Origin of the sequence: Streptosporangium sp. NPDC001681 (assembly GCF_040298085.1) — a bacterium.
In the GTDB taxonomy this organism is placed as follows: Bacteria; Actinomycetota; Actinomycetes; order Streptosporangiales; family Streptosporangiaceae; genus Streptosporangium.
This window is the reverse complement of sequence record NZ_JBEOZN010000005.1, coordinates 55,864-112,642: the sequence shown is the minus strand read 5'-3', so window position 1 is coordinate 112,642 and position 56,779 is coordinate 55,864. Positions and strand designations below refer to the sequence as shown.

The 56,779-nt window shown below is 70.3% G+C and carries 55 protein-coding genes (2 of these 55 running past the window's edge); 29 read left to right on the top strand and 26 right to left on the bottom strand.

All coding sequences use genetic code 11. The features are described 5' to 3' along the window. The 4 genes in view from ABT130_RS03715 to ABT130_RS03700 are tightly spaced (each overlapping or abutting the next) and all read right to left on the bottom strand, a layout consistent with a single transcriptional unit that may run on beyond the window. On the bottom strand, positions 1-962 hold the 5' portion of the coding sequence (locus ABT130_RS03715; RefSeq protein ID WP_350916486.1) for an N-acyl-D-amino-acid deacylase family protein. 646 nt of this gene lie to the left of the window's left edge; only the first 962 of its 1,608 coding nucleotides appear in the window; its start codon is at positions 960-962; its stop codon lies beyond the left edge, outside the window. Beyond that, positions 959-1,723, bottom strand: coding sequence for an amino acid ABC transporter ATP-binding protein (locus ABT130_RS03710; protein ID WP_350952564.1), 765 nt, complete (start codon positions 1,721-1,723; stop codon positions 959-961). Before ABT130_RS03710 ends, ABT130_RS03715 begins: the two co-directional genes overlap by 4 nt. Beyond that, entirely contained in the window at positions 1,723-2,643 is a 921-nt protein-coding gene (locus ABT130_RS03705) for an amino acid ABC transporter permease (RefSeq protein ID WP_350952562.1), read from the bottom strand. Before ABT130_RS03705 ends, ABT130_RS03710 begins: the two co-directional genes overlap by 1 nt. Further along, complete coding sequence (locus ABT130_RS03700) at positions 2,634-3,518, bottom strand: ABC transporter substrate-binding protein (RefSeq protein WP_350916496.1); 885 nt, start codon at positions 3,516-3,518, stop codon at positions 2,634-2,636. The genes ABT130_RS03705 and ABT130_RS03700 overlap by 10 nt, the downstream gene beginning before the upstream one ends. Before the next feature lie 144 nt (positions 3,519-3,662). On the opposite strand from ABT130_RS03700, the gene lysA reads away from it, so the two are divergent. Continuing rightward, positions 3,663-4,946 (top strand): diaminopimelate decarboxylase, encoded by a 1,284-nt coding sequence (lysA, locus tag ABT130_RS03695; RefSeq protein WP_350952560.1) that lies wholly within the window; start codon positions 3,663-3,665, stop codon positions 4,944-4,946. A 115-nt stretch (positions 4,947-5,061) separates the two neighbouring features. On the opposite strand, the gene ABT130_RS03690 is transcribed toward lysA, so the two are convergent. Continuing rightward, complete coding sequence (locus tag ABT130_RS03690) at positions 5,062-5,577, bottom strand: MarR family winged helix-turn-helix transcriptional regulator (RefSeq protein ID WP_350952558.1); 516 nt, start codon at positions 5,575-5,577, stop codon at positions 5,062-5,064. 39 nt (positions 5,578-5,616) lie between these two features. Here ABT130_RS03690 and ABT130_RS03685 point away from each other — a divergent pair, with 39 nt between their 5' ends. Beyond that, a complete protein-coding gene (locus ABT130_RS03685; protein ID WP_350952556.1) occupies positions 5,617-6,543 on the top strand; it encodes an EamA family transporter in 927 nt (308 codons plus the stop codon). 93 nt (positions 6,544-6,636) lie between these two features. Here ABT130_RS03685 and ABT130_RS03680 read toward each other — a convergent pair whose 3' ends face one another. Further along, positions 6,637-7,620, bottom strand: coding sequence for a phosphotransferase (locus tag ABT130_RS03680; RefSeq protein WP_350952555.1), 984 nt, complete (start codon positions 7,618-7,620; stop codon positions 6,637-6,639). Positions 7,621-7,779: 159 nt separating this feature from the next. Beyond that, positions 7,780-8,037, bottom strand: a complete 258-nt coding sequence (locus ABT130_RS03675; RefSeq protein ID WP_350916511.1) for a hypothetical protein — start codon at positions 8,035-8,037, stop codon at positions 7,780-7,782. A gap of 537 nt (positions 8,038-8,574) precedes the next feature. On the opposite strand from ABT130_RS03675, the gene ABT130_RS03670 reads away from it, so the two are divergent. Further along, a complete protein-coding gene (locus ABT130_RS03670) occupies positions 8,575-10,479 on the top strand; it encodes a hypothetical protein (protein WP_350952553.1) in 1,905 nt (634 codons plus the stop codon). 138 nt (positions 10,480-10,617) lie between these two features. On the opposite strand, the gene ABT130_RS03665 is transcribed toward ABT130_RS03670, so the two are convergent. Continuing rightward, the gene (locus tag ABT130_RS03665) at positions 10,618-11,793 is read right to left on the bottom strand and encodes a WD40 domain-containing protein (RefSeq protein ID WP_350952550.1); all 1,176 of its coding nucleotides are present in this window, start codon (positions 11,791-11,793) and stop codon (positions 10,618-10,620) included. A gap of 566 nt (positions 11,794-12,359) precedes the next feature. Here ABT130_RS03665 and ABT130_RS03660 point away from each other — a divergent pair. The 10 genes from ABT130_RS03660 (at position 12,360) to ABT130_RS03615 (ending at position 22,843) form a co-directional block, all read left to right on the top strand. Beyond that, positions 12,360-12,932 carry an NAD(P)H-dependent oxidoreductase gene (locus ABT130_RS03660; protein WP_350952548.1) on the top strand — a complete coding sequence of 191 codons (573 nt, stop codon included), beginning with the start codon at positions 12,360-12,362 and terminating at the stop codon, positions 12,930-12,932. A 74-nt stretch (positions 12,933-13,006) separates the two neighbouring features. After that, entirely contained in the window at positions 13,007-14,650 is a 1,644-nt protein-coding gene (locus tag ABT130_RS03655; RefSeq protein WP_350952546.1) for an ABC transporter substrate-binding protein, read from the top strand. Positions 14,651-14,652: 2 nt separating this feature from the next. Continuing rightward, positions 14,653-15,600 carry an ABC transporter permease gene (locus ABT130_RS03650; protein ID WP_350916523.1) on the top strand — a complete coding sequence of 316 codons (948 nt, stop codon included), beginning with the start codon at positions 14,653-14,655 and terminating at the stop codon, positions 15,598-15,600. 11 nt (positions 15,601-15,611) lie between these two features. Beyond that, positions 15,612-16,580, top strand: coding sequence for an ABC transporter permease (locus ABT130_RS03645; protein WP_350952544.1), 969 nt, complete (start codon positions 15,612-15,614; stop codon positions 16,578-16,580). Then, positions 16,577-18,457, top strand: a complete 1,881-nt coding sequence (locus ABT130_RS03640) for a dipeptide ABC transporter ATP-binding protein (protein ID WP_350952542.1) — start codon at positions 16,577-16,579, stop codon at positions 18,455-18,457. The genes ABT130_RS03645 and ABT130_RS03640 overlap by 4 nt, the downstream gene beginning before the upstream one ends. After that, on the top strand, positions 18,451-19,638 hold the full coding sequence (locus ABT130_RS03635; protein ID WP_350952540.1) for an acyl-CoA dehydrogenase family protein: 1,188 nt from the start codon (positions 18,451-18,453) through the stop codon (positions 19,636-19,638). Before ABT130_RS03640 ends, ABT130_RS03635 begins: the two co-directional genes overlap by 7 nt. After that, positions 19,635-20,978: an LLM class flavin-dependent oxidoreductase gene (locus ABT130_RS03630; RefSeq protein WP_350952538.1), complete on the top strand. Its 1,344-nt coding sequence runs from the start codon at positions 19,635-19,637 to the stop codon at positions 20,976-20,978. Before ABT130_RS03635 ends, ABT130_RS03630 begins: the two co-directional genes overlap by 4 nt. A 10-nt stretch (positions 20,979-20,988) precedes the next feature. Beyond that, positions 20,989-21,366: a rhodanese-like domain-containing protein gene (locus ABT130_RS03625; RefSeq protein WP_350916538.1), complete on the top strand. Its 378-nt coding sequence runs from the start codon at positions 20,989-20,991 to the stop codon at positions 21,364-21,366. A gap of 50 nt (positions 21,367-21,416) precedes the next feature. Next, positions 21,417-21,917, top strand: a complete 501-nt coding sequence (locus ABT130_RS03620) for an RrF2 family transcriptional regulator (RefSeq protein WP_350952536.1) — start codon at positions 21,417-21,419, stop codon at positions 21,915-21,917. Positions 21,918-22,003: 86 nt separating this feature from the next. Beyond that, positions 22,004-22,843 (top strand): sulfurtransferase, encoded by an 840-nt coding sequence (locus ABT130_RS03615; RefSeq protein WP_350952534.1) that lies wholly within the window; start codon positions 22,004-22,006, stop codon positions 22,841-22,843. 81 nt (positions 22,844-22,924) lie between these two features. Here ABT130_RS03615 and ABT130_RS03610 read toward each other — a convergent pair whose 3' ends face one another. Both ABT130_RS03610 and ABT130_RS03605 read right to left on the bottom strand, forming a co-directional pair. Further along, complete coding sequence (locus ABT130_RS03610) at positions 22,925-23,563, bottom strand: TetR family transcriptional regulator (RefSeq protein WP_350952532.1); 639 nt, start codon at positions 23,561-23,563, stop codon at positions 22,925-22,927. A gap of 201 nt (positions 23,564-23,764) precedes the next feature. Next, positions 23,765-24,175, bottom strand: a complete 411-nt coding sequence (locus ABT130_RS03605; protein WP_350916550.1) for a YybH family protein — start codon at positions 24,173-24,175, stop codon at positions 23,765-23,767. A gap of 313 nt (positions 24,176-24,488) precedes the next feature. Here ABT130_RS03605 and ABT130_RS03600 point away from each other — a divergent pair, with 313 nt between their 5' ends. The 3 genes from ABT130_RS03600 (at position 24,489) to ABT130_RS03590 (ending at position 27,835) form a co-directional block, all read left to right on the top strand. Next, entirely contained in the window at positions 24,489-25,205 is a 717-nt protein-coding gene (locus ABT130_RS03600) for an alpha/beta hydrolase (RefSeq protein ID WP_350916553.1), read from the top strand. A 102-nt stretch (positions 25,206-25,307) separates the two neighbouring features. Continuing rightward, on the top strand, positions 25,308-26,960 hold the full coding sequence (locus tag ABT130_RS03595; RefSeq protein ID WP_350952530.1) for an AMP-binding protein: 1,653 nt from the start codon (positions 25,308-25,310) through the stop codon (positions 26,958-26,960). Positions 26,961-27,106: 146 nt separating this feature from the next. Continuing rightward, on the top strand, positions 27,107-27,835 hold the full coding sequence (locus ABT130_RS03590; protein ID WP_350952528.1) for an EthD domain-containing protein: 729 nt from the start codon (positions 27,107-27,109) through the stop codon (positions 27,833-27,835). 186 nt (positions 27,836-28,021) lie between these two features. On the opposite strand, the gene ABT130_RS03585 is transcribed toward ABT130_RS03590, so the two are convergent. Next, complete coding sequence (locus ABT130_RS03585; protein WP_350952526.1) at positions 28,022-28,978, bottom strand: hypothetical protein; 957 nt, start codon at positions 28,976-28,978, stop codon at positions 28,022-28,024. Then, positions 28,978-30,708 carry a thiamine pyrophosphate-binding protein gene (locus tag ABT130_RS03580; protein ID WP_350952524.1) on the bottom strand — a complete coding sequence of 577 codons (1,731 nt, stop codon included), beginning with the start codon at positions 30,706-30,708 and terminating at the stop codon, positions 28,978-28,980. The genes ABT130_RS03585 and ABT130_RS03580 overlap by 1 nt, the downstream gene beginning before the upstream one ends. A 719-nt stretch (positions 30,709-31,427) precedes the next feature. On the opposite strand from ABT130_RS03580, the gene ABT130_RS03575 reads away from it, so the two are divergent. Continuing rightward, positions 31,428-33,011: an MDR family MFS transporter gene (locus tag ABT130_RS03575; protein ID WP_350952522.1), complete on the top strand. Its 1,584-nt coding sequence runs from the start codon at positions 31,428-31,430 to the stop codon at positions 33,009-33,011. A 71-nt stretch (positions 33,012-33,082) separates the two neighbouring features. Here ABT130_RS03575 and ABT130_RS03570 read toward each other — a convergent pair whose 3' ends face one another. Further along, positions 33,083-33,277, bottom strand: coding sequence for a hypothetical protein (locus ABT130_RS03570; RefSeq protein WP_350952520.1), 195 nt, complete (start codon positions 33,275-33,277; stop codon positions 33,083-33,085). Between the two features lie 108 nt (positions 33,278-33,385). On the opposite strand from ABT130_RS03570, the gene ABT130_RS03565 reads away from it, so the two are divergent. Both ABT130_RS03565 and ABT130_RS03560 read left to right on the top strand, forming a co-directional pair. Then, entirely contained in the window at positions 33,386-33,544 is a 159-nt protein-coding gene (locus ABT130_RS03565) for a toxin-antitoxin system HicB family antitoxin (protein ID WP_350952518.1), read from the top strand. Further along, positions 33,541-34,734 carry an RNA-guided endonuclease InsQ/TnpB family protein gene (locus tag ABT130_RS03560; protein WP_350952516.1) on the top strand — a complete coding sequence of 398 codons (1,194 nt, stop codon included), beginning with the start codon at positions 33,541-33,543 and terminating at the stop codon, positions 34,732-34,734. Before ABT130_RS03565 ends, ABT130_RS03560 begins: the two co-directional genes overlap by 4 nt. Positions 34,735-34,772: 38 nt before the next feature. Here ABT130_RS03560 and ABT130_RS03555 read toward each other — a convergent pair whose 3' ends face one another. Further along, on the bottom strand, positions 34,773-36,512 hold the full coding sequence (locus ABT130_RS03555) for an NAD-dependent malic enzyme (RefSeq protein WP_350952514.1): 1,740 nt from the start codon (positions 36,510-36,512) through the stop codon (positions 34,773-34,775). Positions 36,513-36,996: 484 nt separating this feature from the next. Here ABT130_RS03555 and ABT130_RS03550 point away from each other — a divergent pair, with 484 nt between their 5' ends. From ABT130_RS03550 to ABT130_RS47715, 5 genes are all read left to right on the top strand, one after another. Further along, complete coding sequence (locus ABT130_RS03550) at positions 36,997-37,134, top strand: hypothetical protein (protein WP_350952512.1); 138 nt, start codon at positions 36,997-36,999, stop codon at positions 37,132-37,134. Between the two features lie 207 nt (positions 37,135-37,341). Beyond that, positions 37,342-38,463 (top strand): Rossmann-fold NAD(P)-binding domain-containing protein, encoded by a 1,122-nt coding sequence (locus ABT130_RS03545; RefSeq protein ID WP_350952510.1) that lies wholly within the window; start codon positions 37,342-37,344, stop codon positions 38,461-38,463. Positions 38,464-38,681: 218 nt separating this feature from the next. Then, positions 38,682-39,935, top strand: coding sequence for an MFS transporter (locus ABT130_RS03540; RefSeq protein WP_350952508.1), 1,254 nt, complete (start codon positions 38,682-38,684; stop codon positions 39,933-39,935). Further along, positions 39,919-40,794 (top strand): MerR family transcriptional regulator, encoded by an 876-nt coding sequence (locus ABT130_RS03535; RefSeq protein WP_350952506.1) that lies wholly within the window; start codon positions 39,919-39,921, stop codon positions 40,792-40,794. The genes ABT130_RS03540 and ABT130_RS03535 overlap by 17 nt, the downstream gene beginning before the upstream one ends. A gap of 72 nt (positions 40,795-40,866) precedes the next feature. Then, on the top strand, positions 40,867-41,016 hold the full coding sequence (locus ABT130_RS47715) for a hypothetical protein (RefSeq protein WP_502992069.1): 150 nt from the start codon (positions 40,867-40,869) through the stop codon (positions 41,014-41,016). Between the two features lie 248 nt (positions 41,017-41,264). Here ABT130_RS47715 and ABT130_RS03525 read toward each other — a convergent pair whose 3' ends face one another. Further along, entirely contained in the window at positions 41,265-42,974 is a 1,710-nt protein-coding gene (locus tag ABT130_RS03525) for an AMP-binding protein (RefSeq protein WP_350916602.1), read from the bottom strand. 277 nt (positions 42,975-43,251) lie between these two features. Here ABT130_RS03525 and ABT130_RS03520 point away from each other — a divergent pair, with 277 nt between their 5' ends. Beyond that, positions 43,252-44,067 carry a helix-turn-helix transcriptional regulator gene (locus ABT130_RS03520; protein WP_350952502.1) on the top strand — a complete coding sequence of 272 codons (816 nt, stop codon included), beginning with the start codon at positions 43,252-43,254 and terminating at the stop codon, positions 44,065-44,067. A gap of 23 nt (positions 44,068-44,090) precedes the next feature. Here ABT130_RS03520 and ABT130_RS03515 read toward each other — a convergent pair whose 3' ends face one another. Then, complete coding sequence (locus tag ABT130_RS03515) at positions 44,091-45,002, bottom strand: LysR family transcriptional regulator (RefSeq protein WP_350952500.1); 912 nt, start codon at positions 45,000-45,002, stop codon at positions 44,091-44,093. Between the two features lie 168 nt (positions 45,003-45,170). Between ABT130_RS03515 and ABT130_RS03510 the strand changes: the two genes are divergently transcribed. Together ABT130_RS03510 and ABT130_RS03505 are read left to right on the top strand one after the other, a co-directional pair. Next, on the top strand, positions 45,171-45,770 hold the full coding sequence (locus tag ABT130_RS03510; protein ID WP_350952498.1) for a hypothetical protein: 600 nt from the start codon (positions 45,171-45,173) through the stop codon (positions 45,768-45,770). Beyond that, the gene (locus ABT130_RS03505; RefSeq protein ID WP_350952496.1) at positions 45,767-46,540 is read left to right on the top strand and encodes an SDR family NAD(P)-dependent oxidoreductase; all 774 of its coding nucleotides are present in this window, start codon (positions 45,767-45,769) and stop codon (positions 46,538-46,540) included. Before ABT130_RS03510 ends, ABT130_RS03505 begins: the two co-directional genes overlap by 4 nt. Positions 46,541-47,216: 676 nt before the next feature. On the opposite strand, the gene ABT130_RS03500 is transcribed toward ABT130_RS03505, so the two are convergent. The 10 genes from ABT130_RS03500 to ABT130_RS03455 form a co-directional block, all read right to left on the bottom strand. After that, positions 47,217-47,339: a hypothetical protein gene (locus ABT130_RS03500; protein WP_350952494.1), complete on the bottom strand. Its 123-nt coding sequence runs from the start codon at positions 47,337-47,339 to the stop codon at positions 47,217-47,219. A gap of 65 nt (positions 47,340-47,404) precedes the next feature. Next, the gene (locus ABT130_RS03495) at positions 47,405-48,745 is read right to left on the bottom strand and encodes an alkaline phosphatase family protein (protein WP_350952493.1); all 1,341 of its coding nucleotides are present in this window, start codon (positions 48,743-48,745) and stop codon (positions 47,405-47,407) included. Continuing rightward, positions 48,745-49,857, bottom strand: a complete 1,113-nt coding sequence (gene eboE / locus ABT130_RS03490) for a metabolite traffic protein EboE (protein WP_350952491.1) — start codon at positions 49,855-49,857, stop codon at positions 48,745-48,747. Before eboE ends, ABT130_RS03495 begins: the two co-directional genes overlap by 1 nt. 4 nt (positions 49,858-49,861) lie before the next feature. Continuing rightward, a complete protein-coding gene (locus tag ABT130_RS03485; RefSeq protein ID WP_350952489.1) occupies positions 49,862-50,731 on the bottom strand; it encodes a TatD family hydrolase in 870 nt (289 codons plus the stop codon). Further along, a complete protein-coding gene (locus ABT130_RS03480; RefSeq protein ID WP_350916628.1) occupies positions 50,731-51,231 on the bottom strand; it encodes an EboA domain-containing protein in 501 nt (166 codons plus the stop codon). Before ABT130_RS03480 ends, ABT130_RS03485 begins: the two co-directional genes overlap by 1 nt. Further along, a complete protein-coding gene (locus ABT130_RS03475; RefSeq protein WP_350952487.1) occupies positions 51,176-52,048 on the bottom strand; it encodes a sugar phosphate isomerase/epimerase family protein in 873 nt (290 codons plus the stop codon). Before ABT130_RS03475 ends, ABT130_RS03480 begins: the two co-directional genes overlap by 56 nt. Next, positions 52,045-52,974: an SCO3242 family prenyltransferase gene (locus ABT130_RS03470; RefSeq protein WP_350952485.1), complete on the bottom strand. Its 930-nt coding sequence runs from the start codon at positions 52,972-52,974 to the stop codon at positions 52,045-52,047. The genes ABT130_RS03475 and ABT130_RS03470 overlap by 4 nt, the downstream gene beginning before the upstream one ends. After that, positions 52,971-54,110, bottom strand: a complete 1,140-nt coding sequence (locus ABT130_RS03465; protein ID WP_350952483.1) for an inositol-3-phosphate synthase — start codon at positions 54,108-54,110, stop codon at positions 52,971-52,973. Before ABT130_RS03465 ends, ABT130_RS03470 begins: the two co-directional genes overlap by 4 nt. 109 nt (positions 54,111-54,219) lie before the next feature. After that, entirely contained in the window at positions 54,220-54,489 is a 270-nt protein-coding gene (locus tag ABT130_RS03460; protein ID WP_502992067.1) for a hypothetical protein, read from the bottom strand. 27 nt (positions 54,490-54,516) lie between these two features. After that, entirely contained in the window at positions 54,517-55,308 is a 792-nt protein-coding gene (locus ABT130_RS03455) for a carboxypeptidase-like regulatory domain-containing protein (RefSeq protein ID WP_350952481.1), read from the bottom strand. A gap of 205 nt (positions 55,309-55,513) precedes the next feature. Between ABT130_RS03455 and ABT130_RS03450 the strand changes: the two genes are divergently transcribed. Together ABT130_RS03450 and ABT130_RS03445 are read left to right on the top strand one after the other, a co-directional pair. After that, positions 55,514-56,332, top strand: a complete 819-nt coding sequence (locus ABT130_RS03450; protein ID WP_350952479.1) for a DUF3050 domain-containing protein — start codon at positions 55,514-55,516, stop codon at positions 56,330-56,332. A gap of 105 nt (positions 56,333-56,437) precedes the next feature. Then, positions 56,438-56,779, top strand: partial view of an alanyl-tRNA editing protein gene (locus ABT130_RS03445; RefSeq protein WP_350952477.1) — the beginning only. It continues 477 nt past the right edge of the window; 342 of the gene's 819 nt are visible here — the first part of the coding sequence; the start codon lies at positions 56,438-56,440; its stop codon lies beyond the right edge, outside the window.

Sequence of the window (56,779 nt, the reverse complement as noted above, 5' to 3'; positions counted from 1 at the left end):
GCCAGCCGCGCCATCAGCGCGGACACCCCACCGTCCGAGGCCCAGGGCGGGAGCATCGCGCCCAGCGCCGTGCTTCCCGCGGTGTAGGGATAGACGTCGCAGGTCACGTCCATGCCCTCGGCCCGCAGCCCGGCGATTCTGGGCAGGGTGCGCTCGGTGCGTCCCCAGGCGTACTTGCCCGCCGTCTTGTGGTGGGAGACGTGCAGCGGGGCGCCGCTCCTGCGCGCGATCTCGACGGCCTCCTCCAGAGCCTCCTCCACGCGTGACATCTCATCGCGCAGGTGGGTGACGTACGGCTTGCCGTGCCCGGCCGCGACGGCGGCCAGCGCGACGACCTCGTCGGTGCTCGCGTAGGTGCCGGGGGTGTAGATGAGCCCGCTGGAGAGCCCGGCCGCGCCCGCCGAGAGCGCCCGGTCGAGCAGCGCGCACATGGTCTCCAGCTCGCCGGGGGTGGCGGCCCGATCGACGGGGCCGATCACTCCGGCGCGGAGCGTGCCGTGCCCGACGAGGGAGGCGAGGTGGTTGGCGCGGGGCACGGCCGCATGCGCGGCGGCGAACTCGGCGAAGCCCTCGTACATCCCGACATCGCCGCCGAAGTAGACCCGGCTCTCCGCGCGCATCGCGGCCAGCCGTTCCGGCAGGGCGGGGAAGAGACTGGAGCCGCAGTTGCCGCAGATCTCCGTGGTGACACCCTGCAGGACGGCGGCCTGGACCATGTCGCCGCCCACTTCCCCGTCGATCAGGGTGACGCCGTCGGAGTGGGTGTGCACGTCGATGAAGCCGGGGGCGACGACGAGGCCGGTCACGTCCTCGGTGTGGCGGGAGCCGGCCGGGGCTCCCGGAGGCAGCAGCGTGAGGCGACCGGCGAGGACACCGACGTCGGCGGAGCGGGCGGCATCGGGCGCCGCCGTACCGTCGACCACCAGGCCGCCTCGGAGCAGCAGATCGAAGTGGGGGATCACAGGACCTGCCCGAGGAAGGTGCGGAAGCGTTCGTGGCGCGGGTTGGCGAGCACGTCGCGGGGATGGCCCTGCTCGACGATCACCCCGCCGTCGATGAAGACCAGGTTGTCGCCGACCTCGCGGGCGAAGCTCATCTCGTGGGTCACGACCATCATCGTCATCCCGCTGACGGCCAGGTCCCGCATGACCGCGAGCACCTCCTGGACCAGCTCGGGGTCGAGCGCGCTGGTCGGCTCGTCGAAGAGCATGAGCTTGGGGTCCATGGCCAGACTGCGGGCGATCGCCACGCGCTGCTGCTGGCCGCCGGATAGCTGGGCGGGGTAGTGGTCCGCGCGGTCCGCCAGGCCCACCCGTTCCAGCAGTTCCAGCGCCCTTCTTCTGGCGTCCGCCTTGGAGACGCCCTTGACGACCACCGGGCCCTCCATGACGTTCTCCAGCGCCGTGCGGTGCGGGAAGAGGTGGAAGCGCTGGAACACCATGCCGATGTCCTGCCGCTGGCGGCAGAGCCGGGCGGGGCTCAGGTGGTGGAGCCGGTCGCCCTGTTCGGCGTAGCCGATCAGGTCGCCGTCCACCCGGATGCGGCCGGAGTCGATGGTCTCCAGCCGGTTGACGCAGCGCAGCAGTGTCGACTTGCCGGACCCGGACGGGCCGACGACGCAGACCACGCCGCCTACGGGCACGTCCAGGCTGATGCCCTTGAGCACCTCGACGGAGCCGAAGCACTTGCGCACCGAGCGGATGCTCACCATGGGCTCGGTCATCAGACGTTCCCCCTGCTGAACGGCCGCAGGTTGCGGCGGACCCTGACCTGCAGCGTGTGGTGGCCGCGCTCGAACCGCTTCTCGATGAAGTGCTGGCCGACGCTGGCGATGGTGGTGAGCACGATGTACCAGATGGAGGCCACGACGAGCAGCGCGATCACCTCGAAGTTGCCGAGGTAGATGCGCTGGGAGACGGTCAGCAGCTCGGCCCCGGCGATGACCGAGACCATCGAGGTGGTCTTGAGCATCGAGATGAACTGGTTGCCGGTGGGCGGGATGATCACCCGCATCGCCTGGGGAAGCACCACCCGGCGAAGCACCTGCCGGTGTGACATGCCGAGTGCCTCGGCCGCCTCGCGCTGGCCGGGGTCCACCGAGCGGATGCCCGCCCGGACGATCTCGGCCATGTAGGCGCCCTCGTTGATCGCCAGACCGAGCAGGGCCGCGGTGAAGGGCGTGATCAGCTCGTTGGCCTGCCACTCGATCAGCTTGGGGCCGTCGAACGGCACGCCGATGCCGAAGGAGGGGAAGACCAGCCCGATGTTGAACCAGAAGATGAGCTGGACCAGCAGCGGGGTGCCGCGGAAGAACCAGGTGTAGAGCGCGGAGGCGCCCCGCAGCACGGGGCTGCCGGACAGCTGCATCACCGCGGCGAGGATGCCCAGCGCCAGGCCGATCACCATCGACAGCACGGTGAGCTGGATCGTGACCCACAGGCCGCCGAGGACCCTGCCGTCCATCAGGTACGCGGCGATGACGTCCCAGTGCAGGTTCTCGTTGACGATGATCGTGTAGGCCAGCCAGACCAGGACGAATCCGGCGACCGCTGCCGTGATCCACCGGCCGGGCCGCGGCGGGCGGAGCGCGTCGATCGGCAGGTGCGGATTCTCGGTGCCCGCGGCGGTTCCGGTCACTTCCATGGCTTCGTGTTGACCGTCACCTCGGGCACGGCGTTGCTCGCGACGCCGTACTTCTCCAGGACCGCCTGGTAACCGCCGTCGGCGGTCAGTTCCTGCATCGCCTTGGCCACGGCGTCGCGCAGCGCGGTGTTGCGCCGGTCGATCGCGATGCCCCAGGGACCGGCGTCGTACTGTTCGGGCAGCACGTCGTACTTGCCGGTCTCCTTGGCGTACATCGCCGCGACGGGCGAGTCGACGATGGTGGCGACCGCGCGGCCGGAGTCGATGCTCAGCAGGCCGGTCGGCGCGTCCTCACTCTGCATGATCTGCATCTTCTTGGCGCACTTCTCGTCCTGCCGTTGCCCGATCGCGAGGTTCGAGCTGCCCTTGGCCAGCACGACGGTACGGCCGCACAGATCCTCAAGGGTCTTGATGCCCTCGGGGTTGCCCTTCTTGACCATGATGGCCCCGCCGGCGTTGAAGTAGTCGACGAAGTCGACGGCCGCGCGGCGCTCCTCGGTGTCGCTCATCGAGGACATCACCACGTCCCAGCGGCCCGCCTGCAGACCCGGGATCAGGCCGTCGAAGGCTGCGTTGGTCACCTTGACCTTCAGGCCGAGCTTGGCCGCGATCGCCTCGGCGAGGTCCGGGTCGACGCCGGTGAGCTCTTGGGTGCCCGGCTTGTACATCTCCATCGGCGGGTAGCCCTCCGAGGTCGCCATCCGGAGCTCGCCCGTCTTGCGGACGGCCTCGGGCACCAGGTCCTTGGCGGTCTTGCCGGCCGCCGAGGCGGCGCCCGCGCCGGCGTCGGTTCCCGACGACGAGCGCCCGCAGCCGCCGGCGAATGCCGACACCGCCAGCGCGACAGCGATGACCGAATACAGGCGCTTTGTCACGAAATCTCCTAGTTTGCGAATAGTTGAGCTTATGGTGTCGATGGGAGGTAACGGCCCCAACACACGTGAATGCTTGCGAGCCTTGGCATCGAAAACTTCGCCGCTAAGACCGGACAAAAGCCATCACTCTCTACCTTCGACACCATGACCTTGGTGATGGAGAACGGCTGGCCGCGCACTGCGGCATGGACCGGCGGGGAACTCCGCATCGGCGGGATCGGCGTGCGGGAGCTCGCCGCCGAGTTCGGCACGCCCGCCTACGTCCTCGACGAGGAGGAGTTCCAGGGCCGCTGCGCGGAGTGGCGGGAGGCGCTCCCCGACGGGGAGGTGCACTACGGCGGCAAGGCCTTCCTCTGCCCCGAGGTGGTGCGCTGGCTGGAGGCGGCCGGACTCTGCCTCGACGTGTGCACCGGGGGCGAGCTGGCCGTGGCCCTGGCCGGGGGCATGGACCCCGCGCGGGTGGTCTTCCACGGCAACAATAAGTCGGTCGCCGAGCTGCGCCGCGCCGTCACCTGGGGCGTCGGCTGCGTGGTCGTGGACTCCTTCACCGAGATCGAGCGCCTGGCCGCCCTCGCGGACGAGGCGGGGGTACGGCAGCGCGTGATGATCCGGGTCACCCCCGGGGTGGAGGCGCACACCCACGAGTTCATCGCCACCGGGGGCGACGACTCGAAGTTCGGGTTCTCGCTCAGTGCCGGACTGGCGGCCGAGGCGGTCCGCCGGGTCCTGGCCACCACCTCACTGGAGCTGACCGGGCTGCACTCGCACATCGGCTCGCAGATCACCGATCTGGGCGGCTTCACCCTGGCCGCCCGCCGGATGGCCGGCTTCCTGCTGGCCTGCGAGCTTGAGCACGGCGTGACGATCCCCAAGCTCGACCTCGGCGGCGGCCTGGGCATCGTCTACCGGCCCGGCGACCCGGTCCCGCCACGCCCGGCCGAGGTGGTCGCGGCGCTGCGTGAGGCCGTACCCGCCCGGGTGCGGCTCGCCGTCGAGCCGGGCCGCTCGATCGCCGGACCCACCGCCGTCGCCCTCTACGAGGTGGGTACGGTCAAGGAGATCCCCGGCGTCAACACCTATGTCAGCGTGGACGGCGGGATGAGCGACAATCCGCGCCCCGCCATGTACGGCGCCGCCTACACCGCGCTCCTGGCCTCCCGCTCCTCGGACGCCCCGCTGCGTGAGGTCACCGTGGTCGGCAAGCACTGCGAGAGCGGCGACGTGCTCGTCCGAGACCTGCCGCTGCCCGCCGACGTACGGCCCGGCGATCTGCTGGCGATCCCCGCCTCGGGGGCCTACCAGCGGTCGATGGCGAGCAACTACAACCATGTGACGCGGCCCCCGGTGGTCGCCGTCCGCGATGGGGCCGCCAGGGCGATCGTGCGCCGGGAGACCGAGGAGGACCTGCTCCGCCTCTACCTGCGCTGACGAGTACGGAGCCGGGCGCCACCCGTCACGTCCACCTCCCCGTCTGACCGGCTCAGACCACGACCGGGCCCTCGCTCTTCGAGCGGGGGCCTGCTCTCGTCCGTCCGCGAGCGGCTCAGGTATCCGTCCGGAGCGGCGTTTCGAAGCGGGCCAGCCAGGTGGCGAGGAGTGATTCGAGCTGCGCGGTCTCCTCGGGGGTCAGCTCGTCGAGGAGGCGGCGTTCGTTGCGTATGTGCTCGGTGAACGCCCGGTCGATCAGCTCCTTGCCCACGGCGGTGAGCGCGACCACCCGGCCGCGGCCGTCGCTCTCGCTCGGGCGACGGGTGACCAGCCCGTCACGTTCGAGCCGGTCGATGCGTTTGGTCATCGCGCCGGTGGTGACCATGGTGAAGGCGGCCAGCTCTCCGGGGGCGCGCTCGAACGGGGCGCCACCGCGTCGCAGGGTGGCGAGGACGTCGAACTCTCCCTCCCCGAGCCCGTACCGCCGGTAGACGACGCAGAGCTGTTCGGTGAGGTGTCCGGCCAGGCGATGCAGGCGCCCGATCACACCCTGCGGGCTCACGTCCAGGTCCGGCCGCTCGCGAGCCCATTCCTGCTGGATGCGGGCTACATGATCCAGAGGTTCGCTCATGTCTGGAGTATAGCTTCCAAGGAAGCTATATTGTCTTCCATGGAAGTTAATTTTCGCTGGGCATTGGTCACGGCGATGGCGCCGATCGCGTGGGGGACGACCTACTTCGTCACCCACCAGTTCCTCCCGCCCGGCTACCCCCTGTACGGGGCGGTCATCAGGGCGCTGCCCGCGGGACTGCTGCTTCTCCTCATCGGCAGGAAGCTTCCTCGGGGGGCGTGGTGGTGGAAATCCCTGCTCCTCGGCACCATCAACATGAGCGCGTTCTTCGCGCTCGTCTACCTGGCGGCCCAGCTGCTTCCGACGAGCGTCGCCTCGACGATCATGGCGACGTCGCCCGTCGTGATGATGCTGCTGGCCTGGTCACTGCTCTCGGAGCGCCCGAAGGTCCTGCACCTGACCGGAGCCGGCGTCGGCATCGCGGGTGTCTGCCTCATGCTGTTCACCGGCGCGGCCGCCGTCGACCCCCTGGGCGTGCTCGCGTCCGTCGCGGCCATGGTGATGTCGTCGTTCGGCTTCGTGCTGGCCAAGAGGTGGAGCGCCGAGGTCGACGTGCTGTCGTCGACCTCGTGGCAGCTCATCGCCGGGGGCGTCGTCCTGCTGCCCTTCGCCGTCGCGGTGGAGGGCTCGCCGCCGAGCCTGGACGGACCCGAGATCCTCGGGTTCGGTTATCTCAGCGTCATCGCGACGGCTCTCGCCTTCGTCGCCTGGTTCGCGGGACTACGGCATCTGTCGGCGGGAACGGTGGGACTCGTCGGGTTGCTGAACCCGGTGACCGGGGTGCTGCTCGGCACGACGATCGCCGGAGAGGTGCTCACCGCGCAACAGCTCTGCGGGCTGATGCTGACCCTCCTCGGCATCCTCCTCGGGCAGCCCGTCGCGGCCCGCCTCGTCGCGATCAGGCGGCAACGAGGCCGGGCAAGGCCGGCAGGGCCTGCCCGGCGTCGAGAACGAGCCGGCCGCTGACGGTGCCGTGTGGCCACTGGCTCCGGCTCCGACGGCGCTCGGTCGGCGCCTTCCTGAGCGCCGATCGGCGGCTACCGCAGCGTCTGGCGGTTTTTACGCCGGTGCCTTGTCAGTGAGGCGTTCCACGGCCCCCACCAGCCCGTCCCATGCCTGTTCCATGTCGAGGGAACGGTCATGTGGTGCGCGGAACCAGTCAACGTATATGGACACCTCTTCAAGATCCCAGCGGAGCCGGTAGAGCGTGAGGGCCGAGGCGTCGGGCATCCGACCGCTGGCCTTCGCGTATCGTGCCAGGTCTTCTGGCTCCCGCACGACCGACCACAGGTCGCGTTCGGGCGATGCGAGACCCACCGTGTCCCAGTCGACCATCAGGTAACGGTCTTCCAACCGCAGGAGGTTGCCCGGGTGCGGCTCACCATGGGTGACGACGGGTGCTCTGTGGCTTTCCTTGAGCTCCTTGACCAGCCGGTCGAACTCCTCCAGCCGCTGCCGCAGACCGGGGGCGCGGCCGGAGACCAGGGTCCTGGCAGGCTCGGCGAACGGCCCGCCCGCCCAAGAGATGACTCCTTCGAGAGCCTTCTCCAGGAGGCCGCGCATCGAAAGCTCCGCGTGAAGCACCGGCGTTGAGGCAGGAGGCGTCTGCTGATGCAGCTCGGCGAGCAGGTCCAGGACGGCGCCGCGCTCCTGCGGTGTCAACGGTTGGTCGAAGTCTCCGGCAACCCCCTCCACGAAGGGGAAGACGCTGAGGGCGTACCGGGGCCCGAGCAGGTGGACGGTCTCGCCGTCGGCGGCCCGCAGCGGCGCCACCACGAAGTCCAGCTTCTCCTGGTCACGCAGGGTCGCCGCGGTGTCCATGGCCTTGCGCAGGCCTCGCAGGGCGGCCTGCGAGCCCTGTCCGTTCTTGAGCTCCAGATCGGCGACGGTGACGAACCACTTTCGTCCCCTGTCGCCGGCCGCGATCCAGTGATGGTCGCCGAAGCCGACCGGTGCATACGCCAGCGAGGCGGCGCCGATTCCCCACTTGCCCAGGACCCGCGACAACTCGCCCTCATCGACGTCTTCCGGTCGGTCTCTCATCCCGGTCACGCTAGGCGATCAGGATCGGCCCCGCACTCCGATATCGGGCCCGGCCGATGGTGTTCTTGAGTTGGCCTGCCAACACGGGCGGCCTGCACGGTCGGCTCGGAACGGACTCACGGAGAGATCCGTCCCGAGCCGACGTTTACTCAGACTATTTTAGTAGTAGAGATAAAGGGCGAAGAGAGAGCCCTCGAGATCGCACCTGTAAGCCTGGACGATGCCGCCATTGGTAATGGCTTTGAAACCGGTTTTGGTGCAGTCGTTTCTGTACTGGTAGTGGCCCGCGAGGTGCCAGGATGGGGCGGCCTGCGCGGAGGCCGCCGCCGTGGTGGCGGCTGCGGCGGGGCCGACCATGGTGCCACCGGCGAGTCCACCGGCTATCAGCACCGCTGCGGCCAGACGACGAGTTCTCATTTTCTTCCTGCCCTTCGTGAAGAAGCACGTGCTAGACGAAAGACGACTCCGGTGAGAATCGCGTCCCGAACACGTGATGTCCTGTCGGCAGAGTGCGTGATCATGCTTGGAAAACGCTTGTGAGCCGCGAGGAAGGCTGGTAGGGCCTGTTGCCCGCCTGGTGCGGCCACTACCTGACCGGTCTGGCCGAGCTGTTCCGCGCCATCGATTGGGCGCCGAACACCCCGGCCGGCCGCGACAACCCGGGGGCCGGGGGCGAATGAGCGAGCGGTCAGCAGTTGGTCGGCATACCGGACACGTTGGGGCTCTCGACCACGACCGTGCCATAGGTGGCCGCCAGACGGGCGGTGAGTTTGTGCAGGCACGACCGCTCTCCATCGGACCTGCATCATCGAGCTCGTCACCGGCTCGTGGCCTCCCAGTGATCGACAAGCCGCTCGCCAGTCGCGGCCTCTAGCTTCTCTCTGGTCCCGCGCGCTCGAAGCGGCACGGCGGGAGCAGATCCAGACCCACGCGTGACACCGGAAGGAAGAGCGGATGGCTGCGGCAATCACCGCGATGGCGTTCGGGCAGACCGGATTCCTGGTCGTGGCCCGCGAGGACGGGCGGATCGAGTCCTGGGACATCGGATCCCCCAGCACGGTGCGCGTGGTGCGCGACGGCTCGGAGGACCCGGTGCTGGACCTGGTGACCGACGGCCCGCGGATCCTGGGCGTGTCGGCGCGGCGTGTCATCGCCTGGAACGCGGCCATGGAGGTCGAAGCCGATCATGCGCTCGACCATCCCGCGCACTTCGTCACGGTGACGCCGCGCGACGTGTGGCTGGCTGGCGACTCGCACGTCGCCCGGCTCGACCGCGAGCTGGGAGAGTCGACATGGACGCCGATCGCCGACGGAGAGACCACCGACTTCGACGTCCATCCCTCGGGGCGGCGCCTCGTGGTGGTCAAGGACCGCGTCCGCGTCCGTGTCCACGACGCCCGCACCGGCGTCGAACTCCACGCGTGGGACCGCAGGGGCAGGAACGGCGTCCGGCAGGTGTCGGTGCGCTTCGCCGAGAAGCCCGATCACCTGTGGGAGGCCGACAACCGGAATTGGTGGCTGCGGCGCGTCTCCGCGAAGAGCGGGCGACAGACCAGAGACCGGGACCGGGAGCTGGCCAGCGCATGGGCGGGCCCGCTGGCGTTCAGCCCGGACCGCGGGCATCTGGCGGTCCTGCAGACCGGCTGTGACGTTCAGGTCTGGGACCTGGAGGCCGACGCCGCCGTCTTCTACGTGGAACCGGTAGCCGACCGTTCCCAGGAGAAGGTGCTGGCCTCGCTCAGCCGCGTCCCGACATTCGCGTCCGCGAGCCCGGGAGTCCTCAGGCGGACGGGCAGCCGCCGCCAGCCCGACCGCGACGCGGCGGTGACCGCCCTCGCGGTCGCCGAACGGGGCGCCATGGTGGCCCTCGGCGGACGCGACGGCGTCGTCCACCGCTGCGACACCGCGACCGGAGCGATCGAGCGGCTCGGCGAGCCCCGACTCCTGGCACCTCCACGAGGCGCGACGGTCAACCGGTGGACCAGAGGCGTCGCGCACGGCGTCCGCGACGGCGAGCACTGGATCGTCCGCGAGGGCACGCTCGCCAGGCTCGACTTCGAGCGGCCGGACCGGATGCGGGGGGTGGCCCTGGAGGACTTCCCTGCTCTCGACAGGTTCGTCGGCCGCCAGGCCACGCTGTTCTTCCGCGGCGACCTCGTCTGGCACGCGACCTGGGACACGCTGCGGGCCTGGGAGGTGGCGACAGGACGGCTCGTGTGGCACGCCCAGACCCCGGGGCCGCCACGGATCGCGGGCGACACCGCCTACATGATCGACGGCCACTACCACCCCCGGCCCGTTTTCCCCCTGCTGCGAATCGATCTGAACACCCGTGAGACGACGGACCCCCAGCACTTTGCGATCGACGAGGCGTCCATCGACCTGAGCATCGCTCCGGTCAACTGGCCGAGGATCTCCGCGATCGGGCCGCACATCGTGCTGGAGACCTACTCCCGCCCGGAACGGGCGTTCCTGATCGATCCCGAGCGGTGCCTCCTGCTCCACGAACTGCCCCGGGACATCGGCCGGGACCCGCACGACGGCCGCCGCGTGCTGCACCGGATCCCCGGCGGCTATGCGGTGATCGACCTGGAGAACCCGTCCGCCCAGCCGGGGACCCGTCAGTTCCCCGACCCGATCGGCAACGTCCGCTGGTACCAGGAGATCGGTGCCGACCGCGTCATCGGGTGGGACCGCGGCGCGCGGCGCGTCGTCGTCGCCCGCACGAGCGGCGAACTCCTCGACCACTTCGTCGGCCACGGTGAGGAGGTGTCGGCCTTCTTCGTCTCGCCCGACGAGTGCACCCTCCTGTCGGTTGACTACGCGGGCTTCGTTCGCGCATGGCACCTGGACCGGTAGGGCTTTGTCAGGTCTCAATGCTAGGACGGCGATCTCGTCGGGTCGATCGGTTACCTGACCCGCACCGGCCGACTCGACATAGGCCGCGTTGAGCATTCAGGCAGGGCCTGGTGCGTTTCGACTCTCCGCTCTGACGGGTCACGGATGTAGCGCTGAGATGTCCCACAGTCGTGTCGCGCCACCGGTGTCGGCGGTGGCCAGCAGGCGGCCGTCGGGATGAAAGGCCACCGAGGCGACGGCCCCGGGATGGCCGATGGACAGGGGCCGGCCGGTGGCGGTGTCCCACAGCCGCGCCGTGCGATCGGCGCCGGCGGTGGCCAGCAGGTGGCCGTCGGGGTGGAAGGCCACGGACCAGATGGAGCCGGTGTGGCCGGTCATCGGGGCGCCGGTGGGCTTTCCGGTGGTGGTGTCCCACAGCAGTACGGTGCCGTCCTCGCCCGCTGTGGCCAGCAGGTGGCCGTCGGGGTGGAAGGCCAGCGTGTGGACCGGCTTGGTGTGGTTGAACAGGGCGACGGTCTGGCCGGTGGCGTCCCACAACCGTACGGTGCCGTCGTCGCTCGCGGTGGCCAGGTAGTGGCCGTCGGGATGGAAGGCCGCTGACCCGATGGCGCCGGTGTGTCCGGTGAATAGGGCGATGAGCCTGCAGGTGGAGACCTCCCACAGCCGTACCCCGTAATCCCAGCCCGCGGTGGCCAGCAGGTGGCCATCGGGGTGGAAGGCCACCGCGTAGACACATCTGATGTGGCCGGACAGGGGGGCGCCGACTGGCTTTCCAGTGGTGGTGTCCCACAGTCGCGCCGCATCATCCGAGCCGGCGGTGGCCAGCAGGTGGCCGTCGGGGTGAAAGGCCACCGACCAGATGGAGTCGGTGTGGCCTGCCAGAGGGGTGCCGACGGGTTGGCCGGTTCTGGTGTCCCACAGCCGTGCCGTGTCGTCCGAGCCGGCGGTGGCCAGTAGGTGACCGTCGGGGTGGAAGGCCACCGCGTGGACGGACGCCCGAGAGCTGTGCCGGATGAAGACGGAGTGCTCCCGGACGCCGTCGGGTGGGGCGGCTCGCAGGGACAGGCCGACGTCGGTAAGCCTCTGCTCGACCTCTTCGGCACACTCGGAATCGAAGCCTTCGATGGCCAGCAGATCCCGTTCGCCGAGGGCGGCCAGCTCGCCGCAGTCGTGGATGCCCGCGCGTTTGAGGAGGTTGTACGGACGGACTTTGAGGTTGAGTTCCTCGATGGGCAGATCCAGGGCGTTACCCGACGAGTAGTACCCCGAGCACAGTGAGTCATGGTCCGTTGTCCATGACTGGCGCAGTGACATCGTGGACCTTCCTTAAGATCACACTCTCCCCGGCGAGAGTCTCTCCACCACCTGCCGAGGTGTCAACCCGCGCCGTTCCGCGGGGCGCCCACCAGGGTGGGGACAGGCTCTGTTCGCGCCGCGGTAGGTCGGCGGCCCGGGTGAGTTCGGCTTCGACGGGACGGGTGGTCGCTCCCGGGAGGGCGCCTGTGCGGGCCGTTCGGCGGTGGGGCAAGGCCGTCGTGGACACGTTCCGTCACGGGTGTCCGGGGATCCGGATCGGGCCACGACTTGAAACCTACTAAACCGGTATGGAAGTATGGTTTTTATGTTCGCGGCACTGACCACGTACAACAGGCGTCGCGTGCCGGAGATCGATCTGGTGCGCTGCCTGTTCGTCGACTTCGTACGGACCGACGGCGCCATCTGTCGCTGAGGCCACCCATCACCGAGCGTCAACGACGGCCCCGTGGGTCTGTCGTGAAGCCGCCGGTCAGCCGTCCTCACTCGCCCTGACCGCGACGTCGCGGGGGCACCTCGTCTCTTTCTCCATCCGTCTGGCGAGCACGCCGTAGGAGATCTTTCGCATGGCCCTTGTCGTAGCAGTGATCGGCGGCCCGACCCCGGGTTCCGCCACCGCGGCCCTTGTCGAGAACGTCGCCGAGCGGCTGGAGTTGGAGGGCCACACCACGGTGCTGATCAGCCCGGCGGACCTGCCACCCGCGGCGCTGATCGCCGGGGACTCCGCCGATCCGCAGATCCGTTCCGCGATCGAGTTGATCGAGCAGGCGGACGGGGTCGTGGTGGCCACCCCGATCTTCCAGGCGTCCTACTCGGGGCTGCTCAAGACCTTCCTGGACGTGCTGCCTCCGGGCGCGCTGGCGGGCAAGGTCGCACTGCCGCTGGCCAACGGCGGCAGCCGGGCGCACCTGCTGGCCGTCGACTACACGTTGCGGCCGGTGCTGAGCGCGCTGGGCTGTCCGCAGGTGGGGCAGGGGGCGTTCGTGCTCGACACCGACATCGTCCGGCACTCCTGCGGGGTCGGCCTCACCGGCGCGAGCGAGTCCCGCGTCGCGGCGGTCTGCCGCCAGTTCGCCCACGCCCTCGCCCTGATCCCCGACCAGACCTCTGTCCGGTCCGCTGACCGCTCACTGTTCTGACCTCGGCCTCTCTCTCCCGCACCGACCTTTCCAGGTCGTCCTTTTGACAAGGGTTTCTCATGTTCGGATATCCGTTGTTCTCGACTTCCCCCGTCCGGGCGGCAGCCGCAGGGGCCGCGCTCGCGCTGCTGGCCGTCGGCTGCTCCTCGGGCGGTGAGGCCACCGCGGGCGCGAGCGGCGCCGACACCGGCGCGCCGGTGCAGGGCGGCAAGCTGACCATCGCGGTCTCCAGCTTCCAGCCGTGCCTGGACGTCTCGCTCACCGGCGGCCGCAACAGCACGGTCACCCACCAGATCCTGGACACCCTCACCGACCAGGACCCGAAGACGGGCGAGATCATCCCTCGGCTGGCCACGAAGTGGGAGGTGAACGACGACTACACCGCCTTCACCTTCCACCTGCGCGAGGGCGTGACCTTCAGCGACGGCACCCCCCTGGACGCCAAGGTGGTCGCCGACAACTTCAGCACGCTCGCCGAACTGGTCGGCGAGGGCAAGACCGACACCCTGACGCTGAACGCGCTCAACAGCTTCTCCGGCGCCGAGGTGGTCGACCCCCTGACCGTCAAACTGAACTTCAAGCTGCCGGAACTGGGCTTCCTGCGCAACGCCAGCGACCCCTACCTGGCGATCCTGTCGGCGTCCACGCTGGCCACGACCACCGAGGAGCGCTGCGCGGGCAAGCTGGTCGGCACCGGCCCCTTCGTCTTCGACCAGATCGTCAAGGACAAGTCCATCACCCTCAAGCGCCGCGCGGACTACAACTGGGGCGCCGAGGGCGTGGTGGCGCACCAGGGGCCGTCGTACCTGGAGGGCATCGTCTTCGAGGCGGTGCCCGAGTCGGGGGTGCGGGTCGGCGGCCTGGTCAGCGGCCAGTTCGACATCAGCGACGACATCCCGATCACCGACCTGCCACAGCTCCGCTCGGCCGGGCAGACGATCGTCTCGAAGGTGGTGCCCAACCTGGTCCCGGGCATGCGCCCCAACCCGTACAGCCCGCTGGGCTCCGACGACGCGGTCAGGCGGGCCATCCTCAAGGGCACCGACCGCAAGGAGATCACCGAGACCCTCTACCCGGAGATCTACAAGGCCCCGACCAGCATCGTCTCCTCCGGCACCGCCGGGTGGAAGGACTTCGGCGCGGACCTCGCCTACGACCCCGAGGGCGCCAAGAAGATCCTTGACGAGGCGGGCTGGAAGCCGGGCGCCGACGGGGTCAGGGAGAAGGGCGGCGTACGCCTGGAGCCGAAGATCACCTACATCATCGGCAACTTCTTCGGCGCCACCCAGCAGGAACTGGAGCTCGCCCAGCAGCAGCTCGCCAGGATCGGGGTGAAGGTCGAGATCAAGGCCAACACCCCCGCCGACAACGCCGCGATGCTCAAGGACATCTCCAAGGCCGACTACGACTTCCTCACCGGCTCGGGCGCCAGCAAGGACATCGACTTCCTCGCCGGACTGTTCAAGAAGAGCAACTCCGCGCTGCTCAACGCCGAGCAGCCCGAACTGGAGGCCGTCGCCGACGCGCTGAACGAGGCGGCCACCCCCGAGGCCCGCACGAAGGCCGCGGACGACCTGCAGAAGTACGTCATCGACCACGGCCACTGGATCCCGCTGCGCGAGCAGACCAAGGTCGTCGCGGTCTCCCCGAAGGTCAAGGGCTACGTCCTCGACACCTACGCCGCGCACTTCTTCCACGACACCTGGCTGGCCGGCTGACCATGGCCCGCTACCTGCTGCGCCGCGCGGCCCAGGGCGCCTTCGTGCTCTGGGCGGCCTTCACCGCCGGCTTCGTGATCCTCTACCTGCTGCCCAGCGACCCGGTGGAGATCATGCTCGCCTCCACCGGGTCCATGGGCGAGCTCGATCCCGGGGCGGTGGCCGCGCTGCGCGCCGAGTACCACGTCGACGAGCCGTTCTACGTCCAGTACGGCATCGCGCTGTGGCGGTTCGTCCAGGGCGACTTCGGAACCTCCATTCCCCAGCGGCTGCCGGTCACCGAGCTGATCGGCCAGGCGCTGCCGGAGACCCTGGGCCTGGCCGCGCTGGCCTTCGCCATCGCCGTGCTGCTCGGCGGGAGCCTGGCCCTGCTCACCGGCTACCTGCGCGGGGGACGGCTGCGACGGCTGCTGCTGTCGCTGCCCCCGCTGCTGGTGTCGATCCCGTCGTTCTGGGCGGGGCTGATCCTGCTGCAGGTCTTCTCGTTCCGGCTCGGCTGGTTTCCCGCGATCGGCAACCGGGGCTTCGCCTCGGTGGTGCTGCCCGCGGTGACGCTGGCCCTGCCCACCGCGGCGATCATCGCCCAGGTCCTGATCAAGAGCCTCCGCCAGACCTGGGACGAGGCGTTCGTGGTCACCGCCACCGCCAAGGGCGCCTCCAGGCTGCGCATCCTCTTCGTCGACGTGCTGCGCCACGCGAGCCTGCCGAGCCTCACCCTGGTCGGCATGACGGTCGGCAACATGCTGGCCGGGGCGATCGTGGTCGAGACGGTCTTCTCCCGGCTGGGGGTGGGCCGCCTGGTCGAGCAGGCCGTCGCCGCGCAGGACATCCCGATGATCCAGGGCCTGGTCGTGCTGTCGGCCCTCGTCTTCGTGGTGGTGAACCTGGTGGTCGACGCCGTCTACCCGCTGCTCGATCCGCGCATCCGGCCGTCGCGAGCGGCCACGTGAAGGAGTTGAGCGTGTCCGATCCCGCCACGACCCTCCCCGGCGGCCCCGCGCCGCAGGGGCCATCCGGAGCCGAGGCGCCGAGCCTCCCGCCTGACCCCGGCTCCGGTCTCGGACCCGGCCCTGTCTCCGCTCCCGGACCCGACCGGCCGCGCCGTGGCGCCGGCGGGGTCCGCGCGGTCGTGCGGCGTCCCGGGCTGGTGTTCTCCGTGCTGTTCCTGGCGCTGGTGCTGGCCTGGGCGCTGGTACCCGGGATCTTCGCCCCCTTCGACCCACTGGTCGGCTCGCCGAAGGACAAGCTGCTGCCCCCGAACGGCACCTACTGGTTCGGCACCGACCACCTCGGGCGCGACCTGTTCTCCCGGGTCGTGCACGGGTCCTCGCTCTCGCTGACCGCGACCGCCCTGGCGGTGCTGGTCGGATTCCTGGTCGGGGCGTCCCTGGGACTGCTCTCGGGGTACGTGGGCGGCCGGTTCGACGACGCCGTCATGCGCTGCGTCGACGTACTGCTGTCGATTCCGGGGCTGCTGCTCTCGCTGGCCGTGGTCACCGTGCTGGGTTTCGGCACGCTGAACGTGGCGGTCGCGGTCGGTGTGGCGGCGGTGGCCGGTTTCGCCCGGGTGATGCGGGCCGACGTGCTGCGTGCCCGCACCCAGGTGTTCGTCGAGGCGGCCGAGGCACTGGGCGTCGGCCGGTGGAGATCCCTCATCCGCCATGTGCTGCCGCACGCCGTGGGCTCGGTGCTGGTGATGGCCGCCCTGGAGTTCGGTACGGCCATCCTGGCGGTCTCCTCGCTGAGTTTCCTCGGCTTCGGCGCGCCGCCGCCCGCTCCCGAGTGGGGGTCGCTGGTCTCCGAGGGGCGTAACTACCTGGTGAGCGCCTGGTGGCTGACCACCCTGCCCGGCGCGGTGATCGTGGCGACCATGCTGGCGACCAACCGGGTCGCCCGCGCCCTGGACACCGGCAGGGGAGACGACCGATGAGTACACAGCCCCTGCTGCGCCTGACCGGCCTGCGGGTCGGGTACGGGCCGGCCCGGCGCGGTGGTGATCGGTACGAGACGGACGCGGTACGCGGCGTCAGCCTGCGGGTGGACCGGGGAGAGGTGGTGGCACTGGTGGGCGAGTCCGGCTCGGGCAAGTCCTCCACCGCGCACGCCGTCAACGGGCTGCTACCCGCCACCGGGCGGATCAGCGCGGGACAGGTCCACTTCGGCGGACAGGACATCACCGGCTGGCCGGACCGCGCGATGCGCCACCTGCGCGGCGCCGAGATCGGGTTCATCCCCCAGGACCCGGCGGTCGCGCTCAACCCGGTACGGCGCATCGGGCACCAGGTGGCCGACGTGCTGCTGCTGCACGGCCGGGCCACCCGGAGGAACGTCCGGGGGCTGGTCGAGACGATCCTGGAGGAGGCCGGGCTGCCGCACCCCGCCGACTACGCCCGCCGCTACCCGCACGAGCTGTCGGGCGGCATGCGCCAGCGGGTGCTGATCGGCATCGCGCTGGCCTGCGCGCCCCGGCTGGTCATCGCCGACGAGCCGACCAGCGCGCTCGACGTCACCGTCCAGCGCCGCATCCTGGACCACATCCAGCGCCTGACCTCGGCGAACGGCACCGCCGTGCTGCTGATCACCCACGACCTCGGGGTGGCCGCCGACCGGGCGGACCGGATCGTGGTCATGCGGGAGGGACAGGTCGTGGAGGAGGGGCCGACCGAGCGGATTCTCGGCGACCCCCGGCACGCCTACACCCGCCGCCTGCTCGGCGCGGTCCCCACCCTGGCCGGGCCGACACTGATCGCCGCCTCGTCACCGGGTCGGACGGTTCACGGACCGCGTCCCGAGGCGGAGGCGGCCCCGGAGTCGCCTCTGGAGGCGCGCTCGCATCCGGAGGCCGGGCCGAACCCGGAGGCGCGCTCGAAGCCGCGCCCGGGGCCGCGTCTGGAGTCGCGATCACGCCCCGAGGCCGGGCCGGACCCGGAGGCATACCCGGAATCGCGTCCGCGCCCGGAGAGCGACATGGAGACCGACACGGAGAAGACGCCGGAAAGCGGGACCGTACCGGCGCCGCTGCTGGAGCTCAGGGGTGTCACCAAGGAGTTCAAGCACGCCGCCTCGGTGACCGTCGCGGTCAGCGACGTGGACCTCGTCGTCGGCCGGGGCCGCACGGTCGGCCTGGTCGGAGAGTCGGGCTCCGGCAAGTCCACCACCGCGCGGATGGCGCTGCGGCTGGAGACCCCCACCAGGGGACGGGTCCTGTTCGACGGGGTGGACATCACCACGGCCACCCGCAGGACGCTGCGTCCACTGCGGCGGCGCTTCCAGCCCGTCTACCAGAACCCGTTCGCCTCCCTGGACCCGAGGCTCTCGGTCGCGGCGCTCATCGACGAGCCGCTGGACGCGTTCGGCGAGGGGGACCGCGCCGCCCGGCGCCGCCGGGCCGCCGAGCTCGTCGACCAGGTCGCGCTGCCCTCGTCGGTTCTCGACCGGCACGCCACCGAGCTGTCCGGCGGACAGCGGCAGCGAGTGGCCATCGCCAGGGCGCTGGCGCTCCGCCCCGAGCTGATGGTCCTCGACGAGCCCGTCTCGGCGCTGGACGTCTCCGTGCAGGACCAGATCCTGCGGCTGCTCGTCGAGCTGCAGGTGCGGCTGGGGCTGAGCTACCTGTTCATCTCCCACGATCTGGCGGTCGTCCGCCAGATCTCGCACGAGGTCACGATCCTGCGCGCCGGCTCCGTGGTCGAGAGCGGTCCGGCCGAGCGCGTCTTCGACAACCCGCACCACTCCTACACGAAGGAACTCCTCATGGCGGTACCCGGACAGCTGAAGCCCGGCGCGGACGCGAGCCCCCGATGGTGAGCCCGCTGACCGGCGCGCGTACCGAACGGCAGGTCCTCGCCGCGCTGCAGGAACTGGTTCCGGCGATCTCCGCCCGGGTCGCGGGGGAGGACCGGCCGCACGCGGAGACCTTCGCCGACCTCAGGGCGGCGGGCCTGCCCTCCTTCGTCATCCCGGCCGCGTACGGAGGCGGGGGCGCCACCCTGCCCCAGGCCGGCCGGGTGATCCGGACCCTCGCCGCCGCCGACGCCTCGGCCGCGCTGGTCCTGACCATGCACTACATCCACGGCACGCGCCTGCTCTCGCCGCACGTCCCCGGCCGGGGAGCCGCCGAGCTGGGCCGGACCCTCGCCGCCACCGACGGCCTGGTCAACTTCGCCAGCAGCGAGCGGCTGAGCGGCGCCCCCAGCCGGGGCGGCGCGGTCCAGACCCGCGCCTCTCGCGGGGACGACGGGTCGTGGCTGCTGAGCGGCCACAAGCGCTATGTCACCGGCAGCATCGCGCTGGATCACCTGCTGGTGTCGGCCACGGTCGACGACGACACCGCGGCCGAGCCCGTGGCGCGCACCTTCGTCGTCCCGGCCGACGCGGACGGTGTGCGGATCGAGCCGACCTGGGACACCTTCGGCATGCGCGGATCGGCCTCGCACGACGTCATCCTCGACGGCGTCACCGTCCCCGCGGACGCCGTCGCCGAGGCGTACGACCCCGAGGTGGCCCCGGAGATCACCCGTACCTTCGGCGCCTGGTGGGCGCTGCTGCTGGCCTCGATCCACCTGGGCATCGCCGAGGCGGCCCGCGAGGTGGCCCTCGTGTTCGCCACCGGTCCCCGAGGCGACGGCCGTCCGGGCAGCCGCGCCGAGCAGCCCCGCACCCAGGAGCACGCCGCGCGTATCGAGCTGGCCCTGCTCCAGGCGCGCCTGCTGCTGGAGGACGCCCTGCACCGGTGCGAGGGTGTCCCGGAACCCGCCGACGTCGTTCAGGCCACCGCCACCAAGCTCCTGGTCCACCAGCACGCCTCGGACGCCGTCGACCACGCCTGCCGCCTGGTCGGCGGAGCCTCCGTCTGGAACACCTCCCCGCTGGGACGCCACTTCCGTGACCTGCGCGTCGCCCTGTTCAACCCGCCCAACGAGGACGTCGTGGTCGACGCCGTCGGCCGCGCCGCCCTCGGACTGAACGAGAAAGGCACCTGGACGTGACCCCGCCCCGCCGTACGATGTCGCTGAACTTCAACCTCAGCGGCGTCGGCCACCACACCTCCGCCTGGCGTCACCCCGACAGCCGGACCGACCAGGCCCTGGACGTCGAGTACTACGTGCGGCTCTGCCAGACCGCCGAGCGCGGCGGGTTCGACTCGATTTTCATCGCCGACACCCCGGCGCTGCGCGGCGACCCGAACGACGCCCTGGCCAACACCCCCTTCGAACCGCTGACCCTGCTGTCGGCCATCGCCACCCGCACCACCCACATCGGCCTGATCCCCACCGTCTCCACCAGCTACAGCGACCCGTACACCGTCGCCCGCCAGGTCGCCTCCCTCGATCTGATCAGCAAGGGCAGGGCCGGGGTCAACCTCGTCACCTCCGCGGGTGACCACGTCGCCCGCAACCACGGCAGGGAGCGGCACATCCCGCACGCCGACCGCTACGCCCGCGCCCAGGAGTTCGTCCAGGTGCTGGAGCGGCTGTGGGGCAGCTGGGCGCCGGACGCGATCCTGGCCGACCGCGAGGCCGGCACCATGATCCGTCCCGGCGGCATCACCCCGATCGACCACGTCGGCGAGCACTTCTCGGTGGCCGGGCCGCTGACCGTGCCGCCCTCGCCGCAGGGACGTCCCCCGATCGTGCAGGCCGGGGCCTCGCCCGCCGGGATCGAGCTGGCCGCCGCGCACGCCGACGCCGTCTACGCCCGCTCCATGTCGATCGACGAGACGCGAGGTGTCTACCGCTCCATCAAGACGCGGGCCGCCGAGCTGGGCAGGGACCCGCACTCGATCAGGGTCCTGCCCGGCGTGGTGCCCTACGTCGCGGCCACCGAGGCCGAGGCCAGGCGGCTGGTGCGGGAGATCGAGTCCCGGTTGGTGACCAACCCCGGCGCCCTCACCGCCCTCGGCGCCATGCTCGGCATCGACCTGTCCGGCTACTCACCCGACGACGCCGTCCCACTCCACCTGCTCCCCGCCCCGGAGGATTTCAACGGCTCGGTCACCGGCTTCGTCGAGCTGCGCACCATGGCCGTCGACGAGGGCCTCACCCTCGGCCGGCTCGCCGGTCGCCTCGGCGGCCTCGCCCCGCTGGGCATGTGGGCGCTCATCGGCAGCGGGGAACAGGTGGCCGACCAGCTCCAGTACTGGTTCGAGAACGAGGCGGCCGACGGCTTCAACCTGATGATGCCGATCGCCCCCGGCGGCATCGAGTCCTTCGTCGAGCACGTCGTGCCGATCCTGCGGGAACGCGGCCTGGTGCGTGCCGGCTATGAGGGCACCACCCTGCGTTCCCACTTCGACCTGTCCCTCGACACCCCGTCGCCACTTCACTGAGAGGAAGACCATGACCGTCTCGCCCGAGGATCTTTTCATCGACCCCGAACAGGCCGCCGGGAAGCTCGCCGCCGGCGCGCTCTTCGTCGACGTACGCCGCCCCGAGGCGCGCGCCGAACACGGCCTGCTGCCCACGGCCGTCGCCGTGGAGAAGGTCGACGTCCTGAGGAGTTTCGACCGGGAATCCCCGGAACTGCTGGCCGACGCCGCCGATCCCGGCCGGGAGATCGTCGTCTTCTGCTCGTCGGAGCGCGGTTCGGGGCCGGTCGTTCAGAAGCTCGCGGAGTTGGGGTACACCAACGTCACCCATATTCTTGGCGGGTTCAGCGCATGGAAGGAACAGGGCTTTGCGACACACCCCCATGACGGCGCGGCCACGGATGCCTGAACACCCGCAGGCGCAGCCGCCCGCGTGCGACCGGGCCCACTGAGGCCCAGGTGCGAATCTCGGCCAAGACCGACTACGCCCTGCGCGCCCTCACACAGCTCGCGGCGCACGCGGACCGCCCGGTCAGCTCCGAGGAACTCGCGCAGGGGCAGGAGATCCCGCACAAGTTCCTCGAAGCGATCATGGCGGAGCTTCGGCGCACCGGGTTCATCACCAGCCAGCGCGGCACCGGAGGCGGGCACCGGCTCCGCCTCCCCGCCGACCAGGTCGTCATCGCCGACGTCATCCGCGCCCTCAACGGGCCGCTCACCGTCATTCGCGGAGAATGTCCTCAGGACATCGAGTACGGTCCGCCCACGGAGGGGTTGCAGATCGTGTGGATCGCCATGCGGGCCACCCTCAGATCCATTCTCGAATCGGTGACACTGGCCGACATCGCCGGGGGAACGCTGCCCGGCCATATTCGCGAACTCGCCGGTGACCCCGACGCCTGGGTGACCCACTGGTTCCAAAATCCCGGCCAAATTCAGGAGACCGGCCGCAAGGTCTGAGCCACGCCGTATTCGAATGTCAGAAGGACGGAACGTTGACATCCTCCCCGCCCTGCAGGACGGGGTCTGCACGCTGGAGGTATTTGATGAGTGAGAGCCCGACCGGACTGATCGGTGCGGATGAGCTGGCCGAACGGCTCGGGTCAGGAGCGCGCGTCCGGCTTCTCGACGTTCGCTGGCAGCTCGGTGACCCGCACGGCCACCGCGCCTATCTCGAAGGCCACCTGCCGGGGGCCGTCTTCGTCGACCTGGACACCGAACTGGCGGCCCCGCCCTCTCCCGAGGAGGGGCGGCACCCGCTGCCGGACCTGGACACGCTCCAGCGCGCCGCCCGCCGCTGGGGGCTGGACGACGGTGACGAGGTCGTCGTGTACGACGCCGGTGGCGGCCTGTCCGCGGCGCGCGCGTGGTGGTTGCTGCGCTGGGCGGGGGTGTCCTCGGTGCGGCTGCTCGACGGCGGCCTGCGGGGCTGGACGGAGGCGGGCCATCCGGTGGAGACCGGCGAGGTCCGGCCCGAACCGGGAAACGTGACGCTGACCTCCGGTGCCCTGCCCGTCCTCGACGCCGACGCCGCGGCCGAACTCGCCGGCACCGGTGTGCTGCTCGACGCGCGGGCGGCCGAGCGCTACCTCGGCCACACCGAGCCGGTCGATCCGCGCGCCGGCCACATCCCCGGCGCGGTCAACGCCCCCACCGGGGAGAACCTGACGCCGGATGCGACCTTCCTCGACGAGGAGGCACTCGCCGCCCGCTTCGGCGCCCTCGGGGTGAAGGAGGGCACGGCGGTCGGTGTCTACTGCGGTTCGGGGGTGACCGCCGCCCACACCGTCTTCGCGCTGGAGCGGATCGGGGTCCACGCGGCCCTGTACGCCGGGTCGTGGTCGCAGTGGTCCAACGACCCCGACCGGCCCGCGGCCACCGGCTGACGGGGACCCGGCGCGAGGCCGACGGGCCGCGTTGTCGCCGGCGCAGCCCGTCGGCCCGGCCCGATCGAGTGCTCGGTCTCGTCACGAGCTCCGAGGGGCGCCGGCCGCCTGCTCGTGCTCGGCCACGCGGAGCTTGATTCCCGCGATGAATCGCTCGACGGCGTAGCGGAACTGGCGCGTCATCGTCTCCACACCCGTACCCGGTGCGTATCGCATCAGGTTGGGGTACGGCGGCCCGGAACCCGCGGTCTCCCCCTCCGCCCGGGTCTCGCTGTAGCGGGGATTTCCCGGCGAGGTGCGCTCGCCCGCCACGAACCCGAACAGCAAGGTGATGAGCGCCATGTAGGAGTCGCCCACCTCGTCATCCGGCAGGCCGCTCTCCGCGACGAGTCCGATGAGGGCGTCCGCCACCCTCAAGGTCTCGGGCCCGAGTTCCCAGGCCGCACGCCAGAGCACGTCGACGAGCGCGGGGCGCGGCAGCAGCGCCTCGTGACAACGGGCGAGGGTCTCGAGCAGCCGTACATCCCAGGTGCCGAAGGCGGGAACGGTGACTCCATGGAGGGTCTCGTCGAGGATGAGCAGCAGCAGCTCGTCCTTGTCCCTGACATGCCAGTAGAGCGTCGACGAGCCGGTGCCCAGGGTGTTGGCGAGCTTGCGCATGGACAGCTTCTCGACACCCTCCGTGTCGAGAAGCCGGGTGCCGGCCCTGATCACGTCCATGCGTGTGAACGTCAGCCGGCCTTTGGCACGGGCCGAATCCGACCGGCGCCGCTCTGGTTCGAACTCTGCTCGTGACACACGAGCAGTGTACTATCACTCGATCCGGTCTTCGGCGATCATGTCGTGGCGGCATCTGCCGGGGGCGACTCGGGTCCCGTCTCCGTACCGGGGCGGCCAGGAGAGCACGGAGACGGGACGAGGTCAGGCCCCGGCCTTGATCTCCGTCCCTTGGGCGGAGACGAGGCGCCATCCGGTGCCGGAGTCGGCGACGAAGACATGGGTGTACCTGCTGCCGCCGGTGAACGTGCTGCCGTCGGGGTTGGTGAAGTTCATCCCGGTCCGCCCGACGACGATGCCGACATCGCCGATCCGGCGCACGACGGCCTCGTCGGGAAAGGACTGGACGGCCGGGAACCGGACGGCTCCCGACGACACCGCGTCCAGCAGGACGGAGCCGGGCACCGCCGCGCCGTCATTGACGCTGACCAGGATGAAGTCGTCCGCCAGCAGTTCGCTCAGGCGGGCCGCGTCGCCGGCGACCAGGGTGTCGAAGAAACGCCGATCGTGGTCGAGAAGGGATGCGCGGTCGTCAGGGGTGGCCAGGGTGTTCATCGGACTCCTTTTCTGCGATGGGGGAGCGTCGCCGCTCCTTGCTGATCGAACAAGCGGAGGCTCCCGCCGTTTCGAGATCACCGAGCAGACCGGTGCCTCCGTGGAAGCGGCGTCGCCGGGTAGCCCAGGTCGAGGGATCGAGCCGTTGGGGTCACCCGGTCGTCGGTCGGGAATGGTGATCGTGCTTCTAGAACAGTGATATTGACACACGAGCACTGTTCGAGTGATAGTGGGCCCACCTTACCCGCCGCGCCCCCGGGCGGCCGGCCCTCGCTGGTCGAAGCCACGGCCGCGGCCATCTCAGGAGGTTCACATGACCCTTCGCACCTGCGTGCTCGTACACGGCGGCTGGCACGGCGGCTGGCACTGGGACGACGTCGCGGCGAGGCTGCGGAAAGCGGGCGCCGCCGTCCACGCGCCGACGCTGACCGGCCTGGCCGAGCGGGCGGGCGAGGCCACAGCCCAGACCGACATGTCGACGCACGTCGCCGATGTCGTTCGCGTCATCGACGAGCACGGGCTGGACGATGTCGTACTGGTCGGCCACTCCTACGGAGGAATGGTCATCACCGGCGTCGCGGCCGAGCGGGGCGATCGGCTGGCCGAACTGGTGTATCTGGATGCCTTCGTACCCCAGGACGGCCAGTCCGTGGGTGACCTGCTGGGCCCGGACTTCACCACGGCCGCCCGGGCGTTGGCCGGGGCCGCGGGCACCCCCTCACTCATCCCGCCCATGTTCCCCGTCGAGGACACCACCGGCTGGTCCGGCGAGCGCGCCGCCGCGATCGCGCGGCGGCTGACCTCGCACCCCATCGGCACGATGGAGGAACCGGTACGAGCACCGGCCGAGCCGACCGCCCGCCGTACCTTCGTCTACTGCAACGCCCGCCCTCTGGGGATCGTGGAGCCGTACGCGATCGCGGCGCGCGACTCGCCGGACTGGGACTACTACGAACTGGCCGGCCCGCACGACGCGGTACGCGTCATGCCGGCCACGGTCGCCGGGTTGATCGAGTCGCTCGCCTCCTGACGCGCGAGACCCCACACCACCACGGCCGTGGCGATGGCGGCCACGAACCCCCACCACCCCGGCCTCCGAACAGGCCCGCCAGACTCAGATGGAGATTCCGCGATGACTCCCACACCGTACGCGCACCCGGCCGGCGAGGCGGGAGAGCCGAGGCCGCTGACCCGATCCTGGTGGTCCGCCGAGGTGACGTCGCCGCTCGCCGACCTCACCGTCGGCGCCGCGCTTCGCGCCGCGGCGCAGGACAGCCCCGGCTCCGTCGCCCTCGTCGAGGGCGTACCCGACGCGGCACGACGCCGCCGGTGGACGTTCGCACAACTGCTTGAGCAGGCGGAGGCCGTCGCTCACGGGCTGCTCACCCGTTTCGAGCCCGGCGAGCGAGTCGCCGTCTGGGCCGACAACCGGCCCGAGTGGGTGCTCCTTGAGTACGGTGCCGCGCTCGCCGGCGTCACCATCGTCACCGTCAACCCGGCGCTGCGCGCGGAGGAACTGCGTCACGTCCTCAGGCAGTCCCGGGCGGCCGGGGTGTTCCTGATTCCCGGCTACCGTGGCTCCGACCTCGCCGGGACCCTGGCGAGGGTACGTCCGGACCTGCCCGCCCTGCGGGAGGTCGTCAGCTTCGCGGACTGGGACCGGTTCCTGCCGGTGGGGCGGCCGGACACCCCGCTTCCCCAGGTCGACCCGGGCAGCGCCGCGCAGGTGCAGTACACCTCGGGAACCACCGGGACCCCGAAGGGCGCGGTCCTGCACCATCGCGGGATCGTCAACAACGCCCGCCTCTACGCCGAGCGATGCCGGCTCACCCCCGGCGGGGTGCAGGTGAGCCCGATGCCGCTGTTCCACACCGCGGGCTGCGTGGTGAGCGTGCTCGGCGCACTCGCCGTTCGCGGGACGCTCGTGCTCCCGTCCGCCTTCGACCCGGCGCTCATGCTGCATCTCGTCGAGTCCGAGACCGCGGACACGCTCATCGGCGTGCCCACCATGCTCATCGGGATGCTGGACCACCCGGAGTTCGCCCGTACGGACCTGTCCAGGCTGGCCCGGGTGATCTCCGGGGGGGCCGTGGTACCGCCTGAACTCGTCCGGCGTATCGAGACCCGGACCCCCGCGGTCGTCAGCGTCCTCTTCGCCCAGACGGAGGCGTCGCCGGTCATCACCGCGACCTCGTCCGAGGACGGCCGGCAGGACCGGATGGAGACCCTCGGCCGGCCCCTGCCCCACACCGAGGTGCGCATCGTCGATCCCTCCGACGGCACGACCCTCCCCGTCAACACCGTCGGAGAGCTGTGCACCCGCGGGTATCACGTCATGACGGGTTACTTCGACGACGCCGTAGCCACCATGTCGGCCATCGACGCCGACGGCTGGCTGCACACCGGCGACCTGGCCAGTATGGACGAGCGCGGCTACTGCCGCATCGAGGGACGCCTCAAGGAAATGATCATCCGGGGTGGCGAGAACATCTACCCCCGCGAGATCGAGAACGTCATCTTCCAGCATCCCGACGTGGCCGACGTCGCCGTCGTCGGGGTGCCGGACGACACGTGGGGCGAGCAGGTCGCCGCCTTCGTCCGCCCGGCGCCCGGTCGTACGCCGGACGTGGCGGGGTTGCGCGAGTACTGCCTGGCCAGGCTCGCTCGCCACAAGGTCCCGAAGCAGTGGTCCGTCGTCGAGGCGTTGCCGCTCACGGCGTCGGGCAAGGTGCAGAAGTTCCGGCTGCGCGAACGGCTCACGGGGGAGCGGACGCACCGGTCGTGAGCACGTGCCGGCGGCGACCGGTCGAGCCGGTCGCCGCCCGCGTGTCTCGGTTCTCACCCGCCCGGCGCCTCGCGACCTTCCCGGTACCGGGAAGTACCCAGACCACCCATGCCGTCCCCGCCGGCGAACACCGACAGGAGTGCGATGTGATCAAGCTGTTCACGCTGTGGAACCGACGTCTCGACCTGACCCACGAGGAAGCCGTCGACTACTGGACGCGGGTGCACGCCCCGAAGGTGGTGCAGGCGTATGGCAAACGGTTATTGCGCTACGCGTGCAATGTCGGGATGCCTGCCGACTACTCCGGCTGGGCCCCGGATGAGGCTCCCGCCTGGGACGGCGTCGCCGAAGGCTGGTACGACGTCGACGACCCGGCCGAGCTCGCCGCTCTGGTCGCCGAGGCGTCCGGCCGACTGCGCGACGGCGAGCGAGACTTCATGGGTACCTTTCAGCACATGGCCACCGACCAGCAGGTCCACGTCGACAGGGCGCGTGCCCACCGCGGCGTCAAGGTGCTGTTCATGCTGGCACGCCGGCCCGACATGACCCCGGCGCAGACGGCGGCCCACTGGCGCGAGCGGCACATGCCCCTCGTCCGGGACGTTCTCGGCGACACGCTCGTCCGCTACACGACCAACGTCGGCCTGGCCGCCGACTTCCGCGGCTGGTCACCCTATGAGGCCCCCGCCTACGACGGCATCGCCGAACTGGCCGTCGACAACCCGGTGTCCGACCATATGGCGCTGCTCCAGGCCAAAAAGGGCATCCTGCTGCCCGACGAGCACGTCTTCATCGGCACGTACCGGATGGCGTTCACCCGTGAGGTCCTCATACTCGGGCAGCCGGACGAGCTTCTGCCGACCACGGCGTGTTGACGTCGGAGCTTGCGGCGTGGCCGGGATCGTTTCCTCCCGGCCGGCGCCTCCTCGGACGTCGCCCCCCGGGGGCTCTCGCGCCTTGCCGGTCGGATCACCCCGTCCTGTGACCGGGGCGACGACTCGGGCGCCGGCGAAGACCGGCCGGGGTGGCCTTCGAGGCGCCACGCGGCGCCCTGCCGTCTCTCATCTCCTGATCAACAGCGCGATCTGGTAGGAGCCGATCCCCACGCCGAACAAGACCAGGTACGGCGTGTCGATGACGTCGGCGGCGGCGACGAGCGTCACCGCCGCGGAGGCGACGGTGAGGTTGCCGTAGTCGCTCAGCGTGTCGTGGTAGCGGGCCGGACGCAGGCGATCCCGCCAGTGCTCCAGTAGAACGTCGGAGGCCTGGTGGCCGATCACGGTCACCTCCCCGGCGTCGATCCCGTGACGCCCGAGCAGCCTCCGGATCAGGTCCGGCGGCCCGTCCATCCCCGTGGACCGGAACGCCCCCACCCCCGCGTCGGGCTCGATGCGGTAGACGGGCCGGACAGCGTCATCGGCGTCCCGGCGGACGGCCATCGTCATCGCGCCGTACTCGGCGCTGCGCGTCTCGTGGATCCAGTCGACGATCACCATCCGTTCCGACCGGCGGAGCACGGCCGCGCCCGCGCCGTCCCCGATCATCCCCGCGTGCGGGTTGCGGGCGTCCACGTGACGGCTCCAGCTCGCCCCGACGCTCACCAGCGCGTGGGTGAAACGCCCGGCCCGCATGGACTCCCAGGAGAGCGCGAGCGCCATGACGAAGGTGCCGAACTCGCAGTTGATCGGCACCACGAGCGCGTGGCTCCCCAGTCCCAGGTCACGGTGCACGCGGAACAGCCCGTTCGGGCTCAGGAACTCGGACACCGTTATGTATCCGTACAGGCTGTCGATCTCGTCCGCGCGGACACCGGCCTCCTCCAGGGCCCCGCGGCACGCCGACACCGCGAGATCCTCGATCGCCTCGCCGCCCGCCAGGACCCGGCGGCTGCGGGCCCCGCTGAACAGCCCGCTCTCGGCCGAGGGCCCGCTCCCGGTGGAGACCGCCTCCGCGACCGTCGGCGGCAGGGCCGATCCCAGTCCCGCGATGCCGATGCCGGCACGCGCCTCCCCGGCCATCACGCGTCCCCCGCCACCGCGGTGAACCGCTCACCGTAGGGGGGACTCACCCGGTAGTCGGTCTTGACCACGACCACCTGGGGCCGCGACCACCTGGCCGCCGCCGACCTGGCCTCGCCCATCGCCTCCCGCAGGGCTTCGGCCTCCTCGACGACGTAGGCGTCGGCGCCGAGCGCGCGGGAGAACTGGGCGAGATCCACCACCCCCAGGCCGTAGAAGTCGTCCTTCAGGGAGAAACGTCCACCGTTCTGCGCGTGCTCCCCGTGGTTGACCATTCCCAGGTAGCCGTCGTCGAGGACGACGAAGATCGCGCCCACCCGGTTCTTGGCGGCGGTCCTGACCTCGTTGCCGTTCATCAGGAACGCGCCGTCGCCCACGAGCGCGGTCGCGACACGGCCGCCGTCACCGATCTTCCCGCCGACGGTCGCGCCGCACGACCAGCCCATCGACGACAGGCCGCACGGGTAGAAGATGCGGGTCGGCGGGTCGATCACCAGATGGTGCGTGGCCCATGCCGTGCAGTTGCCCATGTCGATGTACAGGTCGTCCTGACCGGTGAGCAGGTCGTTGAGGGTGAGCATCACCGCCACCGGCGACACGCCCGTTCCGCTGTCGCGGGGGAGCGGCACCGGCGTCGGCCGCGAGGAGGGGGGCGAGAGCGTGGGTGCCCGCTTCACCTCGCCCAGCCCGGGCAGCTCACGGCGCAGACCACGCAGGAAGACCTCCGCGTCGGCCTGAATGTGCTCGCCGCCCTTGAGGAACTGACCGAAGACCGTGGGATCCAGGTCGACGTGGAAGTACGACGAGACGGCCGCGAGTTTGCGGTCGAAGCTCCTGGTCGCCCATTCCCCCAGGCCGCTGCCGATCACCAGGAGGGCGTCGACCCCCGCCGCGGCGTAGCCCGCCGCCCGCTCGGTGCCGGCCGTCCCCAGCACGCCGAGGCAGTGGTCGTCGCTCTCGGGGAAGATACCCTTGGCGCGCACGCTGGTCACGACGTGAATCCCCAGCGTGTGGACGATTTCCCGGAATGACGACTGGTTCGAGCGCAACGCCTGCCGCGCTCCGTTCCCCAGGAAGATCAGGGGGCGTCGTGCCTGCGAGAGCGCCCCGAGGACGCGCCGCGCCTCGGCGGGGTCGAGTTCCATGCCGGGCCGGCGGACCATCGTGGCGGCCTTCTCGTCCCCGACCGGCATCCGGGCGATGTCCGCGGGAACCGACAGGTACACGGCGCAGGGACGGGGGCCGGTCGCGACGTTGATCGCCTGGGAGAGGATGCGGGGAAAGGAGCCCGGGTCGCTCAGGCCGGTGGAGAACCCGGAGACGTGGGAGTACATCGCGGTCATGTTGGTGCCGAGGTCGCTGCTGTCCTGGAGCGCCCTGAGGCCGAAGAGATCCGTCCGGACCTGACCGCCCACCACCAGCAGCGGAACCTGGTCGCGGTGAGCGGAGGCGACCCCGGTCAGTGCGTTGAGGGCGCCAGGGCCCGCGGTGACCAGGCACACGCCCAGCTTTCCCGTCGATCGCGCGTACCCGTCCGCCATAAAGGCGGCTCCGCCCTCGTGAGAGGCGATGATGAATTTGATTTTCGGATGTTCTCGCAGAGCCTGAATGAACGCGGAGATGTTTCCGCCGGGAATGCCGAAAACCGCGTCCACCCCTAGGGTGTCGAGCTGCTCAAGGAGAAACTCGGCCACGGTCAGCTCGTTTACCGAGCCTGTCCTGGTGTTCAACACAACTGTTCCCCTGGAAACGAAGAAGTGGGACATCTAACGGGACAACGTGACATCTAACGACATGGTCATCATCCGTTCGCCCGCTGGGCGTCACTCTCCAGGTGGATGCCGGGTCACCCGCGCGGGGGAGGCGGACGCTGTCGCCAGAGGGCGGAGGTCCGTTTTTCCAGGTCAAATTCATAGTGCGGGAATGGTGGCGCGGAGGGGGCACCCGCCGTCGGGGTGACGAACGCCCGGCACGCTCGAAGTTTTCAGAAACATAGAATTAACAAACAAAGTGTTTCTCAGTTGACTGGCTCTGTTTTGTGAAATCCGGGGACACGAATCGTGGAAACGACCGAGACCGGTGACCTGACGCGCGAGGCCCGTTCCCGTCGCGGCGGCCACAGCGGCCCACCACCTCGCGGGAGGGGCCTTCCCCGGCGTTCGTCCGGCACGGAAGGTCTTCCCGTACGGGCCGCCGAATCGGGGTCGCGACGCGGGACGGTTCCGGTGTGGTTCCGGCTCCGGCACGGAACCGCGCCCGTCCGCGGCACGGCGGCGGAAGGCGCACCCGGGGCGGATGTTGCGGAAGGGGGCATGGGACACTTGTCAGGACGACGGGGCGCGGTGTTGACATCGCCGCCCGTCGGCCCGGGACGATCATGTCCCGTGCCGCGCCTCCTGCCGCCGTCACCGCCGCACAGCGCGAGCGGAGACCCGCGGAGAAGTCTCTCGTGGATCATCCCCCTGTCATGCCCGGCACCTCCGTGCGGTCCGAGGCCCTTCCTTCCTCCTCATCCCTGTCCGAGTCCCCTGTCTCGGCCTCGCCTCCAGCCCCCGCTCCCCGGCTCGGGAGGGTCTTCGTCGCCCTGCTGCTGGTCACCTTCCTGTCCGCGCTGGACCAGACGATCGTCGCCACGGCCCTGCCCGCCATCGTCGGAGAGTTCGGCGGCCTGGAACACATGTCGTGGGTCGTGGCGGCCTACGCGCTCGCCACGGCGGTCGCGATGCCGGTCTTCGGGAAGCTCGGCGACGCCCTGGGGCGCAAGTCGCTGCTGCTCGGGTCGATCGTCGTCTTCCTGGTGGCGTCGGCACTGTGCGGAGCGGCCCAGGACATCGTCCAGCTCGTCCTGGCCCGCGCCCTGCAGGGGCTCGGCGCCGCGGGACTGATGATCCTGTCGCAGGCCGTGGTCGCCGACCTGGTCCCGCCGCGCGACCGGGGCAGGTTCCTCGGCCCGCTGGGCTCGGTCTTCGGCGTCGCCACGGTGGTCAGCCCGCTCATCGGCGGGACGCTCACCGACGGCGCCGGATGGCGCTGGATCTTCTGGATCAACCTGCCGCTGGGCATCGTGGCGCTCGTCCTCGCCGCCACCTCGCTGCGGCTGCCGAAGCGGCGGCTGTCGGCCCCCCTCGACGTGACGGGCACCGCGCTGATGGCCGTCACGACGACCGCGCTCGTCCTGATCGGCACCTGGGGCGGCACGCTCCACGGCTGGACGTCCCCGACGATCCTGGGCCTGGGCGCGTTCACACTGGTGGGAACGTTCCTGTTCGTGCTCGCCGAGCGCCGTGCGGCCGACCCGCTCATCCCGCTCGGCCTCCTCGCCGACCGCACGGTCCTGGTCGCCGGCGGACTGAGCCTCGTGGTCGGCGCCGGACTGTTCAGCGTGGTCAGCTACGTGCCGTCGTACGTCCAGATGGTGTACTCGATGGGTGCCACCGCGGCGGGCCTGTTCCTGGTGCCGCTGACGCTCGGCCTGCTCGCGGCGAACATCGGCACCGGTCTCCTGATCAGCAGGTTCGGGCGCTACAAGATCTACCCGATCGTCGGCACCGCCCTCGCGGCCGCCTCGATGCTGCTGCTCGGGTCGATGACCACGCAGACGCCCTCGTGGCTGCTGGCCGCCTACCTCGTGCTGCTCGGCCTCGGGGTCGGCTGCTTCATGCAGGTCTCGATCACCGCGGTGCAGATCGCGGTTCCCCAGTCCTCGGTCGGCACCGCCACCTCGACGGTCGTCTTCGTAAGGGAGATCGGCGTGACCGTCGGGGCGGCGGTGATCGGCTCGGTGTTCGCCAACCGGGTCGCCGCGGGGCTCGGCCCCGTGCTCGGCGGGGCCGGTGACCCGCACCGCCTGACGCCCGAGGCCGCCGCCGCGCTGCCTCCAGCCGCCCGCGCGCTCGTCGCCGGGGCCTACGCCGACGGGCTGGTGCCGATGTTCCTGTGGCTGGCGGTGGTGTTCGGGGCGGGCCTGGTGCTGGCGCTGCTGCTCAGGGAACGCCCGCTCACCGCATCATCCGGCACGGCCGCCGACGAGTAGCGGGCCCGTCCGGAGGCCGTGCCCGGGCGGCGGCCGTGTCCCGAACGACCGGGCCCGTCTCGGCCGGAGCCTCAGCCGGGCGTGCCGTCCGCCGCGGCGGCCACGCCGGGCCGGGTGAGGCGTTCGGGGTCGACGACCCTGTCGTACAGGGCCTGGCTGATGCTGGACCGAAGAGCGGCCTCCCTGAGCGCGAGGTCCTCGTCGAGCGCGCGGTGGGCGATCCGCGCGGCCTCGTCGTAGCCGATGATCGGGCTGAGCGCGGTCACCGCCTCACGTGCCGGCCGACCATCAGATCTTGTGCGGAGGGTACTCCGGCCTTCGGGCCGGAGGTGAATCCATGCTTCCCCCTCCCGGGAAGTGGTAGCGTTTTGGTTGTGGTTAGAGGAGCGCCGCGTGAGTCGCTGAACCTTCGCGTCTCACCTGAGCTGAAGCGGCAGATCGAGGAGTACGCCGCGCGTACCGGTATCTCGATCAACGCCGCTGCCGCTGTGCTCCTCGCCGAAGGTCTACGCGCGGAACGGAGGAAGCGGTGAGGCGCTCGTTCACGTTCCTGCTGCGCCCCACCCGCCACCAGGAGATCGCGCTCACCGCCTGCCTGGACGACCACCGCGCCCTGTATAACGCCGCTCTTGAGGAGCGGCGCGAGGCGTACCGCAGGCGGAAAGTGTCCATGCGCTACGGCGACCAGTCCGCGCAGTTGAAAGAGATCCGCGCAGCCGACCCGGAAGGGCAGGGGCGTTGGTCTGCGGGCTCTCAGCAGCAGACGCTGCGCCGTCTGGACAAAGCGTTCCAGGCGTTCTTTCGCCGCGTGAAAGCCGGTCAGACGCCTGGCTATCCTCGCTTCAAGGGCAAGGGCTGGTTCGACACGGTTGAGTGGCCCGCACTGAAGAACGGCGCATCCTGGGACTCCCAGCCCCACGACCCTGCCACCCGCGTCTACCTGCTCGGTGTCGGCCACGTCCGGGTTCATCGGCACCGCGCGGTTCTCGGCACGGTGAAGACGATCAGCGTGAAGCGGGAAGGCTCCCGCTGGTACGTGATCCTGTCGTGCGACGACGTACCCGCCGAGGTTCTGCCCGCCACGGGCGCGGTCGTCGGAATCGACATGGGGGTGGCGTCGCTCGTCACGACTTCCGACGGCGACCCGCTGGACAACCCGCGCCATCTGGCCGCGTCCGCTGAACGTCTCGCGGTTGCTCAGCGGGACCTCGCCCGTAAGAAGCGAGGTGGCAAGCGCCGCCGTAAAGCCGTCGCTCGAGTCGCCGCCCTGCACGCCAAGGTGCGCCGCCAACGCCTCGACGGTGCGCACAAAGCCGCTCGCGCACTGGTCGCCGACTACGACGTGATCGTGCACGAAGCACTGAAGATCGCCAACATGACCCGGCGGGCCGCACCGAAACCGGATGGCGAGGGCGCTTACCTGCCCAACGGTGGGTCCGCGAAGTCCGGGCTGAACAGGTCGATTCTCGACGCGGGTTGGGGGGTGTTCCTGATGATCCTCCGCTCGAAGGCTGAAAGCGCCGCGAAGGAGATGATCGCGGTGAACCCTGCCAACACCTCCCGCACGTGTGCCCGGTGCGGGCACTGCGCGAAGGAGAACCGTGTCAGCCAAGCCGAGTTCATCTGCCAGCGGTGCGCGCACGTCGCGCACGCCGACGTGAACGCCGCGATCAACATCCTCAGGGCAGGGCTTGCCCTTCGTGAAGCTGCGCAAGCGGCTTAGCGAGAAGCCGCTCCCTTCGGGGAGCGGAGGAGTCACCGTCATGTCCCCCGAACCGGTCGGTACCGCGGCTGCCACATCGCGTTCTGGACCTGCTGGATGGTGTCCCGCAGGTCGGCGCGGGCCAGGTCCTCCTTGGCCGCCTGCTCCGCGACCGCGACCGCGACCGTGGCCGAGACCTCTCTCAGGTTGTCCACCTGGGGCAGCAGGGAGGCGCCCGGGGTCGAGACGTCCACCATGCCGCCGACCGCCTCGGCGGCTGCCTGGAGCATGCCGTCGCTGACCCGCCGCGCTCGCGACACGACCACGCCCAGTCCCAGCCCCGGGTAGAGCAGGGCGTTGTTGGCCTGGGCGATGACGTAGGTGACACCGTGGTGGGTGATGGGGGCGATCGGGATGCCGGTGGCGATCAGGGCGCGGCCGTCGGTCCACCGGATCAGGTCGGCCGGCATCGCCTCGATCCGCTCGGTCGGGTTGGAGATCGGGAAGATGATCGGCCTGTCGACACCGGCGGCCATGGCTCGAACGATCTTTTCGGTGAAGGCGCCGTGCTTGGTGGAGGTGCCGAGCAGCATGGTCGGCCTGACGCGGCCGACGACCTCGTCGAGGTCGATCTCGTCCCTCTCCCCGCTCCAGTCGGCGACCTCGGAGGCCGGCCGGGCGTAGGGGGTCTGGAAGTCGCGCAGGTCTGACATGTCGTCGATCAGCAGGCCCTGCTTGTCGACCGCCCAGATCCGGCGGGTGGCCGTCTGGCGGTCCAGGCCGTCGCGGACCATCGCGTCACGCAACTGATCGGCGATCCCGATGCCGGCCGTACCGGCGCCGAAGACGACGATCCGCTGCTCGCGCATCGGTGTACCGGAGACGCGGACGGCGCCCAGCATGGCCGCGAGCACGATCGCGCCGGTGCCCTGCATGTCGTCGTTGAAGGTGGGGATCCGGCCGGTGTACCTCTCCAGGATGCGCCGGGCGTTGGACGGCCCGAAATCCTCCCAGTGCAGCATCGCGCCGGGGAACAGGCGGGTGGCCGCCGAGACGTAGGCGTCGATGAAGTTGTCGTAGCGTTCCCCCCGCACCCGCGAGTGCCGGTTGCCCACGTAGAACGGGTCGTTGAGCAACCCCTCGTTGTCGGTGCCGACGTCGAGCGCGACGGGGATGACCCGGGCGGGGTCGATCCCGGCGGCGGCGGTGTAGACGGCCAGCTTGCCGACGGCGATGCCGGCCCCGCCGCCCACCCCCCAGTCCCCGATGCCCAGGATCTCCTCCGCGTCGGAGGCGACGATCAGGTCGACGTCGTCGGCTCCCATGCCGAGGTTCTGGAAAGCCCGCTCGATGCCGTCCACGTCGTCGACGGACAGGTAGACGCCCCGCGGCCGGCGGTACTCGTGGCTGTAGGTCCTGATCGCCTGCGCGATCGTCGGGTCGTACACGATCGGCAGCATCTCCCGCAGGTGATCGGCCAGGAGCCGGTAGAAGAGCACCTCGTCACGGTCCTGCAGTGCCGACAGGTAGACGTTCTTGCGCAGGCCGGTCGGTTGTGCCCGGTACTGCGCGTACGCGCGGCGCGCCTGCTCGTCGAGTGTCTCGACAGCCGAGGGGAGCAGCCCCTCCAGGCCCAGCTCCGCGCGCTCCTGCTCGCTGAACGCCGTTCCCTTGTTCAGCAGCGAGTTGTTCAGTATCTCCAGCCCGCGCAACGTGGTGACGTAGCCCCCGCCGGGGTTCTCCGTGAAGCCGCGGTGCGCGCTCCTCGGCTGTTCGGCCCTGCCGGACTCCTTCGCCATCCCCATCACCCGCACATCTCTGACCCGGGACGCACCCGCCGCCCCTCAGGCGATCGGCAGCCGGTCTGTCCATGTGGGGCCTCCCCGCTGCACGATCCGTGCACGCCAAAGGGAAAATAAATTACTTTTACAACGACGGCCTTGCAGGACTCGGCGATCTTGTCGTGGCGGGGCGACACCTCAGGACTGACATGCCGGCAGGGGTGCACAACGCGCGGCCGGCGAGTCGGCCCAAGGCTCGCCGCACCACTTCCTTTGCCGTGGTGTGGGCCCTGCCCTGCCTGTGCCTCCCGTTCGGGTGATGCCTTGACCTCGGGTAAAACATCGCGGGAGCCGCATCGACCGGTCCTTACTTCGGGTAGACAGTACGAAAAGCTCCCGGTCCGGCCCATGTCGCCGGCTGGTTTCCGCCCGGTGGACGCTGGAGTATCGGCGCCCGTCGTCCGGCCGGGGCATCGAATGATCAATCGGAAGTCGATCCGTCATGAGTGCACACGTTCACGTCCGTCTCGACCACGGCCTGACCATGAACGAAAAGAGCGAGCTGATCGAGCTGACGCGCTGCCAGTGTGGCGCCGTATGGACCACGACCCACTGGGCCGGAGACGGCGACCTGGAGTGATCGCCGGGCGGGGTCGCGCGCCGTGTCGGCCGCCGAGTATCTTGAGAGGTGGCGACCGTCCGCGCCCAACCTCCGAAGACCCGCCCCAGCCGGGTCACCCGACGGAGGCAAAGGGAGGCCCACCTCTCGGCCGAGGCACCGTTCGTCGATCGTGCGCCCGCCGCAGCGATTGCTGGGGGATCCGCGGACGGGACGCGGGAGACGATCATGACCAAGCAGGCCGGCTTCAAACGGCACGTGCGCGCCCGGATGGCCAAGACCGGCGAGTCGTACGCGACCGCCCGCAGCAGGCTCCTCGCCAAGCACCCGGGGACGACGCCGGACGACTTCCCGGTCGACTGGATGCCCGAGGCGCTCCACATCAGCAACGGCGACGCCACCGACGTGCCAGGGACCGGGCTCGCGCGGCGCGTGGTCTACTGGCGCGATCCCCTACACGAGGGGCCGGTGCCCGAGGTGGCGCCGGCCCAGCTGCGCCGGATCAGGGTCGACCACCTCACCGGCTACCAGAGCGTCGAGCGCGCCGAGGTGATGCGCCAGTTCACCGAGCGGGACCGGGCCCTGGGAGCCAACCGCGACGGGGAGTACGTGCTGTGGTTCGAGGCGGACCTGTACGACCAGTTGCAGATCGCCGAGATCCTCGCCCGCCTGGCTGATCTGGGCGTTCCCCCCGAGCGCATCACTTTGATCTGCATAGGCGAACACGCGGGCATCGCCCGCTTCGGCGGCCTCGGGGAGCTGACCGCCGAGCAGTTGCGTGAGCTGCCGCACACGAACGCGTGTGCGCGGCTGACCCCGGCGGCGCTCGAGCTGGCCGTCCGCGCGTGGGCGGCCTTCCGCGCGCCCACTCCCGAGGGCCTGGGCTCCATCGCCTCCGCGCGGCTGGGCGAGCTGCGCTTCCTGGGCGAGGCATTCGACCGACTCAGCCGGGAGTATCCGGCGACGCGGGACGGTCTGTCGCTGACCGAGCGGCGGGTGCTGGCCGCCGTCGCCGACGGCGCGTCCGATGCCGGGATGGCCTTCGTGAGGGCCGGGGCGCGGGAGACGCGGCCGTACATGGGGGACATCACGTGCTTCAGCCGGATGGACCGGATGGCAGCGGGGCCACACCCGCTGCTCCGTCTCGACCCGCCTGGCCGCCCCGTGGAGCGGACGACGGGCGTATGCCTGACCGACACCGGGGCGCGGGTGCTGGCCGGAGAGGCCGACCAGCTCGCCCTCAACGGCATCGACCGGTGGATCGGCGGCGTGCATCTGCAGGGCCACCGCGTGCCGTGGCGCTGGGACGACGGCACCGAAACCATCGTCCACCTCCCCGGCGAAGCATAGAAGCCCAAGGTCGGCCGCCGACGTTCACCGGGCTACGCGCCGTTCGGAACTTGTCAAGCTCGATATCCGCAGGTCGGCCGGCTGCGCGGCGACGTCGCCGGATGTCATCGAGGTGCCGCGGCCGGCGTGCGCCACGCGCGGGCTGTCGGCACGCAAGGGCAAGGTGCGCGTCCGCGCCGGTTGACCTTGTCCCTGGGACAGGGGTGGACGCTGACCGTGTGAACCGGATCCTCTTCCTCTACCTCACCGCGGAAGCCTTGTCGCTGCTGGGTAACTCGCTGATCGCCATCGCTCTGCCGTTGCTGGCGCTGGAACGCCTGGGCAGCGTGAGCGCCGCGGGCACGGTGTCGCTCGTGGCCGCGTTGCCCATCGTGGCCGGAGGGCTCGTGGGCGGCCTCGTCGTCGACAGGGTCAGCCGGCGGACGTCCGCGATCGTCGGCGATATGCTGTCGGCTCTCGCGGTGGCCGCGCTTCCGCTCGTCGACCTGTTCTGGGGCCTGAACCTCGGCTGGTTCGGCCTTCTGGGCGTCCTCGGCGCCCTGGCGGACATCCCGGGGATGACGGCCAGAGAGGCGATGGTGTCCGAGGTCGCCCGCTTGAGCGGTACCGGCCTGGAACGGGTGATGGGCCTTCGCGAGGGCATCGGCGCCTCGATGATCATCATCGGGCCCGGTGCCGCCGGGCTCGCGATGTCGGTCGCGCCACCGGTGGCGGTGCTGTGGGGCATCGCGGTGATCTCCCTCGTCTCGGCGATCTGCGGCGCCCTGCTTCCGCGCGAGGTCGGTGCGAGACCGGCCGGGCTGCGCCGGCTCGACGGGCTCCGGGACGTCTTCGGCGAGTTGCGTGCGGGATTCGCCGTCATCGGAGGGAGCCGCCGGCTGGTGACGGTGACCCTGTTCATCACCGCGTGCGCCGTCGTTCTCGCCTCCTTTCAGGGCATCGTCATGCCTGTTTACTTCACCCAGGCGGGCACTCCCGGTCTGCTCGGCACGGTCCTCGTCGCGATCGCCGTCGGCATGATCGCCGGTGCGGGACTGTACGCGGCGACCGGTGGCGACACCCGTCGCAGGCTCTGGGCGACGGGCGCCCTCGTCACCCTCGCCGCCGGCGTCCTGATCCTCGCCACCTTGGCCTCCTACCCGGTCATCCTGCTCGGCTCGGTCGTCACGGGCGCCGGGATGGGCGTCCTCAACTCCGTGCTCGGCGTGATCACCCAGGAGGCGATTCCCGAGCATGCCCGCGGCCGTGTCTTCAGCGTGCAGAACATGTCCTCCTCACTCGCCGGCCCCGTCGCCGTCTTCGTCACGGGAATGATCATCGATCTCTTCACCCTCACCACCGCCTCGCTTACCCTGGGGCTGCTCTGGGTGACCGCGACCGCGCTCATCGCGACGACGGCCACGTTCCGCAAGCTCGACGAGGGAGCATCCGCCCCGCAAGAAAGGACCGCCGGACATGCTGACGATCGGTGACCTCGCCCGGCACTGCGGGACCACTCCCAAGGCGATCCGTCTCTACCACCGCAAAGGGCTCCTGCCCGAGCCCGAACGCGCCGCCAACGGGTACCGCCTCTACGGCGCGGGCGCGCTTATCCGCTTGCAGCGCATCCGCGGCATGCGCGACCTCGGTCTCTCGCTGAGCCGGATCAGGGATCTTCTCGACGGGCAGGCGGCCGGCTTGCGCGAGGCCATCGGCGAACTGCGTTCCGAACTCGACGAGCAGGCGGCGCTCATCGCCCGCAAACGGTCTGTGCTCGATCAGCTGCTGCGGGACAACCGAGACCCCGAACTGCCCGCCAGGCTCGGCGCTGCCCTCGCCACGCTTGAGGCGGCCGGGCTACCCGCCGCGGTCCTGAACCGCGACAAAGAGGACCTCCTTCTCGTGATCGCCCTGGCCGACGACCCCGCCGCGACGACCGCGCAGCTCACGACCATGTACGAGACCTTGACCGCCGCCCCGAACCTGTCCCGCTATGTGGAACTGTCACACCGCTTCGCAGCCCTCGCGGACGGCGGGCACGATCCGGCTGAACTCGACCGGCTCGCGCGCGACTACACCGATTTCGTGCTCGCCGCCCTTCCCGGCCTCGACCGAGCGGACGCCGTCTCCGACAGTGGGGCGGACTTCCACGAGATCACCGGTGAGCACGACGAGAGGACCCTCGGCCCGGCGCAGTTCGCCGTGCTCACCGCCGTTCAGGAGAATCTCGCCGCCCACCTGATCCCGGCGTCCCCCGGAGGGGATGGTCGCCACGGCCAGGCAGCCGCGACGCCGCCGGCCGGGTGGCCAACCACCGGACAGGCGGCTTCGGGCTCCGTCACAGCCGGTTGACGTGAAGCACCTCGCTCACCCGACCGCCGTTCCCGCCGGTCGCGCCCCGAACGGCGCGACCGGGATAGTGCCCTGGTCGAACCCGGCTTCGCTCAGCTCTTCCAACGATTCGGACGCCACCTCAACTACCGAGGCACCGCCGGCGTGGACACCGAGATCAAACTCCTGGGAGCCGTCCACAACCTGAACAAGCTCTTTCTCCACGCCAAGAACACCTCTTGACCGCCCGGGGCTGGGAGTTACGCGACAGCCTCCCGGTTGCCGGCCCGTGCACCGAAACCCTCCACGCCCGGTCCCGGGTGTCCTTCTGGCTCGACCAACCGCAGGCCCGCCCGGCATCACGACGTCGGGAAAACCGTCAAACGCGACAAAACCCTCATCGCTCGACAACAACGCGCAGGTTAAACGACAAGCTCAGGGCCCGCCCATCGCCTGCCAGCCGGGTCTCGCGCTCTCGGCGGTATCGATCCTCACACTCGGCGCGTTGGGCCGAGTTCGGGAAACTGGTCCTCGCGCCACTCGGCGCCGTTGCCCTGCCCCGCCGACTCGTTCTCCCGTGCGCGCAGCTCGACCCGGCGGATCTTGCCGGAGATGGTCTTGGGCAGCTCGTGGAACTCGATCCGGCGGATTCGCTGGTAGGGGGCCAGGCGCTCGCGAGCGTAGCGCAGGATCGACAGCGCCGTCTCCCTCGTCGGCGCATGGCCCGGGGTCAGGGCGATGTAGGCCTTGGGCACGGCCAGCCGTACCGGGTCGGGGGCGGGGACCACGGCCGCCTCGGCCACCGCCGGGTGCTCGATCAGTACCGACTCCAGCTCGAACGGGCTGATCTTGTAGTCGCTGGCCTTGAAAACGTCGTCGGTACGCCCGATGTAGGTGATGTACCCCTCGTCGTCGACGGCGGCCACGTCCCCGGTGTGGTAGTAGCCCCCGGCCATCGCCTCGGCATCGCGCTCGATGTCGTCCTGGTAGCCGGTCATCAACGGCAGCGGCCTGCGCGAGAGGTCCAGGCAGATCTCCCCCTCCCCGACCCCGCTGACCTGGCGGCCGGTGACCGGGTCGACCAGGACCACCGGGACACCGGGCAGTGGGCGCCCCATCGAGCCGGGGCGTACCGGCGAGCCGGGGGTGTTGCCCACCTGCGCGGTCGTCTCGGTCTGCCCGAAACCATCTCGGACTGTCAGCCCCCACGCACGCCGGACCTGCTCGATCACCTCGGGGTTGAGCGGCTCCCCCGCGGCCACGGCCTCCCGCAGCGCGACCGGGCGCTCGCCCAGCTCGGCCTTGATCAGCATCCGCCACACCGTCGGCGGCGCGCAGAACGAGGTGACCTCCAGCTCGCGGAGCCGTCTCAGCAGCGCGGCGGCGTCGAAACGGCGGTAGGTGTAGACGAGGATCGTGGCCTCAGCGATCCACGGGGCGAAGAAAGACGACCAAGCGTGCTTGGCCCACCCCGGCGAGGAGATGTTCAGGTGCACATCCCCGGGCCGCAACCCCAACCAGTACATCGTCGACACGTGCCCCACCGGGTAGGAGACCTGGGTGTGCTCGACCAGCTTGGGCCGTGAGGTGGTTCCCGAGGTGAAGTACAACAGCAGCGGATCGCCCGGCGCCGTGCCCGGATGCCCCACCGGCGCGTGCTCCAGAGCGGCGGCGCCCCGCAGATCGGCCCACCCCTCGGCCGCACCCACGCTGATCCGGGTGTAGTCCCCGGGGACGTGGGCGAACCTGCCCACGTCGGCGGCGTTGCAGATCACGTGCCCCGCCCCGCCCCGGCCGATCCGATCGACCAGGTCCGCCGGGCCGGCCGCGGGGGTGGTCGGCATGATCACCGCCCCCAGCTTCATCACCGCGAGCATGCACTCCCACAGCTCGACCTGGTTGCCGAGCATGAGAACCACCGGGTCGCCCTTGCGTACGCCGTGCGCGGCCAGCCAGGCCGCCAGCCGGTCCGAGGCCCGCGCCAGCTCCGCGAAACTGCGCTGTGTCGCGGTCCCGTCCTCCTCCAGCAGCACCAGCGCCGGACGGTCGTTGTCCCGCGCGATCGCGTTGAACCAGTCCACCGCCCAGTTGAACCGCTCGCCCAGCTCCGGCCAGCGGAACTCGGCCACCGCCCGGGCATGCTCGCCACGCAGCGACAGCAACTGATCCCGGCTCGCACGGTAGGCGTCGGTCACGTTCACCGCGTATCTCCTCTCGTTAGCAGGCTGACGCCGCCTCACAGTGCTCGAGGTGCCGTTGTTGGCGGACCTCATGAGCGTGCGACACACCCGAGCCGCGCAATACCCCCTTGAGGGGGTAGCCGGCCGCCCTCTACCGTGACTCCGCAGGACACGGTCGCGCGCCATTCCCGAGCGGGAGTGTCCATGCCCTGACCTGTGTCGTATCCTGCTTCCCTTACACGGCTCGCCGCCTCGGAGAACGACGTACGGCGGCCGGTCTCGACCGCTGGGAGGGTCCGTGGACGATGACGTCGAGGTGCGCACCGCGATCGACAAACTACTCCCGGAGCGGCTTCGGCGGCTCCAGCGGGTGACCGGCGTGCCTGTCGTCTTCGGCGGATACACCAGGCCCGCAGCCACCAAGCGGCAACTCGTCCTGAGCCGTCTCGTCGGCACCCTTGGCGACTCGCTCAGAGGTCTCGCCGTGGACACCGGCCGCGGCCTTGGCGGCTCCGTGCTGCACGAGGGATCCCCTCGCCGGGTCAACGACTACGCGACAACCACGACCATCACGCACGACTACGACCGCATCGTGGTGGAGGAGGAGCGCATCACCTCGGTCTTCGCCGTGCCGGTGGTCGTGCGCGGCGTCGTCCACAGCGTGATGTACGGCGCGGTGCGCGACCCCCAGCCGATCGGGGATCGGGCGCTGAACAGCGCCGGCGTGGTGGCGGCCCAGATGCAACAGGATGTCGAGGACCTGTTGCGACCTGGCGCCGAGGAGCCTCATCCCGGCTCCGCCCACGCCGCGATCGCCGAGCTGGCCGATGTCGTACGGAGCATCACCGACCCCGCTCTGCTCGCGCGACTGGCCCGGATCCACCGGGCCTTGGTCGGCCCCGGCGTGCGGGTGCCCGCCACCATCACGCTGGCCCAGCGCGAACGCGACGTGCTGAGCCTGGCCGCGGTGGGCGCCTCCAACGTGGAGATCGCCGCGCGACTGGGGCTGAGCCCGCAGACCGTCAAGGCCTACATGCGCACGGCCATGAGCAAGCTCGGCGTGCACAACCGCACCGCCGCCGTCCACGCGGCACGCCAGGCCGGCGCCCTCTAGGGGTAGCCGGCTTCGATCCCGGGTCAGGCCCACTCCGGGGTGACGGATTCGGTGCCAATCGCGTGTGCGGCTCGTCGTAGCGCCGTGACCAGGGCGGAATCATCGGACGAACGGGTACACAGGGACAGCGGGCAGGGTTCGACGTCCATGACCGGCACGAACACGACATCGGGATGCCAGCGGCTGTGACTGACGAAGCCTCCGGTGATCGAGATGGCGAGCCCTGCGGCGACAACCTCCAGCAACTCATCCATCGTGTGCACGGACGGCCCGTAACGGACAGGCACACCGCTCGGTCGCGGATCACACGCCCACCACTGCACCCACTGCTCGTCCGCCTCGTCGTCGGTGACGTGTGGTTCCCCATCCAGCTCGGCGAGCGAGACGGTCGCTCGGCCGGCCAGTCGGTGCGCCACCGGCAGCGCCACCACACGTGGCTCGTGAAGCACGACGTCGAACCGCAGGCCGGTCGTGTCCGCTATCGGCGGACGCACGAGGGCGGCGTCCACATGGCCTGAGCGAACCGCGGATGCCTGTTGTGGCCAGGGCAGTTCGACGAGCCGGATTGATGATGTCGGGATCCGTCTGTGCAACTCGTCGAGCAGCCGGCGGCTGTGCGGGCCGGCGGCGGCGGTCATGAACCCAAGCCGCAGGCAGCCGGTGAGGCCGCGCTGGTAGGCGGCAACGGCGGATACCGCACGGTCGGACGCGGCGAGCGCCTCACGCGCTTCGACGAGGAACCGTCTCCCCGCCTCGGTCGGGCGCAGCGGGTGCGCCGAGCGGTCGATCAACTCCACGCCAAGCGTGCGTTCCAGCTTCCGCACCTGCTGGCTCAGCGAGGGTGCGCTCACGTACAGCCGCTGGGCAGCCCGGCCGAAGTGGCCCTCGTCGACGACCGCGATGAGGTAACGCACGAGGTGCAGGTTGAGGTCCATGGTGACTCCTCCCAGCCGGGAGCATAATGCGGCCACCGTCCTGATCACAGCCCGTTGACCTGCGGTGTTAGCCGAATGGTTAATGGGTGTGTCGTTTTTATGTCCTGGACGACCCGGTAGCCGGCGGCGAACGTGGGAACCCCCGGACGGACTCTAGGAGGAAACCCCGTGAGCCGCTACGAACACGCGTTCACGCATATGTTCGCAAGCCTGGAAAAGCAGATCGACAACACCGACAACCCGCGTCACCGCGCCATCCTCAAGAACTACCGGCGACACGGCTTGCTCGAGGTCTCCGGCCGCTACCGTGAACTTCTCGCGCCCAGCATGACCGTCGAGCATCCGCATTACCGCCTTCACGAAGGCGGCACATCGGTGATTCTCGACGGCATGGCCCAGGTGATGGCCTTTTACGAGTCGCTGGTCAAAGCGAACGCGATCGTCATGTGGGTGAACAAGCAGGACATCGCCGTCAATGATCGAGGCTTCTCGGGCGAGGTCGAGTTCTCGCAGTTCGTGCCCGGCGCGATGCTCGGCGACAGCGTGTTCGGCTCGGTGCGGGCCGGCGACGATCCCACCGACATCTACCTGCTGAAGCGCACCCTGGCGTTCGCCTGGCCCTACGACGAACGCGGCCGGCTGATCGGCGAGCACGTCTATGAGGACACCGCCTCGCGCGAGATCACCAAACCCGACCCGGCGGACGTCATCATCGCGGAACGTGCGGCCGAGCTGCTCGCCCCCGAGATCGACAAGGAGCTCCCGTGAAGGTCGCGCTCGTCACCGGTGCCGCGGGCGGGCTGGGCGCCGCGGTAGCCGCTCGCCTCGCCGAGGACCATGCCGTACTCCTGACCGATGTGGACGCCGACCGGGTCGCCGCGGTCGCCGCGAAGCTCGTTTCGAGTGGCGCGACCGTCGCCCACACCAGGTGTGACGTGCGCGATCGAGAGTCCGTGCGGGCGGCGTTCACGACCGCCGAGGAGCGGCTCGGTGAGATCACGGCATTGGCCAACGTTGCCGGGATCGGACTGTTCGTCCCATTTCCTGAGCTGACGGACGAACAGTGGGACCGCACATTCGCGGTGAACACCCGAGGAACGTTCCTCAGCTGTCAGGAATTCCTGCGCCGCCGTGCCGGACGGCCCGGGGCGATAGTCAATGTCGCCTCGATCGCCGCTCGGCTCGGCATGGACATGCTCGCCGACTACGGTCCGTCGAAGGCTGCGGTGATCGAGCTGACCCATGCCGTGGCCAGGGTGGGGGCCGTCACTGGCGTACGGGCCAATGCCGTGATGCCGGGGCTGATCTGGACCGACATGTGGCGGAAGACCAGCGAGTGGCTTCTGGAGAGCGATCCGGCGTATGCCGGTTCGACGCCGGAGAAGATCTTCGCAGGGTTCGTCGATGCGCTGGTCCCGATGAAGCGGCCGCAAACTACGGACGACATCGCCGCGATCGTATCCTTCCTGATGAGCGAGCAGGCCGTGAACATCACCGGCCAGACCATCGCGGTCGACGGCGGCGTCGTGATGACCTGAGGTCTCCCGGCCTCGGGCTTCCGTACGCCCAGCAGGCACGGTCGGCCGATCGAGGGAACGCGTGTTCGGTCGACCGTGTGGTGATCAATCGGGGTTGTCCTCGTCAGGGTGGTGGCCCCGACATGAACCCATGTCCAAGAACCAGGGGAATGTCTCGCCCTGCGTCCTGATAGGTCGCCGTTGACCGGCAACGTAGTTGAACGGCAGGAAGTAGGAGGTTGTAGCGCTCGAAAATAGGATTCTCGTCGGTGACCTGCAGGTTCAGGCCGCCCGGTGGTACTGGTTGATCAGGCCATCGAGGATCGGTTGCCGCTGGATGGAGCGGAAGTCAGCCAGGTCAGTGATCGGCTGCGTGACTGTGCCGCCCAGCTCCATGGCCAGATTCCGGCAGCTGCGGCCGGCGCAGGTCCCGCTGGATCTGACGGGCCAGGACGTCGATCCGGCGTTGCCGTCCGGCCCTGCGCAGCGCTGCGGCGGTGCGGGCCCGCGGCAGGCGGGCGGCCTCCGTGGTCATGCCTTACCGGCCAGCCGGTTCGGGGGCTCTTGAGGCCGAGGTGCTCGCGCAGCGTCAAGAGGGTACGGTCGATCGCCTCCAGCACCCGATCCGTGCCGGTCCGCCCGGACAGGTCGAGTCCGAGTCGGCCCGAGAGCACCTCCGGCACGAACACGTTGGTGTTCAGCCGGTACCGGGGAGGGCGAACCGCTGGGCGAACGCGGACATCTCATCCCGCTGCCGTTCCGGTTCCGCCGCGGTGGGGCTGACCACGATGCGGCGGCGACGCTCATCCCGAACACGCACACCTCACCCATCCGGTGAAGTGCTGGCGCCGGAAGAGGCCGGCCTTCGCCCGCGCGTCGCCCTCGTCAGCGCGGGAGCCCGCCACCCCGGATGACCGCCGTCAGCAAACCCTTGACCTCGGTGGCGTCGTAGGCATCTCGATCAAAGGGGCCGAGTAGTACGGGTCCGTCGCTGGGATCGTCAGGGAGGCGACCGTGGCTTCCGCGCACCGGGGCCGGATCGAGCGGCACCACCGGCATCGTGTAGCGGAAGCCGAGCCGCTTGCGGGCCAGCGCCAGGCCCGCGCGGACTTTCACGAGCGGGTCGGCGGGATCCATGAACAGCTCGGCAGGGTCGTAGCCGGGTTTGCGGTGGATGTCCACGAGCCGGGCGAAGTCGGGCGCCCGGTCGTCGGAGAACCAGTAGTAGTAGGTGAACCACGCGTGCGGCTCGGCGACCGCGACGAGTTCGCCCGCGCGCTCGTGGTCAAGCCCGTATTTGGCCTTTCCCGCCTGGTCGAGGACCTCGTCCACGCCGGCCAGGTCGGCGATCACGTCGCGGGCCCGACGCAGGTCGGCGGGGTCGCGCACGTACACGTGGGCGATCTGGTGGTCGGCCACCGCGAAGGCGCGCGACGTCCACGGGTCGAGGTACTCCATTCCAGCCTGGGTGTGGACCTCAAGCAGCCCGGCCGAGCGCAGCGCCCGGTTGATGTCGACGGGCGTCGTGGCGTTGGTGATGCCGTACTCCGACAGCACCACTACGGTGGCGTCCTCGGCCAGGAGAGGAGCCAGGGCGGCGTCCACCGCCTGGGCCGCCCTGACAGCCTCCGGCCCGTCCGGGCCGTACCGCTGCAGGTCGTAGTCGAGGTGCGGGACGTAGACCATGAGCAGGTCGGGCCGCTCCTCGTGCAGGATGTGGCGGGCCGCGGCCACGATCCACCGGGAGGAGGCGATGCCGGCGTTCGGTCCCCAGTAGCTGAACAGGGGGAACGGGCCGAAGCGGCTTTCGAGGTCGTCATGCAGTGAGGGTGGCCGGGTGTAGCAGTCGGGTGACTTGCGGCCGTCGGCGTGATAGATCGGGCGTGGCGTGACGAGCAGGTCGCTGGCGGCTCCCATGGCGTACCACCAGCAGACGTTGGCGGTGCGCAGGCCGGGCACGGCGTCCCAGAGTTGGCCGCCCTGGATGAGCGCGTTGTGCTGGCGCCAGAGGAGCACCTCGCCGAGGTCTCTGAAGTACCAGCCGTTGCCGACGATGCCGTGGTCGCGCGGCATGGCGCCGGTCAGCAGGGTGGCCTGCATGGAGCAGGTGACGGCGGGCAGGACGGGCCGCAGCGCCGCGGCTGCGCCGACCTTCGCGACGCCCGGCATGTGGGCCAGCAGCCGTGGGGTCAGGCCCACCACGTTGATCACAACCAAGGGCGGCATCACAGCTCCTTGAGTCCGAGTATGGCCAGTTCCCGGCGCGTCCAGTCGAGTTCGGCGGCGATGCCCTCGGCGAGGTCCACCGGCGTTGCGGGCAGTACGTTCCAGGTGTAGGTCTCCACCTCGACGTGCCGGGTCAGGGGGGAGCCGCCGCCGAGCAGGGCGCGCAGCAGCTCCTTGAGGTAGGGCGCGGTGGTGGTGAGGGGCGGCGGCGGTGTGGTGTGCAGCGGCATGTGGAAGTGCACCCGCCAGGTCTCCTCGGTGGGCAGGGCGCCGGCCAGGGCCGCGTCCAGGTCGTCCACGGCTCCGGACACCGCGCGGGTCTGGTGGAGGAAGCGGTTCTCGTCGAACGCGGCCAGCGCCGCCTGGCTGCCCGGTGGCGACTCCAGCGCGCAGGACGCCTGGAATTTCACGATCGGAAGCCTCAGTTCTGCGGCGTTCGCGGCCGGTTCGAAGCCCACTGCCAGGTGGCAGGCGTCCAGGCAGACGCCGAGGTGGTCGCGGTCCACGTCTCGCAGCAGCCGCGCCGCCTGTGCGGTGGTCTCCACGACGCAGCCGGGTTCGGGTTCGAACCCCAGCCGGATCAGCTTTCCGGTACGGTCGGCGAGCACGCGCAGCCCCTCCGCTACGGCGTCCACGTTCGCCATGGCCGTCGCAGCGCTGTCCGCCGTCCACTCGGTGCGCCAGGTGAGGGGGAGGGTCGAGATCGTGCCCTCGGTGACGTCGTCCGGCAGCAGGCGGGCAAGGATCTCTGCCAGATCGAGCGTGTAACGCGCCCGCTCGCGCGATGTCCAGTCCGGGAAGTAGACCCGGTATTTCACGACCTCGTCGTGAAAGCCGCGATAGGGGAAGCCGTTGAGCGTCACCACCTCCAGCCCGAGGCGGCCGAGCAGGGCGCGGAGCCGTACGAGCTCGGCGGCGTCGGTGATCAGCGACCGCGCCGCCCCATGAGGCAGCCACAGCCCGATCCCGAGCCGATCGACGTCGAGCAGGTCCCGCACCCGCGCGGCGAAGCCGGTGAGTTGCGCGTGGATGCCGGGCAGGTCCTCGGCAGGGTGGACGTTGGTGCAGTAGGCGAGGTGGACGGTCGAGCCGTCGGGATGCCGGAAGCGCATGCGGTCAGCCCCGCCTGATCGTGTTGCCCGCGAAGTCCGGCTCGGCGGACGGGGCGTCGAGAGCGTGGTCGCCGGACGGCGCGCCGATATCGAGCCGTCCGCCCTGTCCGTAGAAGGTGACGGGGTTGCGCCACAGGACCTGGTCCACGTCGTCCGCGGTGAACCCGGCCGCGAGCATGGCGTCGGCGACCTCGCGGGTCTTCAGCGGGTCGCTGCGGCCCCAGTCGGCGGCCGAATTCACCAGCATCCGCGCCGTGCCGTACTCCCTGAGGATCGCCACCATCCGGTGCGGGTCCATCTTGGTGTCGGGATAGATCGAGAATCCCATCCAGCAACCCGACTCCGCGACCAGGCCCACAGTCGGCTCGTTGAGGTGGTCGACGAGCACCCGCTCTGGCGCCGTCCCCGAGGCGCGGACGACGTCGAGCGTGCGCCGGGTGCCCGCTACCTTGTCGCGGTGCGGCGTGTGCACCAGGACGGGCAGGTCGCTGCCGGCCGCCATCGCGAGCTGGGCCTCGAAAGCGTGCTCCTCGGCCGGGGTCATCGAGTCGTAGCCGATCTCGCCGACCGCGACCACGGAGTCCTTGAGCAGATAGTGCGGAAGTTCGGCGAGCACGTCCGTGCACCGCGGGTCGTTCGCCTCCTTGGGGTTGAGCGCGAGCGCGCAGTGGTGCCGGATGCCGTACTGCGCGGCACGGTACGGTTCCCAGCCGAGGAGCCCGTCGAAGTAGTCGAGGAAGCTGCCGACGTTGGTGCGCGGCTGCCCCAGCCAAAAGGCGGGCTCGACCACCGCCCGCACCCCTGCGGCGCGCATCCGCTCGTAGTCGTCGGTGGTCCGGGACGTCATGTGAATGTGGGGGTCGAAGATTCGCATCAGAGCCTCTCCAGCACATCTCGGGGAACCGGTCGGCCCGCGGCCCGCCGCTCGGCGGCGTGATCGGCGAGCATTCTGGCGAGCTCGGTGTCGAAGCGGCGGTCGAGCCCCGCGACGGACGCGAGCGGGATCGACAGGAAGACGCACTTGAGCACGCCGTGACGGAAGGCGTGGTCGTCCAGCCATCGTGAGCCATAGGGGCCGAGCGCGGCGGCGACCAGCCTGGCGTCGTTGGTGCGCAGCGCGTCCTCGACCAGCGGAACGGCGGCCGCGCCGACCGCGAGCTCGGGCAGGGCGTCCAGGATCGCCAGCCGCTCGCCGGTGTCGCCGCGCCGGTAGAGCTCGCCGATCACGGCCGGGTTCCCGCGCAGCGCGGTCAGCAGCGCGTGTCGCGCGCCGGGTCCGCCGCGCCGCCCGGCCTGCGGGAACAGCAGCCGCGCCGACTCAGGGGCGGCCTTCACCTGCTGTACAGCCTGCGCCGTCCACTCCTGCTCGCTCATACGCCCTCCTCAGGAAGTCGATGGACCTGCGGGCCACCTCGGGGGCGGCGTGACCGTGCCGGGCGAGTTCGACCGCGACCAGGCCCCGGTAGCCGTCGAGCGCGGCGAGCACCGGCGGGAAGTCGATCTCACCCGCGCCGAACTCCAGGTGCTCGTGGACGCCCCGGCGCATGTCTTCGATCTGCACGTGCGCGAGGTACGGCAGTGCCCGCCGCACGCACTCGGGGACGTCATACGGTTCGAGGCACCGGCAGTGGCCGATGTCCAGGGTGAGCCCGAGACGGTGATGGCCGCCGAGCAGGCGGCGCAGCCGCTCGTACCCGGCGAGGTCCGCCACGAGCATCCCCGGCTCCGGCTCGAACCCCAGCGTGACCCCGACACGGTCGGCCTCGTCGAGAAGCCGTTCGCACCAGCGGACCAGTCGCGCCCATGCCTCTGCTTCGGGGACCTCGGCGGGTCGCACGCCGCTCCACAGATGTACCACGGGAGCTCCCAGGTCGGCGGCGATCCGCAGTGCCCTGCTCAGGAGATCGGCCCGCTGTGCCGCGCCGGCGTCGTCGTCCAGCAACGTCGGGTGGTGTTTGCGCCACGGATCCAGCGTGTAGCGCCCGCCGGTCTCGACGACCGCGCCGAGGCCGAGCGCACCGAGTCGCTTGGCGATCAGCGCCACCTCGTGCGCCGATCCGGCGGCGTAGGGGTCGAGATGGCCGTGGTCAAGGGTGATCGCCGCCCCGTTGTAACCGAGGTCGGCCAGGATCGCGAGTGCCTCGGGAAGCCGGTGGTCGGAGAAGCCGTTCGTGCAGTAGGCCCAGTTCACGACGTCGCCATCCGGGCCGAGAGCCACTGGCCTGCGGGCATCGCCGCCAGCAGCGCGCAGGCCTGCGCGAGCCGGCCCCGTCCCGCGACGCCCGCCGCCTGGAGCGGGATCAGGCCGAGGATGCCGAGCCGTACGGCGTGCCGTACCTGGTCGGGGTCCGGACTGGCCCGCAGCCCGGCCTGCGCACCGGCGGTCACGGCGGCATAGCCCACGAGCAGCGCGACCGCGGCGGCCCGGTCAAGCGGTGCCGGAGCGTCGGCGCGGTGCGACGCGGGCACCGGGAAAGTGGCGTTCCCGGGACACGGCCCGTTCGGCGGTGTCGGGTGACGGCCCCCTCCCAGGCAGCTCAGGGCAGCCAGCCCGGCCGCGGCCGCGCTCGCCGCCAGCGCACCGTTGATCGTTCCTCGGTGTGCCCCCTTCACCTCCGCGCGGCCCAACAGGCTGATCCCATAGGTGTGCGCGCCGATCGCCAGGGCCATCAGCCCACCGGTCCCGGCGCGCTCGCCCGTGCCGAGCAGCACGTCGAGCGCCCGGCAGGCGGCCATGGCCGCGGGTCCCGCGGCCGTCCGCTTGAGCCCGAGGTCGTACGCCCACACGGCGCCCGCGAGCAGCCCGGCGCGGGCCAGCCCGCGACGCCCGTCCGCGAGCGCCGCCGTGAGCAGGCCGGCACCGGTCAGTGTCACGGCGATGCCGAGCGCGCGGCCGGGGGTGATCCGCCCTGAGGGGATGGGGCGTTCCGGTCGCTCGACGGCGTCGATCTTCCGGTCGGCCCAGTCGTTGAGCGCCATGCCCGACAAGTAGAGGAACAAGGAGGCGACGGCCGGTCCGGGGGTGGCGGGTCGTCCTGCCGCCGCCGCACCGGCCATGGTGTCGCCGGGTACGGAAAGCGCGGCGGGTGCTCTGACCAGTTCGAGCAGCGCCCTCACGACAGTTCCTCGGCGAAGGCGCGCAGCCGAGCGTACTGCTCGGCGAGCCCGTGCTCATCCGTCGCCAGGGGATCCTTGAAGAAGTAACCGAGTTCGGGGAGCACACCGTGCCGGCCCTTCTCATGCGCCCGGGCGACCAGCCGGGCGAGATCGAGGACGAGGGGCGCGGCCAGCGCGGAGTCACAGCCCTGCCAGGTGAACTGGAAGGTCATCCGCACGCCGAGGAAACCCTCGAACGTGACGTGGTCCCAGGCGGTCTTCCACTCACCGAGGTCGGGGACGTAGTCGATGTGCGTCTGGCCGTCGATTCCCGCCCCGAGCACGCCGGTGACGGCCCGGTTCTTCGACATCTGCTTGCTCGCCCTGGCGTCCGGATTGGCGAGGGTGGCGCCGTCCCCTCCGCCGAGCAGGTTCAGGCCCGACCAGGAGCGCACCTGCAGCGCCCGGCCCGCGAACATGGGCGCCAGCGCGCTCTTGACCAGGGTCTCCCCGGTCTTGCCGTCCTGCCCCGCGTACGGCACGGCCTTCAAGGCGGACAGCTCCGCCAGCGCGGGCAGGGTCGGCCCGGTGGACGGGGTGAACTCGACATAGGCGCAGCCCGCGTGGAAGGCGGCGTATGCGTAGAGCGAGCTGGGAGGCAGGACCTCCGCCCCGCCCGCCAGCGCCTCCTCCAGGTCGGCCAGCCGCTCGAACTCGGGGCGCCACACGGCGGGGGGCTCGGTCGACGACACGTTGACCACGACGACGCGGTCCGCCCCGTGTCTCTCGCGGAACTCGACGAGATCGCGGATCAGGCGGGCGGCGGCCGCGCTCTGCGGAGCGTCGCCGGACGCGTGCCCCGGCCGGATCTCGGCCTCTGCGGCGGCCAGATCCCCGGCGAGCAAGGCGGGCAGATGCGCCGGGATCACGCCTGCTTCGCTCAGCTGCTCGGCTCGTTTGCGCAGGGAGATCTCCGCCGTGTCGTGGCCGCCGAAGACCAGGTCGGCGAACGACGGAAGCGTGCCGGGGAAGCCGGGGATGTCGGTGACGCAGCCGCGAGGAGGGGAGATCCCCGCCTTGAAGGCGGCGGCACCGACTATCGCGGTGGTCGCCACCGATCCTCGAGCACCGACCAGCCATACGCCGAACATGGGCATTGCGACCTCCGAACAGTGGCGACTTTGGTCAGATACCCCCCATGTTTTGCGATGTTAAAGGCTTGTTTCGTCGGTGGTCAATAATCAATATGTCGATTGTCGACATAAGTTAGGCGGGGTTGGACCGGTCGACGGCCTCGGGAGCCAAGACGTGTTTGATGACCCCCGCACGGTCGCCGAGTTCGCTGGCGCGGATGCCGAGTCGTTGGGTGGCCAGGGGCAGCGAGCGAGCGTAAACCACCTCGCGAACGCTCGCCAGGAGATGCTCGCCCGCCTCGGCCAGATCACCGCCGATCATGACGACCGTGGGATTGAAGAAGTTGACGATCGAGGTCGGCACGCCGCCGACCTCTCTGCCGCCCTGCTGGACGAGATGAATCGCCGGCCGCGAGATGGAGGGATCGGCCTAGGGCTTGAGGTCGAGTTGGATGCGGTGGACGGTGGTCAGGAGGCGCTCGAAGTCGGCGACGACCGCCTCGCCGTACTCGCCGGTGTCGCGGATCCGGATCTTCAGGGGTCGCCCGAGGTGCTCGGCGGTGATCCGGTAACGGCCGATGGGCACGTCCAGAACCCCCGAGCCGTCGCCGCCGCGCTCGGCCCGGCGGGTGATGACCTCACCGGCCGAGCCGTCGATCAGCGGTCCCTGCGGGGTCAGGGTGAGCGTGACGTCCTCGTCCTGCAGGAAGGTCTCCGGGCTCTGTGGGTCGTAGGACTCCAGATGGAAGAGGACCATGCTGCCGTAGAAGCCCAGCCCGTCGGACCGCTCGCCGGTGAGCCGCCAGGTGAAGTCGCGGATCGCACCGTCCGAACCGGCGAAGGGGGTGTCATCGTGGGGGGTCAGCTCCATCGTGTAGGCACGGCCCTCGAAGCGGCGGGTCACGGTGCCGGTCACCCGGAACGTGGCCGCGGCGACGTCGGTGCTCACCCGGTAGCGGCCGTCCTTGTCCGTCGTCACGACCAGGTTGCTGTTGTACAGAAGCTGGTTGTCGGCGACGATCTCCGCGCCCGCGACGGGCCTGCCCGCCGCGTCGACGACCCGCCCCTTGAGCACCCCGGCCTCCGACTGCCCCGCTCCGGCCTGCCGCTCCGCGACGCTCTCCCGCCCGGCATCGACCGTACCCGTCATCCGCTCCCCGCCTTCGATCGCGCAGCCGCTCAGGGCCGCGATGAGAACACCCGCGACGATCACTGCTCGCACGCCGGTCACGCTAGGCGAACGATCTTGCAATCGACTTGGAAGGGGCAGCCTGCCGACGGATCCCCGGTGGATGCTTCGTCTCGTGTTTTCGCCTGCGCACACGGAGAGAGCTGGCACGATACGAGAAACGGCTCGCCAAGGCGGATCTCCTGGAGCACGACAGGCCGACGTCGTGGGATTACGACGTCTACTAAGGAGTCAGAAGATGTCGGAATCACGCTACAGCTGGAACGTCTCTCACCCAGGTCTCCACGAGCTGCAAAGGACCATCGAACCGATCCGGGAGAAGATCCTCGCCCACGACGTCTACAACTCGCTGAACGAGCTCGACGACGTGGTCGTCTTCATGGAGCACCACGTCTTCGCGGTCTGGGACTTCATGTCGCTGCTGAAGAACCTGCAGGGGCGGCTCACCTGCGTGCGGGTCCCCTGGATCCCGCAGGGCCCCCGGACGAGCCGGCGCCTGATCAACGAGATCGTGCTCGTGGAGGAGAGCGACGAGCTCGGGGAAGGCCACATCAGCCACTTCGAGCTGTACGTCGAGGGGATGCGGCAGGCAGGTGCCGACGTGCGGCCCATCGAGTCGTTCATCAGCCATCTGAGAGAGGGTGGAACGGTCCAGAAGGGACTGGAGCTCCCCGGTGTGCCACCGGCGGCCGCCGACTTCGTCAGGACCACCTGGAAGATCATCGAGTCCGCTCCCCTGCACGCCCAGGCGGCGACCTTCGCGTTCGGCAGGGAGGACCTCATCCCGGAGATGTTCGACCGCGTGTTGCGGACGGACCGGCACGCGGAGGCCCTGGAGAAGTTCCGCGACTACCTCTCTCGCCACATCGAGGTCGACGGCGAGCAGCACACGCCGATGGCCATGCAGATGCTGGTCGATCTCTGCGGGGACGACCGGCGGAAGTGGAACGACTGCGCGGCCACGCTGCGGACGGCGCTGGAGGCGCGCCACGCCCTGTGGGACGGCATAGCGGGACGTACCTCCCCGTCCGGTACCGCTGCCGCGAAGACCGCCTGATCGCCGGAGTCCGGGCCGAGGGGACCGCGAGGTCATATCGTGTTCGGCGCGGTCCTCGCGGTCGCTTGCGGAATGACACGGAACGATGGGAACCAAAGATCAGCTATGGACACACAGGTCACCTATCCACGCGGCGACGTCCACGGGGTCTCGCGGGTGGTCTCGGCCACACCGGTGAGCGGCGGCTACGGCGTGGTGACGGCACAGACACCCTTCCATCCCCTGGACCACACCTGGCCCGACCAGCCCGCCGACCGGGGGACCGTGAACGGGCTGCCGGTCGTCGACTGCGTGACCGGCGCGTCGGACGGCGAGCGGCTCTACCTGGGGGAGGAGATCCCGGTACGCCGCGGCGCCGACGGCTGGCAATGGCTCGTGGTCCACGTGCTGAAGGAGCCGATCGCCGGGGACGTCGAACTGGTCGTCGACGAGGCGTACCGGTCGGCG

Bases quoted from the DNA above. Each gene is read 5' to 3' on its own strand.
- ABT130_RS03660 (WP_350952548.1), top strand. From the start codon at position 12,360: ATGGCCCTTGTCGTAGCAGTGATCGGCGGCCCGACCCCGGGTTCCGCC.
- ABT130_RS03555 (WP_350952514.1), bottom strand. From the start codon at position 36,512: ATGGCGAAGGAGTCCGGCAGGGCCGAACAGCCGAGGAGCGCGCACCGC.
- ABT130_RS03605 (WP_350916550.1), bottom strand. From the start codon at position 24,175: ATGAACACCCTGGCCACCCCTGACGACCGCGCATCCCTTCTCGACCAC.
- ABT130_RS03705 (WP_350952562.1), bottom strand. From the start codon at position 2,643: ATGGAAGTGACCGGAACCGCCGCGGGCACCGAGAATCCGCACCTGCCG.
- ABT130_RS03675 (WP_350916511.1), bottom strand. From the start codon at position 8,037: ATGAGAACTCGTCGTCTGGCCGCAGCGGTGCTGATAGCCGGTGGACTC.
- ABT130_RS03485 (WP_350952489.1), bottom strand. From the start codon at position 50,731: ATGCGAATCTTCGACCCCCACATTCACATGACGTCCCGGACCACCGAC.
- eboE (WP_350952491.1), bottom strand. From the start codon at position 49,857: ATGCGCTTCCGGCATCCCGACGGCTCGACCGTCCACCTCGCCTACTGC.
- ABT130_RS03650 (WP_350916523.1), top strand. From the start codon at position 14,653: ATGGCCCGCTACCTGCTGCGCCGCGCGGCCCAGGGCGCCTTCGTGCTC.
- ABT130_RS03685 (WP_350952556.1), top strand. From the start codon at position 5,617: ATGGAAGTTAATTTTCGCTGGGCATTGGTCACGGCGATGGCGCCGATC.
- ABT130_RS03595 (WP_350952530.1), top strand. From the start codon at position 25,308: ATGACTCCCACACCGTACGCGCACCCGGCCGGCGAGGCGGGAGAGCCG.
- ABT130_RS03635 (WP_350952540.1), top strand. From the start codon at position 18,451: ATGGTGAGCCCGCTGACCGGCGCGCGTACCGAACGGCAGGTCCTCGCC.
- ABT130_RS03690 (WP_350952558.1), bottom strand. From the start codon at position 5,577: ATGAGCGAACCTCTGGATCATGTAGCCCGCATCCAGCAGGAATGGGCT.
- ABT130_RS03450 (WP_350952479.1), top strand. From the start codon at position 55,514: ATGTCGGAATCACGCTACAGCTGGAACGTCTCTCACCCAGGTCTCCAC.
- ABT130_RS03600 (WP_350916553.1), top strand. From the start codon at position 24,489: ATGACCCTTCGCACCTGCGTGCTCGTACACGGCGGCTGGCACGGCGGC.
- ABT130_RS03585 (WP_350952526.1), bottom strand. From the start codon at position 28,978: ATGGCCGGGGAGGCGCGTGCCGGCATCGGCATCGCGGGACTGGGATCG.
- ABT130_RS03615 (WP_350952534.1), top strand. From the start codon at position 22,004: ATGAGTGAGAGCCCGACCGGACTGATCGGTGCGGATGAGCTGGCCGAA.
- ABT130_RS03550 (WP_350952512.1), top strand. From the start codon at position 36,997: ATGAGTGCACACGTTCACGTCCGTCTCGACCACGGCCTGACCATGAAC.
- ABT130_RS03625 (WP_350916538.1), top strand. From the start codon at position 20,989: ATGACCGTCTCGCCCGAGGATCTTTTCATCGACCCCGAACAGGCCGCC.
- lysA (WP_350952560.1), top strand. From the start codon at position 3,663: ATGACCTTGGTGATGGAGAACGGCTGGCCGCGCACTGCGGCATGGACC.
- ABT130_RS03670 (WP_350952553.1), top strand. From the start codon at position 8,575: ATGGCTGCGGCAATCACCGCGATGGCGTTCGGGCAGACCGGATTCCTG.
- ABT130_RS03640 (WP_350952542.1), top strand. From the start codon at position 16,577: ATGAGTACACAGCCCCTGCTGCGCCTGACCGGCCTGCGGGTCGGGTAC.
- ABT130_RS03465 (WP_350952483.1), bottom strand. From the start codon at position 54,110: ATGCCCATGTTCGGCGTATGGCTGGTCGGTGCTCGAGGATCGGTGGCG.
- ABT130_RS03535 (WP_350952506.1), top strand. From the start codon at position 39,919: ATGCTGACGATCGGTGACCTCGCCCGGCACTGCGGGACCACTCCCAAG.
- ABT130_RS03710 (WP_350952564.1), bottom strand. From the start codon at position 1,723: ATGACCGAGCCCATGGTGAGCATCCGCTCGGTGCGCAAGTGCTTCGGC.
- ABT130_RS03665 (WP_350952550.1), bottom strand. From the start codon at position 11,793: ATGTCACTGCGCCAGTCATGGACAACGGACCATGACTCACTGTGCTCG.
- ABT130_RS03480 (WP_350916628.1), bottom strand. From the start codon at position 51,231: ATGAGCGAGCAGGAGTGGACGGCGCAGGCTGTACAGCAGGTGAAGGCC.
- ABT130_RS03680 (WP_350952555.1), bottom strand. From the start codon at position 7,620: ATGAGAGACCGACCGGAAGACGTCGATGAGGGCGAGTTGTCGCGGGTC.
- ABT130_RS03545 (WP_350952510.1), top strand. From the start codon at position 37,342: ATGACCAAGCAGGCCGGCTTCAAACGGCACGTGCGCGCCCGGATGGCC.
- ABT130_RS03495 (WP_350952493.1), bottom strand. From the start codon at position 48,745: ATGCCGCCCTTGGTTGTGATCAACGTGGTGGGCCTGACCCCACGGCTG.
- ABT130_RS03610 (WP_350952532.1), bottom strand. From the start codon at position 23,563: ATGGACGTGATCAGGGCCGGCACCCGGCTTCTCGACACGGAGGGTGTC.
- ABT130_RS03515 (WP_350952500.1), bottom strand. From the start codon at position 45,002: ATGGACCTCAACCTGCACCTCGTGCGTTACCTCATCGCGGTCGTCGAC.